This window comes from Peribacillus sp. NPDC096622, assembly GCF_044762665.1.
GTDB classification, from domain to species: domain Bacteria; phylum Bacillota; class Bacilli; order Bacillales; family DSM-1321; genus Peribacillus; species Peribacillus frigoritolerans_B.
Genome location: NZ_JBIWES010000002.1, coordinates 300,035 through 357,705 on the forward strand (window position 1 = coordinate 300,035; position 57,671 = coordinate 357,705).

The 57,671-nt window shown below is 42.6% G+C and carries 54 protein-coding genes, 1 tRNA gene, 1 pseudogene and 1 riboswitch (1 of these 57 cut by a window edge); of the genes and pseudogenes, 48 read left to right on the top strand and 8 right to left on the bottom strand.

Annotated elements, in window-relative coordinates:
- The first annotated feature begins 413 nt into the window (after nucleotides 1-413).
- The 6 genes from flaG to ACIQYG_RS04845 all read left to right on the top strand — a co-directional run bounded on the left by flaG (nucleotide 414) and on the right by ACIQYG_RS04845 (nucleotide 4,783).
- Entirely contained in the window at nucleotides 414-776 is a 363-nt protein-coding gene (gene flaG / locus ACIQYG_RS04820; protein WP_402835855.1) for a flagellar protein FlaG, read from the top strand.
- A 14-nt stretch (nucleotides 777-790) separates the two neighbouring features.
- Complete coding sequence (locus ACIQYG_RS04825) at nucleotides 791-2,302, top strand: flagellar hook-associated protein 2 (RefSeq protein WP_402835857.1); 1,512 nt, start codon at nucleotides 791-793, stop codon at nucleotides 2,300-2,302.
- A 24-nt stretch (nucleotides 2,303-2,326) separates the two neighbouring features.
- Complete coding sequence (gene fliS / locus ACIQYG_RS04830) at nucleotides 2,327-2,728, top strand: flagellar export chaperone FliS (protein ID WP_402835859.1); 402 nt, start codon at nucleotides 2,327-2,329, stop codon at nucleotides 2,726-2,728.
- Nucleotides 2,728-3,072 (top strand): flagellar protein FliT, encoded by a 345-nt coding sequence (fliT, locus tag ACIQYG_RS04835; protein ID WP_402835861.1) that lies wholly within the window; start codon nucleotides 2,728-2,730, stop codon nucleotides 3,070-3,072. The genes fliS and fliT overlap by 1 nt, the downstream gene beginning before the upstream one ends.
- 252 nt (nucleotides 3,073-3,324) lie before the next feature.
- Nucleotides 3,325-3,882, top strand: a complete 558-nt coding sequence (hpf, locus tag ACIQYG_RS04840; RefSeq protein WP_402835863.1) for a ribosome hibernation-promoting factor, HPF/YfiA family — start codon at nucleotides 3,325-3,327, stop codon at nucleotides 3,880-3,882.
- Nucleotides 3,883-4,526: 644 nt separating this feature from the next.
- A riboswitch (cyclic di-GMP riboswitch) is annotated at nucleotides 4,527-4,612 on the top strand.
- A gap of 30 nt (nucleotides 4,613-4,642) precedes the next feature.
- Nucleotides 4,643-4,783, top strand: a complete 141-nt coding sequence (locus ACIQYG_RS04845; RefSeq protein ID WP_402835865.1) for an anti-repressor SinI family protein — start codon at nucleotides 4,643-4,645, stop codon at nucleotides 4,781-4,783.
- Between the two features lie 149 nt (nucleotides 4,784-4,932).
- Here ACIQYG_RS04845 and ACIQYG_RS04850 read toward each other — a convergent pair whose 3' ends face one another.
- Entirely contained in the window at nucleotides 4,933-5,256 is a 324-nt protein-coding gene (locus ACIQYG_RS04850) for a helix-turn-helix domain-containing protein (RefSeq protein ID WP_061141195.1), read from the bottom strand.
- Between the two features lie 421 nt (nucleotides 5,257-5,677).
- Here ACIQYG_RS04850 and secA point away from each other — a divergent pair, with 421 nt between their 5' ends.
- The 9 genes from secA to ACIQYG_RS04895 all read left to right on the top strand — a co-directional run bounded on the left by secA (nucleotide 5,678) and on the right by ACIQYG_RS04895 (nucleotide 17,164).
- Nucleotides 5,678-8,191, top strand: a complete 2,514-nt coding sequence (gene secA, locus ACIQYG_RS04855) for a preprotein translocase subunit SecA (protein WP_402835868.1) — start codon at nucleotides 5,678-5,680, stop codon at nucleotides 8,189-8,191.
- Nucleotides 8,192-8,343: 152 nt separating this feature from the next.
- A protein-coding gene (prfB, locus tag ACIQYG_RS04860; RefSeq protein WP_402835870.1) for a peptide chain release factor 2 occupies nucleotides 8,344-9,442 on the top strand; the annotation gives its coding sequence in 2 pieces (ribosomal slippage) (nucleotides 8,344-8,406 and nucleotides 8,408-9,442; 1,098 coding nt in all).
- A 153-nt stretch (nucleotides 9,443-9,595) separates the two neighbouring features.
- Nucleotides 9,596-10,459, top strand: a complete 864-nt coding sequence (locus tag ACIQYG_RS04865) for a YitT family protein (protein WP_402835872.1) — start codon at nucleotides 9,596-9,598, stop codon at nucleotides 10,457-10,459.
- Between the two features lie 49 nt (nucleotides 10,460-10,508).
- On the top strand, nucleotides 10,509-10,850 hold the full coding sequence (gene cccB, locus ACIQYG_RS04870; RefSeq protein WP_402835874.1) for a cytochrome c551: 342 nt from the start codon (nucleotides 10,509-10,511) through the stop codon (nucleotides 10,848-10,850).
- Between the two features lie 292 nt (nucleotides 10,851-11,142).
- Nucleotides 11,143-11,829 (top strand): cell division ATP-binding protein FtsE, encoded by a 687-nt coding sequence (ftsE, locus tag ACIQYG_RS04875; RefSeq protein WP_061141190.1) that lies wholly within the window; start codon nucleotides 11,143-11,145, stop codon nucleotides 11,827-11,829.
- Nucleotides 11,819-12,712, top strand: a complete 894-nt coding sequence (ftsX, locus tag ACIQYG_RS04880) for a permease-like cell division protein FtsX (protein WP_402835876.1) — start codon at nucleotides 11,819-11,821, stop codon at nucleotides 12,710-12,712. The genes ftsE and ftsX overlap by 11 nt, the downstream gene beginning before the upstream one ends.
- 93 nt (nucleotides 12,713-12,805) lie before the next feature.
- The gene (locus tag ACIQYG_RS04885; RefSeq protein ID WP_402835878.1) at nucleotides 12,806-14,200 is read left to right on the top strand and encodes a murein hydrolase activator EnvC family protein; all 1,395 of its coding nucleotides are present in this window, start codon (nucleotides 12,806-12,808) and stop codon (nucleotides 14,198-14,200) included.
- 141 nt (nucleotides 14,201-14,341) lie between these two features.
- Nucleotides 14,342-15,766 (top strand): S41 family peptidase, encoded by a 1,425-nt coding sequence (locus ACIQYG_RS04890; protein ID WP_402835880.1) that lies wholly within the window; start codon nucleotides 14,342-14,344, stop codon nucleotides 15,764-15,766.
- 204 nt (nucleotides 15,767-15,970) lie between these two features.
- Nucleotides 15,971-17,164, top strand: a complete 1,194-nt coding sequence (locus tag ACIQYG_RS04895; RefSeq protein ID WP_402835882.1) for a PDZ domain-containing protein — start codon at nucleotides 15,971-15,973, stop codon at nucleotides 17,162-17,164.
- Nucleotides 17,165-17,236: 72 nt separating this feature from the next.
- Here the strand turns inward: ACIQYG_RS04895 and ACIQYG_RS04900 are convergent, their stop codons facing one another.
- Nucleotides 17,237-18,226 carry an ABC transporter substrate-binding protein gene (locus ACIQYG_RS04900; RefSeq protein ID WP_402835884.1) on the bottom strand — a complete coding sequence of 330 codons (990 nt, stop codon included), beginning with the start codon at nucleotides 18,224-18,226 and terminating at the stop codon, nucleotides 17,237-17,239.
- Between the two features lie 190 nt (nucleotides 18,227-18,416).
- Between ACIQYG_RS04900 and ACIQYG_RS04905 the strand changes: the two genes are divergently transcribed.
- Complete coding sequence (locus tag ACIQYG_RS04905; RefSeq protein WP_402835886.1) at nucleotides 18,417-19,421, top strand: FecCD family ABC transporter permease; 1,005 nt, start codon at nucleotides 18,417-18,419, stop codon at nucleotides 19,419-19,421.
- Nucleotides 19,418-20,473, top strand: coding sequence for a FecCD family ABC transporter permease (locus ACIQYG_RS04910; RefSeq protein ID WP_034309915.1), 1,056 nt, complete (start codon nucleotides 19,418-19,420; stop codon nucleotides 20,471-20,473). Before ACIQYG_RS04905 ends, ACIQYG_RS04910 begins: the two co-directional genes overlap by 4 nt.
- 278 nt (nucleotides 20,474-20,751) lie before the next feature.
- Here ACIQYG_RS04910 and ACIQYG_RS04915 read toward each other — a convergent pair whose 3' ends face one another.
- Nucleotides 20,752-21,285, bottom strand: a complete 534-nt coding sequence (locus tag ACIQYG_RS04915; RefSeq protein ID WP_402835889.1) for a YceI family protein — start codon at nucleotides 21,283-21,285, stop codon at nucleotides 20,752-20,754.
- A 304-nt stretch (nucleotides 21,286-21,589) separates the two neighbouring features.
- Nucleotides 21,590-21,910, bottom strand: a pseudogene (locus tag ACIQYG_RS04920) (MMPL family transporter); the annotation flags it as partial.
- A 262-nt stretch (nucleotides 21,911-22,172) separates the two neighbouring features.
- Between ACIQYG_RS04920 and ACIQYG_RS04925 the strand changes: the two are divergent.
- From ACIQYG_RS04925 to ACIQYG_RS04970, 10 genes are all read left to right on the top strand, one after another.
- Nucleotides 22,173-23,750 carry a catalase gene (locus ACIQYG_RS04925; RefSeq protein ID WP_402835891.1) on the top strand — a complete coding sequence of 526 codons (1,578 nt, stop codon included), beginning with the start codon at nucleotides 22,173-22,175 and terminating at the stop codon, nucleotides 23,748-23,750.
- Nucleotides 23,751-23,938: 188 nt separating this feature from the next.
- Nucleotides 23,939-24,169, top strand: a complete 231-nt coding sequence (locus ACIQYG_RS04930; protein ID WP_034309928.1) for a CsbA family protein — start codon at nucleotides 23,939-23,941, stop codon at nucleotides 24,167-24,169.
- A gap of 201 nt (nucleotides 24,170-24,370) precedes the next feature.
- A complete protein-coding gene (gene uvrB / locus ACIQYG_RS04935) occupies nucleotides 24,371-26,356 on the top strand; it encodes an excinuclease ABC subunit UvrB (RefSeq protein WP_402835893.1) in 1,986 nt (661 codons plus the stop codon).
- Between the two features lie 6 nt (nucleotides 26,357-26,362).
- Complete coding sequence (uvrA, locus tag ACIQYG_RS04940; protein WP_402835895.1) at nucleotides 26,363-29,242, top strand: excinuclease ABC subunit UvrA; 2,880 nt, start codon at nucleotides 26,363-26,365, stop codon at nucleotides 29,240-29,242.
- A 230-nt stretch (nucleotides 29,243-29,472) separates the two neighbouring features.
- Entirely contained in the window at nucleotides 29,473-30,573 is a 1,101-nt protein-coding gene (locus ACIQYG_RS04945; protein WP_402835897.1) for a DUF4097 family beta strand repeat-containing protein, read from the top strand.
- A gap of 457 nt (nucleotides 30,574-31,030) precedes the next feature.
- Nucleotides 31,031-31,966, top strand: a complete 936-nt coding sequence (gene hprK, locus ACIQYG_RS04950) for an HPr(Ser) kinase/phosphatase (RefSeq protein ID WP_137016681.1) — start codon at nucleotides 31,031-31,033, stop codon at nucleotides 31,964-31,966.
- Nucleotides 31,967-31,992: 26 nt separating this feature from the next.
- Nucleotides 31,993-32,805, top strand: a complete 813-nt coding sequence (lgt, locus tag ACIQYG_RS04955; protein WP_402835900.1) for a prolipoprotein diacylglyceryl transferase — start codon at nucleotides 31,993-31,995, stop codon at nucleotides 32,803-32,805.
- 27 nt (nucleotides 32,806-32,832) lie between these two features.
- Nucleotides 32,833-33,777 (top strand): nucleoside recognition domain-containing protein, encoded by a 945-nt coding sequence (locus tag ACIQYG_RS04960; protein WP_402835902.1) that lies wholly within the window; start codon nucleotides 32,833-32,835, stop codon nucleotides 33,775-33,777.
- On the top strand, nucleotides 33,767-34,435 hold the full coding sequence (ppaX, locus tag ACIQYG_RS04965) for a pyrophosphatase PpaX (protein WP_402835904.1): 669 nt from the start codon (nucleotides 33,767-33,769) through the stop codon (nucleotides 34,433-34,435). The genes ACIQYG_RS04960 and ppaX overlap by 11 nt, the downstream gene beginning before the upstream one ends.
- On the top strand, nucleotides 34,432-34,950 hold the full coding sequence (locus ACIQYG_RS04970) for an acyltransferase (protein ID WP_402835906.1): 519 nt from the start codon (nucleotides 34,432-34,434) through the stop codon (nucleotides 34,948-34,950). Before ppaX ends, ACIQYG_RS04970 begins: the two co-directional genes overlap by 4 nt.
- A 37-nt stretch (nucleotides 34,951-34,987) precedes the next feature.
- Here the strand turns inward: ACIQYG_RS04970 and ACIQYG_RS04975 are convergent, their stop codons facing one another.
- The 3 genes from ACIQYG_RS04975 to ACIQYG_RS04985 all read right to left on the bottom strand — a co-directional run bounded on the left by ACIQYG_RS04975 (nucleotide 34,988) and on the right by ACIQYG_RS04985 (nucleotide 36,899).
- The gene (locus ACIQYG_RS04975) at nucleotides 34,988-35,131 is read right to left on the bottom strand and encodes a YwzD family small protein (protein WP_318291983.1); all 144 of its coding nucleotides are present in this window, start codon (nucleotides 35,129-35,131) and stop codon (nucleotides 34,988-34,990) included.
- A 78-nt stretch (nucleotides 35,132-35,209) separates the two neighbouring features.
- Nucleotides 35,210-35,842: a class D sortase gene (locus tag ACIQYG_RS04980; RefSeq protein WP_402835909.1), complete on the bottom strand. Its 633-nt coding sequence runs from the start codon at nucleotides 35,840-35,842 to the stop codon at nucleotides 35,210-35,212.
- A gap of 1 nt (nucleotide 35,843) precedes the next feature.
- Nucleotides 35,844-36,899, bottom strand: coding sequence for a processed acidic surface protein (locus tag ACIQYG_RS04985; RefSeq protein WP_402835911.1), 1,056 nt, complete (start codon nucleotides 36,897-36,899; stop codon nucleotides 35,844-35,846).
- A gap of 492 nt (nucleotides 36,900-37,391) precedes the next feature.
- Here ACIQYG_RS04985 and ACIQYG_RS04990 point away from each other — a divergent pair, with 492 nt between their 5' ends.
- The 15 genes from ACIQYG_RS04990 (at nucleotide 37,392) to ACIQYG_RS05060 (ending at nucleotide 51,118) form a co-directional block, all read left to right on the top strand.
- Nucleotides 37,392-38,576, top strand: coding sequence for an ATP phosphoribosyltransferase regulatory subunit (locus ACIQYG_RS04990; protein WP_402835913.1), 1,185 nt, complete (start codon nucleotides 37,392-37,394; stop codon nucleotides 38,574-38,576).
- Nucleotides 38,569-39,198 carry an ATP phosphoribosyltransferase gene (gene hisG / locus ACIQYG_RS04995; protein ID WP_034311625.1) on the top strand — a complete coding sequence of 210 codons (630 nt, stop codon included), beginning with the start codon at nucleotides 38,569-38,571 and terminating at the stop codon, nucleotides 39,196-39,198. Before ACIQYG_RS04990 ends, hisG begins: the two co-directional genes overlap by 8 nt.
- A 26-nt stretch (nucleotides 39,199-39,224) precedes the next feature.
- A complete protein-coding gene (hisD, locus tag ACIQYG_RS05000; RefSeq protein WP_402835915.1) occupies nucleotides 39,225-40,523 on the top strand; it encodes a histidinol dehydrogenase in 1,299 nt (432 codons plus the stop codon).
- Between the two features lie 81 nt (nucleotides 40,524-40,604).
- Nucleotides 40,605-41,192, top strand: coding sequence for an imidazoleglycerol-phosphate dehydratase HisB (hisB, locus tag ACIQYG_RS05005; protein WP_063233950.1), 588 nt, complete (start codon nucleotides 40,605-40,607; stop codon nucleotides 41,190-41,192).
- Complete coding sequence (gene hisH, locus ACIQYG_RS05010; RefSeq protein WP_402835918.1) at nucleotides 41,193-41,825, top strand: imidazole glycerol phosphate synthase subunit HisH; 633 nt, start codon at nucleotides 41,193-41,195, stop codon at nucleotides 41,823-41,825. It begins immediately after the preceding gene.
- On the top strand, nucleotides 41,822-42,556 hold the full coding sequence (hisA, locus tag ACIQYG_RS05015; protein ID WP_402835920.1) for a 1-(5-phosphoribosyl)-5-[(5-phosphoribosylamino)methylideneamino]imidazole-4-carboxamide isomerase: 735 nt from the start codon (nucleotides 41,822-41,824) through the stop codon (nucleotides 42,554-42,556). Before hisH ends, hisA begins: the two co-directional genes overlap by 4 nt.
- The gene (gene hisF, locus ACIQYG_RS05020; RefSeq protein ID WP_402835922.1) at nucleotides 42,557-43,315 is read left to right on the top strand and encodes an imidazole glycerol phosphate synthase subunit HisF; all 759 of its coding nucleotides are present in this window, start codon (nucleotides 42,557-42,559) and stop codon (nucleotides 43,313-43,315) included.
- Complete coding sequence (hisIE, locus tag ACIQYG_RS05025) at nucleotides 43,312-43,968, top strand: bifunctional phosphoribosyl-AMP cyclohydrolase/phosphoribosyl-ATP diphosphatase HisIE (protein WP_402835924.1); 657 nt, start codon at nucleotides 43,312-43,314, stop codon at nucleotides 43,966-43,968. The genes hisF and hisIE overlap by 4 nt, the downstream gene beginning before the upstream one ends.
- A gap of 375 nt (nucleotides 43,969-44,343) precedes the next feature.
- Nucleotides 44,344-45,846: a tetratricopeptide repeat protein gene (locus ACIQYG_RS05030; protein ID WP_402835926.1), complete on the top strand. Its 1,503-nt coding sequence runs from the start codon at nucleotides 44,344-44,346 to the stop codon at nucleotides 45,844-45,846.
- A 103-nt stretch (nucleotides 45,847-45,949) separates the two neighbouring features.
- Entirely contained in the window at nucleotides 45,950-46,897 is a 948-nt protein-coding gene (gene trxB, locus ACIQYG_RS05035; RefSeq protein WP_402835928.1) for a thioredoxin-disulfide reductase, read from the top strand.
- Nucleotides 46,898-47,439: 542 nt separating this feature from the next.
- Nucleotides 47,440-47,898: an NUDIX hydrolase gene (locus ACIQYG_RS05040; RefSeq protein ID WP_034309963.1), complete on the top strand. Its 459-nt coding sequence runs from the start codon at nucleotides 47,440-47,442 to the stop codon at nucleotides 47,896-47,898.
- A gap of 45 nt (nucleotides 47,899-47,943) precedes the next feature.
- Complete coding sequence (rapZ, locus tag ACIQYG_RS05045; protein ID WP_289351316.1) at nucleotides 47,944-48,843, top strand: RNase adapter RapZ; 900 nt, start codon at nucleotides 47,944-47,946, stop codon at nucleotides 48,841-48,843.
- The gene (locus tag ACIQYG_RS05050; protein ID WP_095393289.1) at nucleotides 48,833-49,819 is read left to right on the top strand and encodes a gluconeogenesis factor YvcK family protein; all 987 of its coding nucleotides are present in this window, start codon (nucleotides 48,833-48,835) and stop codon (nucleotides 49,817-49,819) included. The genes rapZ and ACIQYG_RS05050 overlap by 11 nt, the downstream gene beginning before the upstream one ends.
- Nucleotides 49,820-49,886: 67 nt before the next feature.
- Nucleotides 49,887-50,840, top strand: coding sequence for a DNA-binding protein WhiA (gene whiA, locus ACIQYG_RS05055; RefSeq protein ID WP_034309971.1), 954 nt, complete (start codon nucleotides 49,887-49,889; stop codon nucleotides 50,838-50,840).
- 20 nt (nucleotides 50,841-50,860) lie between these two features.
- Nucleotides 50,861-51,118, top strand: a complete 258-nt coding sequence (locus ACIQYG_RS05060; protein ID WP_048688029.1) for an HPr family phosphocarrier protein — start codon at nucleotides 50,861-50,863, stop codon at nucleotides 51,116-51,118.
- Between the two features lie 92 nt (nucleotides 51,119-51,210).
- Here the strand turns inward: ACIQYG_RS05060 and clpP are convergent, their stop codons facing one another.
- The gene (clpP, locus tag ACIQYG_RS05065; RefSeq protein ID WP_063233960.1) at nucleotides 51,211-51,819 is read right to left on the bottom strand and encodes an ATP-dependent Clp endopeptidase proteolytic subunit ClpP; all 609 of its coding nucleotides are present in this window, start codon (nucleotides 51,817-51,819) and stop codon (nucleotides 51,211-51,213) included.
- Between the two features lie 288 nt (nucleotides 51,820-52,107).
- Between clpP and ACIQYG_RS05070 the strand changes: the two genes are divergently transcribed.
- The 6 genes from ACIQYG_RS05070 to ACIQYG_RS05095 all read left to right on the top strand — a co-directional run.
- Nucleotides 52,108-52,179, top strand: a tRNA-Arg gene (locus tag ACIQYG_RS05070).
- Nucleotides 52,180-52,496: 317 nt separating this feature from the next.
- Nucleotides 52,497-53,837: an RNA polymerase factor sigma-54 gene (rpoN, locus tag ACIQYG_RS05075; RefSeq protein ID WP_402835934.1), complete on the top strand. Its 1,341-nt coding sequence runs from the start codon at nucleotides 52,497-52,499 to the stop codon at nucleotides 53,835-53,837.
- A 15-nt stretch (nucleotides 53,838-53,852) separates the two neighbouring features.
- Entirely contained in the window at nucleotides 53,853-54,095 is a 243-nt protein-coding gene (locus ACIQYG_RS05080) for a glutaredoxin family protein (protein ID WP_402835936.1), read from the top strand.
- Nucleotides 54,096-54,234: 139 nt separating this feature from the next.
- A complete protein-coding gene (locus tag ACIQYG_RS05085) occupies nucleotides 54,235-55,269 on the top strand; it encodes a sugar-binding transcriptional regulator (protein ID WP_402835938.1) in 1,035 nt (344 codons plus the stop codon).
- Nucleotides 55,270-55,301: 32 nt separating this feature from the next.
- Nucleotides 55,302-56,309, top strand: a complete 1,008-nt coding sequence (gap, locus tag ACIQYG_RS05090; RefSeq protein WP_402835940.1) for a type I glyceraldehyde-3-phosphate dehydrogenase — start codon at nucleotides 55,302-55,304, stop codon at nucleotides 56,307-56,309.
- A 247-nt stretch (nucleotides 56,310-56,556) separates the two neighbouring features.
- Nucleotides 56,557-57,671: the 5' portion of a phosphoglycerate kinase gene (locus tag ACIQYG_RS05095; protein WP_402835942.1), read on the top strand. Its footprint extends 70 nt past the window's final position; 1,115 of the gene's 1,185 nt are visible here — the first part of the coding sequence; the start codon lies at nucleotides 56,557-56,559; its stop codon lies beyond the right edge, outside the window.

The window sequence follows — 57,671 nt, forward strand, 5'->3', positions numbered from 1 at the left end:
GAAAGCGAGTGCCTGGAGTGGAAGTGAACGGTCACAGTATAAACCCTAAAAAAACGTGTGGGCAATTGGGGGTCCATCTTAGATTTCTGGAGATCTGATTGGAACGCAAGGTACGAGACTCCTGCGGGAGATATGTGTCTAAGGGAGACTCCGCATGGTCCAATGGTGCCGAGGAGGCTCCCGGGATCGCCCACGAAAGCGAGCGCCCTACGTTCCAATCAACGGTCAAAATTTAAAATCCGAAAAAAACTGCAGACTCCAGATATTTTTCTGGAGTTTTTTTTGTAGAATCCCTTTTATAGCAAAGGATCATTAATGAATGTCTGCAGTTGAAACCAAAATCAAACCTTCACACTAAATATAAAACTGTAAGAACCGATATAAAAAGTAAAGACGTATTGGGGGCTATTTAGATGCTGGAGAGTTTGTCCACGAATATTCTTTCCTCACAACTTAGAACAGCAATCTCGGAAGGAATCAGTTCATATTATCAGCGGGAAATGAATACGCTTGCCTATTCGGAGCAAAGTGTGGAATCTACTGATGTGCCTTCAAAAGAAAAGGTGCAGGAAATAGTGGATAGTTTGAACACCTTCCTGAATCCGACACATACGGCGGTTCGTTTTGAATTTCACGAGAAGCTGAATGAGTATTACGTCAAGGTAGTGGATGATGTAACAGATGAGACGATCAGGGAAATTCCCCCGAAGAAGTTATTGGACATCTATGCGGCAATGACGGAGTTTGTCGGCATAATGGTGGATGAAAAAATATAAGCGGGTGATCAATTTTGGTACGAATCAGCGGTTTAGCAAGCGGGATGGACATTGATGAATTAGTTAAGAGCATGATGCAGGCGGAACGGGTGCCATTGGATAAACTGACACAGAAAAAGCAGTATTCCGAGTGGCAGCGGGATGATTACCGTTCGATAAATACAGCTTTATCAGAATTGGATACGCTCATTCGTGATGGAGTTGGAAAGCAGTCTTCCTTCATTAAAAAGAAGGTGACGGTATCGAATCCAGATGCTGTATCAGTGAGAAATGTGAATTCGACCAGTGATTTTTCCGGGAATATAAAAGTGAATGGACTTGCCAAAGCAGCAACCATGACAAGTACGGAAAAATCAGCTGTTACCGATCCAAAAAAGAAACTATCGGAATTGGGAATCACGACACCTCAAGATATTACGATATTGGCCATCAATAAGGATGGCGGTTTTGATACGGAAGTAAAAGATGGAGCAACAGTGGAAAAACCGTACACACTTACCCTAAATGCGGACGATACGTTAGAGAGTGTCATAAATAAAATTAATGCTAACTCGGGCGTGACTCTATTTTTCGATGAAACGTCCCAGAAATTTTCCATTACTGCTAAAAACACAGGTGATGTAAAAGATCGGCCTGAAATTGAATTAGGGGGTACCGGAGATTTCTTCAATGTGCTAAAAATGAGCAGTAACAATGAAGGGACTGGCGGCACAATAGGGGAAAATGCATCGATTACTTATAATGGACTGGGCATTTCCCGGCCTTCGAATACGTTTCAGATTAATGGAGCGGAAATAACAGTAAAGCAAAAAACGGCGGATACAGTCACATTCTCATCAACAGCTGATGTGGATGCCATCCTGGATACGATTACTCAGTTTGTGAATAAATACAATGAAGTCATTAAAAAGGTTCAAGATAAAACGGGTAAAGCGAAATATCGCTCCTTTACCCCGCTTACCGCTGAGCAAAAAAAGGCAATGACAGAGGATGAAGTGAAGCTGTGGGAAGAAAAAGCGAAGAGCGGAACGTTAAAAAGCGATTCGACATTAAAAAGTCTCCTGACGACTATGAGGTCATCCCTATACACTTCGGTGGATGGGATCACTGGAAAAAACAATCTCAGCAGTTTGGGAATCACCACCACCAAAAATTATTTGGAGGGCGGTAAATTAACGATTGATGAGGACAAGCTCCGGGCAGCCATTAGTGAGGATCCGAATGCGATATATGATATGTTCATGGCCAATGGGTCGGAAAAGAGTGACAAAGGCCTCGCGCGACGGTTAAGGGACGATATAGAATCATCCATGAATGCGATTACTGAAAAAGCCGGGAAGGCCGGATATGTTAATAACAATTTTACAATCGGGAAATTGGTTGATGGGCTGGATAAGAAGATTTCAACATTTGAAGCCAAGTTAACGAAATTGGAATCGCGTTACTACAGCCAATTCACGGCGATGGAAAAAGCGATACAAAAGGCAAACAGCCAAAGTGCATCGTTAGCTTCTTATTTTAGTTAAGGTAAGTCGGAAAGGAAGTTAAATATGGCGGTAAATAATCCATATCAATCGTACCAGCAAAATTCAGTCAATACAGCATCACCGGGAGAGCTTACATTAATGCTTTATAATGGCTGCCTAAAGTTCATCATGCTTGGGAAGAAAGCCATTGAGGCAGGAAATATCGAAGCGAAGAATACGAACATCATCAAGGCGCAAAATATTATCCGCGAATTGATGGTGACGCTGAATATGGATGCGGATGTATCCAAAGATATGATGAGCCTGTATGATTTCATGAACCGGCGTCTGATCGAAGCGAATATGAAAAATGATGTTTCTGCTTTGGAAGAAGTGGAAGGACTTGTTACGGAGTTCCGGAATACTTGGAAGGAAGTAATTCAGATCAACCGGAAAAAACAGTTCACCCAAAGCGGTCAAGTGTGATGGTGATTAGAACCTTTCATGATTTGACTGCTGAATTGCTTGCGGTTCTGGAAGATCGCACGATTACAGAACGTGATGATAAAATAGAAAGGGTCACAAAGCTGATTGAACAGCGAGATGGACTTCTTCCTCAAATCAAACCGCCGTTTACTGGTGAAGAGCAGCAGCTGGGACGTGCATTACTGTTGCTCAACCAACAGGTCGATCACTTGCTGAAGCTCCAAAAGCAGGAGATACAGCGGGATATCCAGGAAATAAATAAGAAGAAACGATCATCCAATAAATACACGAACCCGTATGAAAGTCTATCAGTGGATGGCATGTTCTATGATAAAAGAAATTGATTCCCTTACCATTTGGATTCCAAACGGTTTTCATGTTAATTGTTTTTAAATTTTCTGTAAATAAAGTGGGCTTAATTTTTTCTTTCTAGCATAGCATTTGATATAATGAAGCTAGGGCAGACATCAACCCTTTCCAAACCTTCCGACAATTGTTTCATTATTTCGACATATTTCATGATGTGTTTCTAAAAGGAACCGGAGGGGTATTGTAGAATCTAACTGTATAGTCTTAATTTAAGGAGGACTCACTTTATGAATTACAACGTACGCGGTGAAAACATTGAGGTAACTCCAGCAATTCGAGAATACGTCGAAAAGAAAATTGGCAAGTTAGAACGATATTTTAACAATACACCAGATGCAAATGTGTTAGTCAATTTAAAAGTGAACAATAATACATCAAAGGTCGAAGTGACGATTCCCATGCAGAATTTGGTTCTTCGAGCTGAAGAGGAAAATGCGGATATGTATGCTGCCATTGACTTGATCAATGATAAGCTTGAACGCCAAATTCGTAAACATAAAACGAAGGTCAATCGCAAGTTCCGAAACAATCTATCGACTACACCGGATGCATTCGCCTTCAATACGGAAGTTGACGAAGTGTTGGATGAATTCGAAGACGATAATGATATTGAAGTGGTCCGCAATAAGCGCTTTGATTTAAAGCCAATGGACAGTGAAGAAGCGATTTTACAAATGAATATGCTTGGTCACAGTTTCTTCGTTTACACGAATGCGGATACTAATACAACAAACGTAGTGTACCGCCGAAAAGATGGACGCTATGGATTGATTGAACCTAGTTAATTATTATTCTAAGATCAAAAGCACAGCCCAGCCTCTGGGTTGTGCTTTTTAAATGCATGTTGATAGAATCCGTTTGAAAAGTAAAAAAATGATTGCTTCTTTTTTCTCTGAAAAACCCAAAAGTTCATTTAAAAGAACAAAATTTGTTCATTATTAAGATAAATAGTTAATTTTACCTATTCAAATACCCCTTTCTTTTGCACTATACTCGAATTGTTAGTTCTTTAAAGAGAACGACTGGTTATTTATAAAAAACAATTTGATCAAGGTGCAGAGGGGTTGGATTATTTGTATCGAAAGAATTGCCATACTTGCCATAGGGCTTCTTTTAGCAGTGCGGAATATGGAAAGTGGCTTTGCCCGACCTGCGGTGGGGACTTAACTGCGCAAAAAGCCCTCGATGCATTTACAATTGAGAGAATCAATACACCACAACGAAGTATTAAGATGAGCAATATTTGCTCTTATATGAAAAAAAGAGATTGAATCCTACAAAATCACTTGGAATTAGAATTTTCCCAATATTGTAATATTTTGTCGGATGAAAGTTTTTGCATTTATGTGGATTACCGACATAAAATAGCAATATATGGAGTGTCTATCCGTTATAATATGAATATAGGTAATGTATTTGGTAATAAATACCACGACAAAGGCAAACTCATTGAAAAATAAGGGCGCAAAGGCACAGGTCTAAGGTCCTGGTGACTATGATGGCTGGTCTGCCTGAAATACAAGAGTATTTTAGGAGGTAGAAGAGGTGGCTAATGTGGAAATGGATCAAGAATGGGTGAAATTGATTTCTGAAGCAAGGAGCTTGGGTTTCAAAAAAGAGGAAATCAGTGCTTTTTTTAAAAGGGAAAGCCTTGAGGCAACATTTGAGGAGAACGATGGAAAATAGGTTCCGAACAAATTTGAGAACATCCCTATAAACAGTGGTTCGCTTCATTTACTGTTTATAGGGTTCATTCTTCCTTGAGATTCTTGTGAGCCTAGCTTATTCAAACTGTATTCTTCAGGATTATGTAGGTAAACTAGTGCACTGCCACTCTACTCTTCTTTATCTTTTCTCCATTTATTAAACTCGATGAACTCCCTGAATTGTTGTTTAGAAACACCCGAATTCATGGCTTCCTCAACGATTTTCATCCAGTCATTGTCCAAGGTTTCCTTATTTGGTGCATCGTAAAGCAGGGCATCAACAGGGATATTAAGTACGGCGGAGATTTTTTCAAGAAATTGAATAGAAGGATTCGTTTGTAAGTTCCGCTCGAGCGAACTTAAATAAGACTTTGCCACACCGGCTTTATCGGCAAGTTCAGTCATTGACATTTTCTTTTCTTCTCGCAGTTTTTTTACACGTTCACCAATCATCAATACCACCTCGAAACATGTTCTATTTATCTTCCGCTAATAAGTTTCGGCAAGCCCACCTTATCATTCAAAACATGACGCCTGTAAGGTTGGATTACCTTGACATGCTATCTCTAGAGAGGAAACAGCATCTAGTGATGGAAGGTTATGGATAATTCCCATTTGCATATGGAGATAGTGGGGAGTTTGCAACATATGTTTTATACTTCCTCCTATTTTAACAGTTTTACTCCTCATTTATCCATTGTTTTTCGCAAGAATTGAATTCCGGTCTATACCAGGGAAGTGACATGAAGTTGTACCTCTATGATAGAAGTGGTAAAATTAAGCGTGCATTAGTAATAATAGAAGGTGTGTTTCTTCTTACTTATATGAATTTTGTCATTGAACGATCATTACCATAATAGAGGAGCGTTATTGAATGCTTAATATATTAAATAAAGTTTTTGATCCGAATAAGCGAGAAATCAAACGTTTAGAAAAAATCGCCGATCAGGTCGAAGCGCTGGCTGATGAGACTGCTGCGCTATCGGATGAACAGTTGCGTGCCAAAACGGATGAGTTTAAAGAGCGTTATCAAAATGGGGAAACCGTTGATGATTTGCTTGTCGAGGCTTTTGCGGTTGCGCGTGAAGGGGCAAAGCGTGCTCTGGGCTTATATCCTTACCGTGTTCAAATCATGGGTGGGGCATCCCTTCATGATGGAAATATCTCCGAGATGAAAACAGGGGAAGGTAAAACCTTAACATCCACAATGCCGGTTTATTTAAACGCGATTACCGGTAAAGGTGTACATGTCGTTACTGTCAATGAATACTTGGCACACCGTGATGCCACCGAGATGGGTGTATTGTATGATTTCCTCGGTTTGACCGTGGGATTGAATTTGAACAGTCATTCTAAAGAAGAAAAGCAGGCGGCGTACAATGCCGACATTACGTACAGTACGAATAATGAGTTAGGTTTTGATTATCTTCGTGACAATATGGTGTTATATAAAGAACAAATGGTACAGCGTCCGCTGCACTTCGCGGTCATCGATGAGGTCGATTCGATTTTGATTGATGAGGCGAGAACGCCATTGATCATCTCCGGTTCGGCACAAAAATCGGCTCAGCTTTACATCCAGGCCAATGCGTTTGTGAAAACCTTAAAAAAAGAAACGGACTACACATATGATGAAAAGACAAAAGGTGTTCAGCTGACGGAAGATGGGATGAATCGAGCTGAAAGAGCGTTTAATATCGATAATTTATTCGATATTAGTCACGTTACTTTGAATCATCATATCAATCAGGCGTTAAAGGCTCATGTTTCCATGCATTTGGATGTGGATTATGTTGTCCAGGAAGGCGAGATAGTCATCGTTGACCAATTCACTGGCCGTTTGATGAAAGGCCGCCGTTACAGTGAAGGTCTCCACCAGGCGATCGAAGCGAAAGAAGGACTTGAAATCCAAAATGAAAGCATGACTCTTGCGACGATTACATTCCAGAACTATTTCAGGATGTATGAAAAACTTTCAGGTATGACCGGTACAGCCAAAACGGAAGAAGAGGAATTCCGCAATATTTATAATATGAATGTCATTGCAATCCCGACAAACAGGAATATCATTAGGGATGACAGGGCAGATCTTATATACGCGACAACTGATGGGAAATTCAAGGCTGTTGTGGAAGACATCGCCGAACGTTATACAAAGGGTCAGCCTGTGCTTGTCGGTACGGTTGCCATCGAAACATCTGAAGTCATATCTGCCTATTTATCCAAAAAAGGAATCCCTCATGATGTTTTGAATGCCAAGAACCATGAGCGTGAAGCGGAAATCATTGCGAATGCAGGTAATCAAGGCTCAGTTACGATCGCTACGAACATGGCAGGACGCGGTACGGACATCAAGCTTGGTGAAGGTGTCAAGGAGCTTGGGGGCCTTGCTGTAATCGGCACGGAACGTCATGAAAGCAGGCGTATAGATAACCAGCTGCGTGGTCGGTCCGGCCGTCAGGGAGATCCAGGGGTCACTCAATTCTATTTATCAATGGAAGATGAATTGATGCGCCGCTTCGGTTCGGATAACATGAAAAACATGATGGCGCGCCTTGGTATGGATGATTCCCAGCCAATTCAAAGTAAAATGGTGACGAGGGCCGTTGAATCCGCACAGAAACGGGTCGAAGGCAATAACTTCGATTCACGTAAGCAATTACTGCAGTATGATGATGTTCTCCGTCAACAACGGGAAATTATCTATAAACAGCGTTTCGATGTCATGGAAAGTGAAAACTTACGTGAAATCGTCGAAACGATGATTACGGCATCCATCCAGCGAAATGTAGTCGCGTTTGCACCAATGGGCGATGAGGAAGGCTGGAATTTACAAGGCCTTGTCGATTACCTGAATGGTAACCTATTCAATGAAGGTTCAATCACTGTAGCTGATTTGGACGGGAAAAACGAATCGGAATTGGTTGAGTTCATTTTAGCAAAAGTGAAAGAAGGCTATGACCAAAAAGAAGAAGAACTATCTGAAGAACAAATGCGTGAATTCGAAAAAGTAATCGTTCTTCGTGCAGTCGATAGTAAGTGGATGGACCATATTGATGCAATGGAGCAATTGCGTCAAGGGATCCACCTTCGTGCATATGGCCAGATCGATCCGCTTCGTGAATATCAATCTGAAGGTTTCGCAATGTTTGAAGCCATGATTGCTTCAATGGAAGATGAAGTCGCCAAATACATCATGAAGGCTGAAATTCGTAACAATTTGGAACGTAAGGAAGTCATAAAAGGACAAGCGGTCAATCCGAAGGAAGAAGACGGGGGAAAAGTGAAAAAAGCCCCTGCCCGTAAAAAAGAAAATGTTGGAAGAAACGCGTTATGCCCATGCGGAAGCGGTAAAAAATATAAGAATTGCCATGGCAGTTTAGGCTAAAGTTAGGTGTATAATGAATATGGGACGGTTAAGTCTAAGGCTTGCCGCCTCTTTTCATGTTTAGTTTGCATATAGTTTGAAGAGGTTTATTTGTAATGAAGGGAATCCCTCTTCAGGGATTTTTTTTAACATACTTAATGAGGTGAAGAGAAATGGAATTAGCAGAAATAAGAAATGAACTTGAACGGACAGCGCAACGATTAACGGACTTTAGGGGGTCTCTTTGACTTAGATGAAAAAGAGGCACGAATCGCACAGCTTGAAAATGAGATGACACATCCCGATTTTTGGAATGATCAACAAAAAGCACAAACTGTCATCAATGAAACGAATGCTTTGAAAGAACAAGTCAATCGATTGTCCGAACTGAATGAATCATATGAAAATCTGGATTTGACATATGAATTAGTGAAAGAGGAGAATGATCAAGAGCTTTTGGCTGAGCTGGAAGAAGAAATCACGGTTCTTGCACAAAAGATGAATGACTTTGAACTTCAACTTTTACTAAGTGAAGAATATGACTCGAAAAATGCCATTCTTGAATTGCATCCTGGTGCAGGCGGAACTGAGTCCCAGGATTGGGGTTCCATGCTGTTGCGCATGTATACAAGATGGGGTGAAAAAAGAGGCTTTAAAGTGGAAACCCTTGATTACCTTCCAGGTGATGAAGCTGGAATCAAGAGTGTCACTTTAATCATCAAAGGCCATAACGCCTATGGTTATTTAAAAGCGGAAAAAGGGGTACACCGTCTTGTCCGTATTTCTCCTTTCGATTCCTCAGGGAGACGCCACACTTCATTCGTTTCATGTGAAGTCATGCCGGAATTCGATGAGACCATCAATATAGAAGTACGTACGGAAGATTTGAAAATCGATACGTACCGGGCAAGTGGTGCAGGTGGTCAGCATATCAATACAACGGACTCGGCGGTCCGGATCACCCATATACCTACGAACACCGTGGTAACGTGCCAAAACGAGAGATCTCAAATCAAAAACAAGGCCCAGGCCATGAATATGCTGAAAGCCAAATTATATCAACGTGAAATTGAACAGCAACAAGCGGAATTGGATGAAATCCGCGGTGAGCAAAAGGAAATTGGCTGGGGAAGCCAAATTCGTTCTTATGTTTTCCATCCGTATTCCATGGTTAAAGATCACCGTACTGGTGCGGAGACCGGAAACTTGGGAGCTGTCATGGATGGGGATATCGATATGTTCATTGATGCGTACTTGCGTTCAAAACTATAAGCTCAGCCAGTCGGACCGTTTTTCCCGGTCCGGCTTTTTTTATGATTTCCTTTTTAACGAATCTTGGCTGACATTTACAGGATTGAAAAGGGATGCTCTGCCTCGTTCGGCCAATACTAGATAATAATGATGGTTCGAGGAGACTTATGCAAAATGAAGAGAAGATATCGGGAGCAGAGGCACCCTTTCATTCAAAAGTTAACGGAGTATGGACTGGTGATTGTCGGTTCGTCCATAATTGCCATTGGTTTTAATGTATTTTTACTGCCTAACCAGGTCGCATCCGGAGGGGTCAGCGGGATTAGCACGATTCTCGATTCAACTCTCGGTTGGGAGCCGGCTTACGTTCTTTGGGGTTTTAATATCCCTTTGTTCATTGCGGGGCTTATTATCCTCGGAAGGCATTTCGGAGCCAAAAGCCTGATTGGAACCTTGTTTCTACCTTTAGTGGTATTTCTGACAAAGGATTGGGATGCATGGACGAATGATGCATTGCTTGGTTCCATTTGCGGGGGTATGATGGTCGGGCTTGGGCTGGGGATCGTCTTTCGCGGCAAGGGTTCCACGGGGGGTACCGATTTGGCGGCACAGATTTTCCATAAGTATACCCATCTGTCATTGGGGACCTGTGTGGCTATCATTGATGGAATCATCGTTTTAAGTGCTGCCATCGTTTTTGATATTGAAAAAGGGCTTTATGCATTGATTGGATTGTATGTGACAAGCAAGACGATCGACCTCGTCCAGATTGGATTGAACCGTTCGAAGATGTCACTAATCATCACGAATAAAGAAATGGAAGTAAGGGATGCTATCATACATGAGCTGGACCGGGGTGTAACAGGCATATCCGGGTATGGCGGCTATACGGATGATACTCGTCCAATTTTGATGTGCGTAATAGATCAGTCGGAATTCACCAAATTGAAACAATTGGTGAAACTCGTTGACCCTAAAGCGTTTGTAATTGTAATGGACGCATCGGAGGTACTTGGGGAGGGTTTTAAACTGGATTGAAATTGGTATAATGTTCTTGTGCTGGTATAAATCAGAGGGGGTAAATTCAATGAAAATGAAGTGGTTAGCATTAGTTCTGGGTACTTCTTTGGCCTTGGCTGCATGCGGTGGGAACGATGATGCTGCAGATAAAGAGCCTGCAAGTGAAAATAATGAAACGACTACGGCAGGTGCCGGTGATGCCGCAAAAATTTATGAAAACAAATGTTCAAGCTGCCATGCAGTGAATCTTGAAGGCGGCGTGGGACCGAACTTAACGAAGGTCGGATCTAAGCTTTCAAAAGAAGACATTGAACAAGTCATTGCGAATGGTCAAGGTGGAATGCCGAAAGAAATAATCAAGGGCAAGGAAGCGAGCATGGTCGCTGAATGGCTTGCTGGACATAAATAATGATTAATGAAACGTCCTGCTTAGCGGGACGTTTCATTTGGCCTCCTTTAAACCCTCGAAACAACTACGGTCACTCCCTTTATCAAGCAATCAAATCCTGGAATTATTACATAGATGTTGATATATGTCTAACTGAAATGAAACTGTAATATTTTTTATGCTTAATTTGACAAAATATGATGTTATAATGTTTCTGTGCTCAAGTAAGAGAGATTCCTGTCAGATTTCAGTGAAAATTGTCGAAAAGCTGTAGATACATAGTTATAATCCAAGCAAATTAGGTGGTTTTAGAATGATAGAAATGATAGATGTGAAAAAGACATACCCAAATGGCGTAATTGCCATTAATGGAATCAATGTGAAAATAAAGCCAGGCGAGTTCGTTTATGTAGTGGGTCCGAGCGGTGCCGGAAAATCGACCTTCATCAAAATGATGTATAGGGAAGAAAAGCCTACAAGCGGTAATATCTTGGTCAATGGTCTTAGCCTGCCAAGTATCCGCAATTCGAAAGTTCCTCTATTCCGCCGTAATATCGGTATGGTATTCCAAGATTTTAAACTCCTTCAAACATTCACTGCATATGAAAATGTTGCTTTTGCCATGGAAGTTATTGAAAAGGAACCAGAAGAAATCAAAAAGAGAGTCATGGAAGTCCTTGATCTGGTTGGCATTAAACATAAAGCGAGAATGCTGCCTTCCGAGTTATCTGGTGGGGAACAGCAAAGGGTTGCAATAGCCCGTTCGATCGTCAATGATCCCAAGGTAGTCATAGCCGACGAGCCTACAGGTAATCTTGATCCCGAAACATCATGGGAAATCATGAACATATTTGAAGAAATTAATAAACGCGGAACTACACTTGTCATGGCCACACATAATAGGGACATCGTCAACAATATTAAGCGACGTGTCATTGCCATTGAAAGTGGAAAAATAGTTCGCGATGAACATCGAGGTGATTACGGATATGAAATTTAGAACATTGCTCCGTCACTTCCGTGAAAGTTTTAAAAATATTGGCCGTAATGGTTGGATGACGTTTGCTTCAGTCAGTGCAGTAACGGTCACTCTAACTTTGGTTGGCGTCTTTTTAGTGCTCATGATGAATTTAAATCATATCGCGGGAAATGTGGAGAAAGATGTCGAAGTTCGTGCACATATTGATAATGCGGCGAATGATGACGATATAAAAGCTATAGGTAAGCAAATTACGGAGATAAACGGCATTGAATCAGTGATTTTCTCTCCAAAAGATGAAGAGCTTACTAATTTAATAGATGATTTAGGAGATAATGGTGAGGCTTTTAAACCATTTGAACAGGATAACCCATTAAGGGACGTTTATGTCATCAAAACGAAATCTCCGCAAGATGTCATCAAGGTGGCAAAAAAAATCGAAGGTATGGAATATATCCAAAGTGTTAAATATGGACAAGGCTACGTCGAGAAACTATTCAGCTTTGTTAATATTGCTAGAAACATAGGGATCGTTCTTATTGTAGGCTTACTATTTACTGCAATGTTCCTGATTTCGAATACGATTAAAATTACCATTGTAGCAAGAAGAAAAGAAATTGAGATCATGAGATTGGTAGGAGCAACGAATACATTCATCCGTTGGCCATTCTTCTTGGAAGGACTTTGGTTGGGAGTCCTCGGTTCCATCATTCCGATAGGTCTGATTGCAATACTCTACTATAATCTTTATAAATATGCAGCACCGCAGATTACGTTCAAATTCATAGATTTCTTGCCTGCAAATCCGTTTATTTATCAAGTTTCGGCCATCCTCATCATAATTGGTGCCGTTATCGGGATATGGGGCAGCTTGATGTCCGTCAGGAAGTTCTTGAAAGTATAAAAGTGTATCTTTAATAAAAGCCAAAAGAAACCAGACATAAATAGAGAGACGTTACAAGGCACGGATGTAACGGGTTGAAAGGGGAAATGAAACGTGAAAAAAAATATCATTGCCATGAATGCCTCCATCATGATCGGGTTGGGAAGCATTCTAGCGGCACCTTCGGTTTATGCTGAGTCGATTTCGGATTTAGAAAAACAGAAAGAATCCATCCAGGAAAAACGTTCAGGAGTTGAATCGAATATTTCTGAAACGGAAAAGAAAATCGATAACCTGCAGGACAAGCAAATGACAGCAGAAGACCAAATCGCTGCCATTGAAGCGAAAATCGCAGAGTCCGCAAAAAAAATCGATGCTAAAAATGCTGAAATTACACAAACGAAAAAAGAAATCGAGGCATTGAAAGAAGAGATTAAAGTATTAAAAGAGCGGATCGCCAAACGTAATGAAGTATTGAAGGAAAGGGCACTTTCTTTCCAGGAGACTGGCGGGGACGTGAACTACCTTGAAGTATTATTCGGATCATCCAGTTTTGGGGATTTAGTTGACCGTGTCGGAGCTGTAGCGACAATCGCTGAAGCCGACCGAGATATTTTAAAGCAGCATGAGCTAGATAAAAAGGATTTGGAAGAAAAGCAAAAAGCCGTTGAAACGAAGCTTGCCAGTTTAGAAGTGGCAAAAGCTGAACTATTGGAAATTCAAAAGCAACAAAAACAGCAGAAGCAAGAAAAGGATGCATTGGTTAAGAAATTAAAGCAACAAACTGAAAAGCATGAACATGAGAAGATGGGTCTAGAGGAAGAAAAAGCGAATCTTGCTGCTCAAGAAAAAGCTATCAAATCAGCCATCAGCTTAGAACATCAACGTCTTGCAGAATTGGAAGCGGCTCGTAAAAAAGCGGCAGCCGAAGCGAAAAAACGTGCAGAGCAAGAAGCGGCACAAGCGGCTGCACAAGCGGCTGCACAAGCAGCATCACAAGCATCCGAATCAAAAAAACAATCCACTTCTTCAGGATATAGTGCAAAAAGCAACAGTTCATCATCATCTTCACCCGTTTCGTCTAATGTAAGTCAAGCGCCAGCTGTATCATCGGGTACTTTCACTAGACCTAGTGCAGGATATGTATCTTCAACAATGGGTGAACGTTGGAATAAACAGCATGCCGGCATCGATATCGCTGCTAGCGGAACGGTTCCAATTGTAGCTGCAGCCGACGGAGTCGTAAGCCGTTCTTACTTCTCAAGTTCATACGGTAACGTTATCTTCGTTACCCATTCGATCGGCGGTCAGCAATGGACTACTGTGTATGCACACTTAAGTTCTAGACAAGCAAGCGAAGGTGCGGTAGTTGCCAAAGGTCAACAAATCGGCATCATGGGTAACACAGGACATTCATACGGTCAGCATTTACACTTTGAGCTACATAAAGGCCCATGGAATTATAGCAAGTCAAATGCCGTTAATCCATTAAACTATATACCTAATTAATACCCAATATATCAAATGAAAAACAGATCAGGATAAATTCCTGGTCTGTTTTTTTATGTGGTGTCACCATTTTTTATAAGCATATTCTTACCATTCCCCTCATATAGTGAAATACATATCAGGTCAGAAATGGGGATAAATATGGTCAAAAAATGGGTACTTCCTCTAGCAATCATCATGTCACTAGCCATTGGAGCAGTGGGGGGCATATATTGGACAAGCCTTCCGGCCAAGAATGAAGCAAAGGATGAAAGCCAAGAAATATCGAAGGATAAGGAATGGGCAAAAGTGGAACAAGCTTACGGTTTGATCGTAAGTCAGTATGTAGAACAGGTGGACGGCTCCAACCTGGTGGAGGGTGCCATCCAAGGCATGCTGTCAGCGCTGAAAGATCCTTATTCCGTATATATGGACAAGGAGACCGCTAAGCAATTCAATGAAACCCTGGATTCCTCTTTTGAAGGGATCGGGACTGAAATCGGGATGGAGGATGGTAAGGTCATAATTGTTTCTCCTTACAAAGACTCGCCTGCAGAAAAAGCTGGATTAAAGCCGAAAGATCAAATCCTTAAGGTGAATGGTGAAAGTGTAGAAGGTTTGGATCTGTATGAAACGCGCCTGAAAATCCGCGGCGAAAAAGGGTCACCCGTCAAAATGGAAATAAAACGGGCAGGGATTGATAATCCACTTGAATTTAATATGGTGCGTGCCGAAATTCCATTGGATACCGTATTTTCATCAATTAAGGAAGTCGCCGGAGAACAAATCGGTTATATCGAGTTGACCACATTCTCGGAAAATACTGCAAGTGATTTCAAAAAGCAGATGAAGGAGCTGGAAAAGAAAGGAATCAAGGGCTTGGTCATAGATGTACGCGGCAATCCAGGCGGCCTTCTTTCCAGTGTGGAAACGATTCTTGGAGAGTTTATTACAAAAGACAAGCCCTATTTGCAAATTGCAGAAAGAACGGGGGAAACTCAATCGTTTTTCACAAGCCTTAAGAAAGCGAAAAGTTATCCCATTGCCGTCTTGACGGATAAAGGCAGCGCCTCAGCCTCGGAAATCCTGGCTGGCGCCATGCAAGAGGCGGGAGGCTATCCATTGGTTGGCGAGAAGACCTTCGGGAAAGGCACAGTACAGCAAGCTGTACCAATGGGTGATGGCAGTAAGATTAAACTTACGTTATATAAATGGCTGACTCCTTCAGGGAACTGGATCCATAAAAAAGGGATCGAACCGACGATCAAAGTCAAACAACCGGAGTATTTTGATGCCCATCAGCTTGCCATTGAGAAGGTATTGGAGCGGGATATGAATGATGAACAAATCCAGTATGCCCAAAGCATTTTGAAAGGACTTGGATTTGAACCGGGTCGTGAGGATGGATATTATGATTGGAGTACAGAAATTGCAGTAAAGGCATTCCAAAAACAATTTGGCCTCGAAGTGACTGGAAAGCTGGATGCTAAAACCGCAGCACATCTGGAATCCGCCATTCTGGAAAAGATCCAGGATGAAGATAATGATATCCAGTTACGCACGGCTTTGAATTATTTAGTGAAATAACTTGTTGGCACCGTTCCCCTTGGAACGGTGCCACTTTTGCATTCGATAGTTCCCCGCTTGCTAACATGAAGGGAGTATAGAAGATAAAGCTACTTTTTCTGCATCTTAATAGGCATGAAGGCTACATTTTTGATAGAATAGGAGGTAACTGACCAGAACGAAATTTGACAAAACTTGATTACTTTTGAGGATGGTGGAAAGAAATTGACAACGGATTGGCTGATTGCATGCTTAATTGGATTAGGAAAACTTTTCCTTCATCCTTTGCTTTATGTTTCGATTGCCTATTGTTTATTCATCGGCTATCTTCGCGTTAAACGGGAACGCCATGATTTTAATACGAAGATCTACAGTTTTTCCATGGAGCTGCGTTCCATGTTACCTCAAGGGTTAATATGGGGCATGATCCTTTCCTTGCTCACGCTGGCTACCGGACTCGCCATTCCTTTGGCGGCACTGTCCATCATGGCTGTGGTTACGGTTTTGTCCATGCTATCCATGAAAAAGAGGTTCGTTTCCCCCGTTTATACAATGGGTCTCACATTCTTTATCCTTTTCTTTTTATATGATAGAGATGTCGAGCTGACGTTATTTCAGGATGCCTTTAATCAGCTGGATCGGTCCATATATCCGACACTTGTTATTTTAATGGGATTATTACTGATTGCTGAAGGGTTTTTAATTGTTACTAATGGAAGTAAAAAGGTCTCTCCTCAATTGGAGGTATCCAAGAGGGGGCAGCCGATAGGTGTGTATGTTTCACAGAGAATCTGGTTAATTCCCATGTTCGTTATGATTCCTGGAGGACAACTTCCAGCGCCTTTCGAATGGTATCCGGTTTTTTCAATCGGGGACATGTCCCTGTCACCGATCGTACTGCCCATTTTAATCGGCTTTAAGCAAAAAGTTCATGGGACGCTCCCGGAACTGGCCATTAGGGCGCAAGGCAAAAAGGTAGGGGCATTGGGAATTGTGATTACGGTATTGGCGGCAGTTGGTTACTGGTACCCTCCATTGGCGATCATAACGGCTGTTTTAGCAATCCTTGGCCGTGAATTCCTGCATCATTCCCAAAAGGCAATGGATCGAAAGCTTCCTTTTTATTTTTCAAAAAGTAAGCTTGGTGTCCAGATCTTAGGCGTTATCCCTCAATCTCCGGCAGATAAAATGGGGTTGCTTAAAGGCGAGGTCATTTCGAAAATAAATGGGGTCGTCGTCAGGGAAGAAGAAGAGTTATATAGGGCGCTACAAATAAACCGGGCACATTGCAAGCTTGAGGTCATCGATAATAATGAACAGATTCGTTTTGTGCAAAGAGCTCTATTTGACGGGGAGCATTACGAATTGGGCCTCTTGTTCGTTGACGATCAATTGAAGGAAAGCGGACAAGTGGGTTAATGACATAAGCATAAAAATAAAAGGCCTTTCTCGTATTATTCGAGAAAGGCCTTTTTCAATGGAATCGTGTTATTACTTTTCAAGCATGATCTTTTCTAGATCGTCCAGCATTTTATTAGCTGCAATTACTCCGCCAGCTGTATTCCATGTTGCGTCGCTAACCTCATGGGCATTTCCGTTTTTGACTGCATCAAGGTTTTTCCAAAGTGGATCATTAGTCCATTCTTTTGCTGTGCTTAGGGCTTGTTTGTCCCCTTCAGGAGCGTATGTGAAGTAGAAGAGAATATCTCCATCCATTTTAGGGATGACTTCTTTTCCAACCTCAATGGCAAGGTTGCCTAATTTATTATCTGCAGTGAATAGTTCCTTCTGTTGTTCTGCACGTTTAAATCCTAATTGATCGAAAATCACTCCAGAGAATGAATCCGTGTAATAAATACGAGTAGTTCCAGCCATGAAACGAACAATGGAAACTTCTTGATTTACTTTATCACCCAATTTGGCTTTAAGATCTTCTGTATGTTTATCGAATTCTGCAATTACATCGTTACCTTTTTCTTCAAGGTTCATTGCTTTTGCATATAGTTTAAAGTTTTCTTTCCAATCTCCTCTTAGCGTTTCCGAAAAAACGGTAGGTGCGATTGCATTTAATTTATCATAAACCGCTTCTTGGCGTATCTTGCTTCCGATAATCAAGTCAGGTTTCAGTGATGCGATTTTCTCTATGTTAACTTCATGTTCAACACCAACGACTTCTACCCCATCCATATCATCTTTAATATGGTCGTACCAAGGGTCACCAAGCCATGATTGAACGGCACCAACAGGTTTAATTCCTAAAGCAAGCAATGCTTCAGTGCCTTCATTTGTTAAAACGACCACTCTTTTAGGCGTTTCTTTCAACTTGGCAGTGCCCATGGCATGCTCAATTGTGTAGCTTTTCTCTTCTTTCTTGTCTTCAGCTTTATTTCCATCGGCCTTTTCATCCGAATTCCCGCAAGCTGCTAGAAGGAAGACTGCAAATATTGTAAAAATCGTTAATAATGACTTAAATCTAAACATCTATGTACCCCTCCCAATTTTTCAGCAAATGATAATCATTCGCACTTAACAGCATCATCATAAAATGAATATAGTTTTCTGTCAATATATAATTGAAAATGATTCTCAAATTCGTTGACATAATCCTGTTTACGCCAGTACAATTGAATTAAATAATGATATACAAACGTGATTGGAAAGGTAACTGGATATGTTATTAAAAAATTCATGGCAGAAATGGATGGGGCTGTTCATTACCATTCTTTTGCTGCTGTTTTTACTGTGCTCAAGCATTGTATACGGTTATACAGATACAACATGGAAAATGGCCATCGATGCTTTTACCGATTTCAATGGGACGAATGAACACATTGTCATTCAATCAGTCAGACTACCGCGTGCCCTGATCGCTTCGGCCATCGGTGCTAGTTTGGCCATCTCGGGGGTTTTGATGCAAACGCTAACTAAAAATCCCCTGGCTTCCCCAGATATCTTCGGAGTCAACGCCGGGGCGGGATTGGCGGTTGTCACCGGTGTCACCGTTTTTGGGATAAGCAATCTTCAAGTATTCACATGGCTGTCATTCATAGGGGCGGCCATAGCAGCGATAAGCATATATATGATTGGAAGCATGGGACGCGGCGGCTTGACACCGATGAAGCTGACATTGGCCGGTGCGGCCATGACGGCCATGGTAGCTTCACTTACACAAGGTCTTCTTGTTTCTAATGAGGCTCTTTTAGAGCAAGTCCTATTCTGGCTTGCCGGATCCGTTTCCGGTAGAAGCCTGGACAATTTAGTTGCCGTCCTGCCTTATCTTGTCGCAGGCTGGGGACTTGCCTTGATCATGTCCGGTAAAATGAATGTGTTATCAATGGGTGAAGACGTTGCAAAAGGTCTTGGACTGAATATAGTATTCCTTAAACTGGTCCTGGGGCTGGCAATCATCCTGCTCTCTGGCGGATCAGTAGCGGTTGCGGGTCCGATTGGCTTTATAGGAATCGTCGTTCCGCATCTTACCCGTTCTATAGTAGGCATCGATCATCGCTGGTTGATTCCCTTCTCTGGACTTTTCGGGGCGGTGCTTTTGATTGCAGCCGATGTCATATCCAGGTATATCCTGATGCCTCGAGAAGTTCCGGTTGGAGTCATGACAGCCATAATCGGGACCCCATTCTTTATTTATATAGCTAGAAAGGGGTTCAGCGGTCGATGAAGTCATATAAGAGTTTTCGTTTGTTTAATGAAAAAATATCATTCTTGATGGATAAAAAAGCCATGATCGTGATTTTCATATTATTTTTAGTCACTTCACTAGTGTTTGTTATCAGTACTGGAGTGGGTGAGATGAATATAAATCCGCTAAGTGTCCTCCAGGTCTTTATTGGAGGGGGGACGGAGAGCGATCGGCTCATTATCCAATCTTTCCGCCTGCCTAGAATAATTGTTGCCCTGTTGGTAGGGATGGGCCTTGCTGTAGCTGGGGGAATCCTTCAAGGGATGATTCGAAATCCACTTGCTTCGCCTGATATCCTGGGGATAACGGGAGGAGCGACTGTAGCGGTGGTTGGATTCTTGGCCATTTTTAGCGATAAGAACCATTCTTTAACAGTGAGCATCAATTGGCTGCCGTTAGCTGCATTCATTGGGGCGACAGTCGTAGCCTTACTTGTTTATTCCTTAGCCTGGAAAAATGGAGTTCCCCCGATCAGGCTTGTGTTGATCGGGATTGGGGTGATGGCTTTAATGAAGGCACTCACTACGATGATGATGATTCTTGGCCCAGTCTTTCAAGCGAGCCAGGCAAACCTTTGGATCACGGGGTCAGTGTCTACGTCCACCTGGAATAATATAGCTGTATTGGCACCATGGACGATTCTTTTCCTGTTAATCGCCTTCCTGTATGCTAGAAATATTAATTTACAGGAGCTAGGCGATGACCTGGCAACGGGACTTGGGGGGCATGTCCAAAAACAGCGGTTTACATTATTGATGATCAGTACGGCCTTGATTGGCGGTTCCACAGCTTTTGCTGGGGGAATTGGATTTGTGGGATTAATGGCGCCACACATGGCCAGAAGGCTGGTTGGTTCTAGTTTTGGAGTGTTACTGCCCACTTCAGCTTTGCTTGGCGGCATCCTGGTTATGGTGGCGGATTTGATTGGACGGACCTTATTCTCACCTTTGGAAATACCGGCTGGTGTCTTCACAGCGAGTATCGGGGCCCCATACTTCATTTATTTACTATATAAAACGAGGAATTCGTAAATCCGGTAAATGAAGAAAGAAGGAGTGGATTCTCGTATTCCTAAACCCCTTAAAACCATATAATTATAGCCCATATTTTTTTGCTCTCTTCAATTGTTTGGCTCATTGGGAGAATGTCATATGCATTGCGAATGAAGGGGTGTTTTAACAAAATGATAGTGGAATCAATAACCGCCGGACTAATCATGTTCAGGAATCATTTGGCCAAAGCAACATTCAAACTATATCTAAACTTTAAAAGAAGCAGCCATCCTAGGGATGGCTGCTTCTTTATTTCATTAAGCTTCTTTAGCTGCTTCGATTTCGATGGTAAGCGTGATTTGATCGCCGATCAGTACGCCGCCTGTTTCTAATGCCGCGTTATATGTTAGACCATAATCGCTGCGTTTGACTTTCCCTTTTCCGCTAAAGCCTGCTTTTTCATTTCCCCATGGATCTTTCCCTTGGCCTTCGAAGGTGATGTTGAAAGTTTCTTCTTGTGTGACTCCATTAAGAGTCACATTTCCAGTTACATCGTATTCATCTTCATCCGTTTTCACGATTTTTGTTGATTTGAATGTTAATGTGGGTTTTTTTTCTACATCAAAGAAGTCAGCGGAACGCAAGTGATTGTCCCGGTCCGCATTGCGTGTGTCAATACTTGCCACATCAACGGTGAAATCGATTTCTGCAGTTGTTAGATCCAATGGATTTGCTAGAATGCTTGCCTCGAACTTATTAAAACTTCCTTTTACTTTAGCGATCATCATATGTTTTACGGAAAATTCAATAGCGCTGTGAGTCGGGTCGACTATCCATTTTGTATTTGTCATGTTTATTCCTCCTGATTATTAATCTTGAATTTATATATCTTTAATTTGAGATATCTTAACTTAATGTAATTATAAGAGGTGAAAGCAATAGTGTCAACTGAAAGTTTTCCTTAATTTTGAAAACATGAAAAACCTGTGCATTTATGGGGCACAGGGCTTTTTTTTCTTATGAAGAAAGAGTAAAGCTGTCACCTTTATTATTTGGCATGTTCTTTCTCTTCTTGATTTGTCACTTTACTCGGCCAAAAAGCACGGCGGCCAAGTATGGAGGTGATTGCAGGAACAAGGAACGGGCGCACAAGGCTTTTCCCTTTTTCTTGGCCTGTGCTTCTTCCATTTCTAATGTACGCGGAACGATTGGGAAGAAGGAAGCCCTTCCGAATACAGAAAGCAATGCCGGTACAAGTGTTAAAGCTGCCAGCATCATGATTAAAATGGACAAGCTGAATGGTACAGCGAAACGGTGGTAGGCTCCGTATTTGGCTACAAGCAATGTTAGCAGGGAGATGACGATCGTTAGGCCGCTCATCGCAATGGCGCCTGATGAATCTTTAAATGCGGCGATCATGGCTTTCCGTTTGCTTCCATGATTCCTTAATTCACTTCTGTATTGAGAAATTAAAAATTCTTCGTCCAATGAAGGCACCCCGCTTTTTGAATTTTTAATCCTTATTTCATTTTAATGCTGTGCTGATGGAATATACAAAAATGGGTATGCTCACTCCATCTACTAAATGCTTCAAGCCGTTAATGGAGTGAAAATATGCTCATCGATATATAGGGGAAAAGTACTTATTTAACTAAATTCTGAAGATTGAAGAGTTAAATATAGGGAATAGGGGAAAGTATAGTAGTATTGTGGCTTTTATTAACAAGGGAGGGATTTTTTGTCTGATAAATCAAAAAAAACAAATGATGAAACGAATGAAACATTAACGAACAGGCAGGGGCACCCGGTAACGAATAACCAGAGTCTAAGAACTGTAGGGAACAGAGGTCCTAGTACACTTGAGAACTATGATTTCCTGGAAAAGATCAGCCACTTCGATAGGGAGCGTATCCCTGAACGGGTTGTGCATGCCCGCGGTGCAGGTGCGCATGGTTATTTCGTTCCGACCGGTAAAGCGGGGGACGAACCGATTTCAAAATATACGAGAGCGAAGGTTTTTCAGGAAGAAGGTAAAAAAACCCCGGTATTCGTAAGATTTTCATCTGTTATTCATGGAGGGACATCCCCGGAAACGTTACGTGATCCAAGGGGATTTGCCGTTAAATTTTATACGGAAGATGGCAACTGGGATCTTGTAGGCAATAACCTGAAAATCTTCTTCATCCGTGATGCCATGAAATTCCCGGATTTGATTCATGCCTTCAAACCGGATCCGGTCACGAATATTCAGGACGGCAGGAGGATTTTCGATTTTTGCTCGAGTTCGCCTGAAACATTCCATATGGTTACCTTTGTGTTTTCCCCATGGGGCATTCCAGCTAACTACCGCATGATGCAAGGATCGGGGGTCAATACTTATAAATGGGTGAATGAGGAAGGGAAAGCAGTGCTCGTCAAGTATCATTGGGAACCGAAACAAGGGATCAAGAACCTGACACAGCAAGAGGCCAATGAAATTCAAGCTACGAATTTCAATCATGCCACACAGGATCTATATGAAGCGATCGAACGCGGGGACTATCCTGAATGGGATCTCAACGTACAGATCATGAGTGATGATGATCATCCTGAGTTGGATTTCGATCCGCTGGATGATACGAAGATCTGGCCGAAAGATGAGTTCCCATGGCTGCATGTCGGTACGATGGTATTGAATAAAAACCCTGAAGACTACTTCACTGAAGTCGAACAGGCTGCATTCGGTACCGGTGTCCTAGTGGATGGACTGGATTTTTCTGATGACAAGATGTTACAGGGACGTACATTCTCTTATTCCGATACACAGCGTCACCGTGTTGGCGCTAATTATTTGCAACTGCCGATCAATGCTCCAAAGAAACGAACAGCCACGAATCAGACTGGCGGACAAATGCAATATGAAGTTGGCAGAGGCGGCCAAAGCCCCCACATCAACTACGAACCATCCACTGTCGGCGGCTTGAAGGAAGCCAAGCAGACGGGCAAGGAGTATACACCTATGGTGGAAGGGAAACTTGTTCGTGAGACAATCGATCGCCAAAACAATACGAAGCAGGCCGGGGAAACGTTCCGGGAATTCGAGGATTGGGAAAAAGACGATTTAATTTCCAATTTAGTGACGGCATTGGCTCCTGCCGACAAGCGCATTCAGGAAAAAATGATAGCACTTGCCGAAGAGGCCGATGAAGAGTATGGCCGCAGGTTGAAAGAGGGACTGGCCGCGGCTTCTGAACATACGGAATCTTCAAAACCACTGGGTGGGACGGATAACCCTGAGGATGCCGTTAGAAAAGGACATGAAGCAGATCCATATTGATTGGGCTGAAAAGAAGCAAACTTCCTTTTAAAGGGGTTTGCCTCTTTTTTTTCTGGGCATAATTGATGGATGTGCGGATGCTTTTCTAAGGATGCCTTGAAAATCAAGCAGGAAATTGATTGGCAAAAAACTTCATAATCATTTAAACTGAAACTACTCTATTTTTCTCTTATAAAGGAGATGAAAAAATGATTAAAATTCTTTCTGCCCTTTTCCTTCCTTGTCTACTTGTCATGCTATTTTCAAGAGTCACCTATAACAATGTCGTAGGCCTTGTTTTAACTGTTGCCTTGATTACAGCTTCCGCATATAAAGGTTATACGCATACAAACTTATTGATCATCGTCGATGCCTTATCCCTGACAGTGGGATTTTGGTTATCAAAAAGAATGATGAAACGTACATCCAAGAGCGCCTGACATCAAAGGTGCTTTTTTTGTACTCAAACTTGTCATTCCCCTCAACACACAAAAATAGAATGGATGTTCGCTTATTGCTGGTTTGTTTTAAGGCTATTGTGGTAGAATGTGTATATATGCTTTATTAAACCGGAATAAATAGAAGGGATATAGGCATGTCCCGTTTTCATATAAAAATATTTCAATAGGAGGCTATGCTTGGTGAAGGATAAGTTTGAGTTAGTCTCAAAATACTCTCCTCAAGGAGATCAGCCGGCAGCAATTGAAATGCTGGTCGAAGGGATTAAGGAAGGCAAGGAAATGCAGACGTTATTGGGGGCAACGGGGACAGGGAAAACGTTCACCGTTTCCAATGTGATTCAAAAGATCAATAAACCGACTCTTGTCATTGCCCACAATAAAACGTTGGCAGGGCAGCTATACAGTGAGTTCAAAGAGTTCTTTCCTAATAATGCCGTCGAATACTTCGTTAGCTATTATGATTATTACCAGCCAGAGGCTTATGTTCCATCGACGGATACATTCATCGAAAAAGATGCAAGCATCAATGATGAAATCGATAAACTGCGTCACTCGGCAACCTCGTCCTTGTTCGAAAGGAAAGATGTCATCATCATTGCCAGTGTTTCGTGCATATATGGACTCGGTTCTCCTGAAGAGTACCGGGAGATGGTCGTTTCCCTCCGAACGGGCATGGAAATAGACCGGAATGCCTTGCTGCACAGACTCGTGGATATCCAATATGAGAGGAATGATATTGCTTTCCAACGGGGGACCTTCCGAGTTCGCGGCGACGTCGTCGAAATTTTCCCGGCTTCACGTGATGAACATTGCGTACGGGTCGAGTTTTTCGGGGATGAGATCGACCGTATCCGTGAAGTCGATGCCCTGACTGGTGAAATTACCGGTGAACGTGAACATATCGCCATTTTCCCGGCTTCCCACTTCGTAACCCGTGAAGAGAAAATGCGGATAGCCATTCAAAATATCGAAACGGAACTGGAAGAGAGATTGAAGGAATTAAGGGAAGATGAAAAGCTTCTTGAAGCACAGCGCTTGGAGCAGCGGACCCGTTATGATTTGGAAATGATGCGGGAAATGGGCTTTTGTTCAGGGATCGAGAACTATTCCCGCCATTTAACCCTTCGTCCCTCGGGTGCGACACCATACACTTTAATGGATTACTTTCCAGAGGACTTCCTATTGGTCGTGGATGAATCACACGTAACCCTTTCGCAAATCCGCGGAATGTTCAATGGAGATCAGGCGCGGAAGCAAGTGCTCGTCGATCATGGCTTCCGTCTGCCGTCTGCAAAAGATAACCGCCCGCTAAGATTTGAAGAATTTGAAAAAAAGGTCCATCAATCCATATTCGTTTCGGCAACTCCGGGACCATATGAACTCGAACATACGCCAGAAATGGTTCAGCAGATCATCCGTCCTACCGGATTGCTGGATCCGACGGTAGAAGTGCGGCCGATTGAAGGGCAGATAGATGACTTGATCGGTGAAATACAGGAGCGCGTCAAAAAGAACGAGCGTGTGCTCATAACGACCTTGACGAAAAAGATGTCTGAAGATTTGACTGATTATTTAAAGGAAATCGGCATCAAAGTCCAATATCTTCATTCGGAAGTAAAGACCTTGGAAAGGATAGAAATCATCCGGGAACTCCGAATGGGCAAATATGATGTACTCGTTGGAATCAATCTTTTAAGGGAAGGCCTGGATATTCCGGAAGTGTCGTTAGTGACCATTCTGGATGCCGATAAAGAAGGGTTCCTTCGCTCGGAACGTTCGCTTATTCAAACGATGGGCCGTGCAGCCCGTAATGCCAACGGCCACGTCATCATGTATGCAGACCGCATCACGAATTCGATGGAACTTGCCATCAATGAAACGAGGCGGCGTCGTGAAATCCAGGAGAATTATAATAAAGAGCATGGAATAATGCCTCAAACCATTCAAAAGGATATCCGTGACTCCATAAGGGCGACTCATGTAGCCGAAGAAAGCGAAGAGTATAAGGAAGACCTTGCACCAAGCCTTGCGAAGCTCCCTAAAAAAGAGCGTTTAAAAGTGATGGCAAGCATGGAAAAGGAAATGAAGGAAGCGGCAAAGGCACTGGACTTCGAGCGGGCTGCCGAGCTTCGTGATTTATTACTAGAGTTAAAAGCGGAAGGGTGACGAAACATGGCAATGGATAAAATTGTGATAAAAGGCGCCAGGGCCAACAATTTAAAGAATATTGATATCACGATACCGAGAGACAAACTTGTTGTGCTGACCGGATTATCCGGATCTGGAAAGTCTTCCTTGGCTTTTGATACGATTTATGCAGAAGGGCAAAGACGTTATGTAGAATCACTGTCCGCTTATGCTCGTCAATTCTTAGGCCAAGTGGATAAACCGGATGTCGATGCGATCGAAGGTTTGTCACCAGCCATCTCCATAGACCAGAAAACGACCAGTCGGAATCCTCGTTCGACCGTAGGGACTGTTACGGAGATCTATGATTATTTAAGGCTGTTATATGCAAGGGTCGGCAGGCCGACCTGTCCGATCCATAATATTGAAATCACCTCACAAACGATCGAGCAAATGGTGGACCGCATTCTTGATTACCCTGAGCGAACCAAGCTTCAGGTATTGGCACCGCTTGTTTCAGGCAGAAAAGGGACACATGCGAAAGTTTTGGAGGAAGTTAAGAAACAAGGCTATGTCCGCATTCGTGTGAATGGGGAAATGCATGATCTCAGTGAGGAAATCACGCTCGAAAAAAATAAGAAACATTCGATTGAAGTCATCATTGACCGGATCGTCATTAAAGAGGGTATCATGGCTAGGCTTGCAGATTCATTGGAAAGTGCTTTGCAACTTGGAGAAGGCAAAGTCATCATTGACGTAATGGGTGAGGAAGAGCTGCTTTTCAGTGAACATCATGCTTGTCCATACTGCGGATTTTCGATTGAAGAGTTAGAGCCGAGAATGTTTTCCTTCAATAGCCCGTTTGGGGCCTGCCCGGATTGTGATGGCTTGGGGGCGAGGCTTGAGGTGGACCGTGATCTGGTCATCCCGAATAACGAATTAAGCCTCCGTCAACATGCGATTGCGCCATGGGAGCCGACGAGTTCTCAATATTATCCTCAGCTCCTAGAAGCGGTGGCCAACCATTATGGAATAGATATGGATGTGCCCGTTAAAGATTTACCGGAAGAGAAGATGGATAAGGTCTTGCTTGGTTCAGGTAAAGATAAGATATATTTCCGTTATAAAAATGATTTTGGAAGAGTGCAAGAAGGATATATTCCTTTTGAAGGAGTTTTAAGAAACATCGAAAGGCGCTTCAAGGAGACGAGTTCAGACTATATTCGTGAGCAAATGCAGAAATACATGTCAGAACATCACTGTCCAACCTGTAAGGGTCATCGATTGAAAAAAGAAAGTCTTTCCGTGCTCATTCAAGGGGTCCATATAAGTGAAACGACAGCTTTATCAGTGGAAGATGCATTAGTATTTTTCGATGAACTTGATTTAACTGAAAAGGAAGCTGCAATTGCGAGATTGATTTTACGTGAAATTCGTGAGCGGCTCGGTTTCCTGGCTAATGTTGGTTTGGAATATTTGACGTTGAGCAGGGCAGCTGGAACATTATCAGGCGGTGAAGCGCAGCGTATAAGATTGGCGACACAGATCGGTTCCCGTTTGACGGGAGTCCTCTATATTTTGGATGAACCTTCAATAGGGCTGCATCAGAGGGATAACGATCGATTGATCGAAACATTGAAGAATATGCGTGAAATCGGGAACACCCTGATTGTTGTCGAGCATGATGAAGATACGATGATTGCTGCGGATTATTTAATCGATGTTGGTCCTGGAGCTGGAGCGCATGGAGGAGAAATAGTGGCTGCAGGTACTCCGGAAGAGGTCATGAATAATCCTAAATCCTTAACGGGCCAGTATTTGGCAGGGAAGAAATTCATTCCATTGCCATTGGAACGCCGGAAAAATGATGGCCGTGTAATTGAGATAAAAGGTGCCAAGGAAAATAATTTGAAAAACGTTAATGTGAAATTCCCACTTGGGGTCTTTACAGCCGTTACAGGAGTCTCTGGATCAGGGAAAAGTACATTAGTGAATGAAATCCTCCATAAATCTTTGGCTCAAAAGCTGAATCGGGCAAAAGCCCGACCAGGCGATTTCCGTGAGATTAAGGGAATTGAGCATTTAGATAAAGTCATTGATATTGACCAATCACCGATTGGCAGGACCCCACGGTCGAATCCAGCTACCTACACGGGCGTATTCGATGATGTTCGTGACGTATTTGCCTCGACTAATGAAGCGAAGATCCGCGGTTATAAAAAAGGCAGGTTCAGTTTCAATGTGAAGGGCGGCCGCTGTGAAGCATGCCGTGGTGATGGCATTATCAAGATTGAAATGCACTTTCTCCCAGATGTCTATGTTCCATGTGAAATCTGTCATGGTAAGCGCTATAACCGGGAAACACTCGAAGTGAAATATAAAGGGAAAAACATATCCGACATCCTCGATATGACAGTCGAGGAAGGAGTTGGTTTCTTTGAAAATATCCCAAAGATCAAACGGAAGCTACAAACGATTTTTGACGTTGGGTTAGGTTATATCAAGCTTGGACAGCCTGCTACCACTTTATCAGGCGGTGAAGCGCAAAGGGTGAAACTTGCTTCTGAATTGCATCGCCGTTCCACTGGGCGCTCATTTTATATCCTGGATGAACCGACTACCGGACTTCATGTCCACGATATAGCAAGGCTGCTCCAGGTGCTGCAGCGGCTGGTTGACAATGGGGATACAGTTTTGGTGATCGAGCATAATCTGGATGTCATCAAGACGGCGGACCATATTATTGACCTGGGACCGGAAGGCGGAGATAAGGGCGGTACGATCGTCACTTATGGAACACCCGAAAAAATATGTGAAGTTTCCGAATCGTACACGGGAAAATACTTAAAACCAGTACTTACCCGTGATCAAATTCGCATGGAAAATTGGATTGAAGAAAAAGAAACCCAACATGAACATGCATAAAAGAACAAGCCATCAGGCTTGTTTTTTTGTAGAAAAATGACGGTGTGCATTTAATCAATCATTTGATTAAAGAATGGGAAAACAAGATATTTCCGGGGAAATCAGACACCTCCCATTTCGGAAATTGTCATTTTCCTTTGTCGAATGATGGGAAAAACGGTATTTATGAAACTTTTTAGATATCTAGGCGTATGTATGAATAAAATGATAGAAGAAAGCGAGGAATGTTCATGCAGGAGGAAAGAAAGAAAATCCTAGAAATGATTCAAGATGGAAAGTTATCAGCGGAAGAAGCCATGGGCCTATTGGAAGAATTAGATAAAGCCAGTCAGGAAAGTGAAGCTAAAGAGCAGAAATTGCAAAATGAATTATCGACGGTAGTCGTGGATAAGAAAAACGAAGGAAGCAATCAGGATACGTTTAAGAAGAATATCCAGTCATCGAAAGAAAAGATTATGGATTTCGTAGAAAGTGCTTTTAAGAAAATCAAAGAAACGGATCTTGATTTTAATTTCGGGAAATCTGTGGAGGTCAGTCATATTTTCCAGCATGATCAAGATTTCCTGAATGCAGTTGATGTGGATATAGCAAATGGGAAAATAAAAATCGCCGCATGGGACCATGATGATGTCCGGGTGGAATGCCAAGCCAAGGTATACCGTGTGGAAGATATAGAAGAAGCCAGGAAAAACTTTTTGGAAGAAGTCGATTTCACGATTGAAAACGGAAAATTGAAGTTCAAGGTTCGTGAAAAATCCATAAAGGTTGATACGATCATGTACATTCCAAGGAAAGAATATGAGGACATTCATATAAGGATGTTCAATGGCGGAATCACGACCGAATCAATGAAATCGGAGAAGCTTAAAGCGAAAACGGCGAATGGTGCCATTCATATCATGCAGGGTACGGGTGATTTCTGTGAGCTTGAAACAGGTAACGGGATGATCAGCATTTCAGATACCAATTTTAATGACTTGGAAGCCGAGACCCTGAACGGAGCAATTAATGCCGATGGATACTTCAAGAAATTGGATGTCCAAACGTTCAATGGGGAAATCATCTGTGCGAATTCAGGGATGGATTGCGATTCGATCCATGCTAAGTCAGTCACTGGAAAAGTCCAGCTGACCCTGCCGCCAGGTAAGGCGATCGAAGGAGAGTTGAAATCAAATTTAGGAAGCTTTAATGTAACTTTGGAAGGGATGACCATCATCGAAGAGAAAAGTGATGTGGTTCAGAAGGTCCTTAAGTTCAAGACGGTCAAGGAAGAGGTTCCTGTGCTTCATGTATTTGCAGAAACCAAGACTGCAGCGATAACGGTTTCCTGAAGATGAAGAAAAAGAAAGCCCGCCCGTTATATCAGCGGGCTTTTAGTTTGTAAACAAAATTTTGGAAAAAAGTTGATTGGAGAGGGTGTTGAGACTCCTGCTGGAAAAGCGTGTCCAGGGGGAGACCCCGCAGGCGCAAAGGCGCCGAGGGCGTGCCGCCCGCGGAAAGCTAGTGCCTGGAGCGGAAATCAACGTTCAATTTGTACAAGCCATAAGTTTTCTCAGTCTGAAAGCCCGCCAATTCATACTTTCGGGCTTTATTTTATTTTGGTGTTAGATTCATGGATGTTCACCTCATCTCTTTCCTGTTCAAGGGGACCTTCCCGCTGCCATCGTCCAGGCGGAGTGAATAAAAAAACGATAAATCGATAATGCTTTGTTTGGTTATTAACAGAAAAATGCTAAAATAGAAAAAGTATCTCAAAAAATAGCATCGCTCCAAAGGGAGGAAAGATATATGGCAAAAGTCCGTACAAAGGATATAGTAGAAGCGTTCGGTCTAGAACTTATCAGTGGGGAAGAAGGAATTAACCGACCAATCGTCACGAGTGATTTATCTCGTCCCGGACTTGAAATAGCCGGTTTTTTTGATTATTATCCCGCGGATCGAGTACAGCTTTTAGGTATGACGGAGATGTCCTTTTTTAATCGGCTGAATGAACCCGATCGAGTACAGAGGATGGAAGAGTTATGCCGGGACTTTACTCCAGGCATCATCATTACGCGTGGTCAGGAAGTGCCGATAGAATTGATCGAAGCTTCTGAGCGGGAATCCGTTCCTGTGATGAGATCTAATATGAAGACAACAAGGTTATACAGCCGTTTGACCAATTTCCTTGAAAGCAGGTTGGCACCAACCACTGCCGTTCATGGTGTATTGGTGGATATCTATGGGTTGGGTGTGTTGATCACCGGTAAAAGCGGCGTCGGTAAAAGTGAGACAGCCCTGGAATTAGTGAAACGTGGTCATCGCCTTGTAGCCGATGACTGCGTTGAGATCAGGCAGGAAGATCAAGATACGCTAGTCGGGAATGCCCCGGATTTAATCGAGCATCTTCTTGAAATAAGGGGATTGGGAATCATTAATGTAATGACACTTTTTGGAGCTGGTGCAGTCCGCAGCAATAAAAAGATCTCAATCGTCATCAATCTGGAACTATGGGAAAAAAACAAGCAGTATGACAGGGTTGGCCTTGATGAAGAAAAAATGAAAATCATTGATACGGAAGTGACGAAAATTACCGTACCTGTCCGTCCAGGGCGAAATTTAGCTGTTATCATTGAAGTGGCAGCCATGAATTACCGCCTGAAACGAATGGGAGTAAATGCTGCAGAACAGTTTTCAGATCGCTTGAACCATGCCATTGCAGATCCGGAACATGATGAATTTTAAAAGGTTATAGGAAAAGAGGGGACAAAATGGAACAAGTAATACAGCCGCTGAATCCGATCGCGATTGATCTAGGTCCCATCCAGGTACATTGGTATGGGCTAATCATCGGTTTCGGTGTGTTATTGGGTCTTATTATCGCATTAAGGGAGTCTGAGCGAAGAGGTCTTGATAAGGAAATATTTACTGATTTGATTTTGTTTGCTGTCCCGATCGCGATCATTAGTGCCCGTATTTATTATGTGATCTTCCAATGGGAGTACTATTCACAAAACCCGGGGGATATCATAAAAATATGGAATGGCGGAATTGCCATACATGGTGCGTTGATTGGATCGGTGCTGACTGCAATCGTTTTTGCAAAGGTCAAGAAAGTCTCATTTTGGAAGCTGGTGGATATTGCTGCACCGAGCTTATTGTTGGGGCAGGCGATTGGCCGTTGGGGTAATTTCATGAATCAGGAAGCGCATGGGGGAGAAATAACAAGATCATTCCTTGAAAATATGCATTTGCCTGAATTCATCATAAATCAAATGTACATAAACGGTACGTATTATCACCCGACCTTTTTGTATGAATCGATTTGGAATATCCTCGGTGTCATTATTCTCTTAAGTTTACGGAAAGTGAACTTGCGAAGGGGGGAACTGTTTTTAACCTATGTAATATGGTATTCCATCGGCCGTTATTACATTGAAGGATTGCGGACGGACAGTTTGATGCTAACGGAGTCACTGCGTATCGCACAAGTGATCTCGATTGTGTTGGTAGCTGTAGCCATTGCTTTAGTGGTCTATAGAAGGGTCCGCGGGCATGCAGACAAACGATATTTAGATGCATAGGTAATATGTGAAAAGGGAGAGGGCAAAGTGATAGTAGATTCGGTTAAAAAGGGACTTCTTTCAGGCTTGAATACAACCTGGTCTTTGGGGAAAGTGATATTTCCGGTTACTCTGATCGTCACTGTGCTTCAATTTACGCCTGTATTGCCATTCATCATCAACTTGATAGCGCCTTTGATGAACCTCATCGGTCTTCCAGGGGATGCTGCAATTCCGCTTGTGTTAGGGAATTTCCTGAATTTATACGCAGCGATTGCTGGCATATTAACGCTTGATTTGACTGTGAAAGAAGTTTTTATTATCGCTACGATGCTATCTTTTTCACATAATTTATTGATCGAGTCAGGTGTGGCGATGAAAACCGGTGTCAAACTGTGGATCATCCTAACAGTACGGATCGGGCTTGCGCTTTTGTCCGCGGTCGTCATCAATCTTGTTTGGCAGGGCGGATCTGAAATGGCCCAAGGAACGGCCATCGGGGAGGCTGCAGAGATTAACGGAGCGGGAGCGATCCTTTTGCATGGGGTCATCCAGGCCCTTTCAGGAATTGGCCAGCTGGCGGTCATCGTTATTCCGCTCATGGTGGCGGTTCAAATCATGAAAGATTTAAAGTGGCTGGAAGCCTTCTCGAAAGCCCTTGCTCCCTTCATGAAGGTCCTGGGGATGAAGCCGAATGCTTCCATGCCTTTCGTTACAGGCCTGACTCTCGGTTTGGCATATGGCGCAGGCGTAATGATTCAAGCGGCTAAAGAAGATAATGTATCGAAGAAGGATATGACGATTGCATTCATCTTTTTAGTCGCCTGCCATGCTGTTGTAGAAGACACACTGATTTTTATTCCGCTGGGGATTCCGGTCTTGCCGCTGTTACTTATTCGGCTGCTCACTGCCATTGTTTTAACGATGGCCGTTGCGTATATATGGAATCGGACTGATAGGGTACAGAGAAAGGAAGCTGTATATGAACAGTAACATAACTACATTATTATTTGATCTTGATGGTACGTTGATCAATACAAATGAATTGATCATCGCCTCTTTTACAGAAACTTTAAACCACTTTTGTCCTGGAAAGTTCAATCGGGAGGATATCATTCCATTTATCGGACCGACTTTGGTCGATACGTTTTCTTCCATCGATACAAAACGTGTGGATGATATGATCGCATACTATCGGGAGCATAATTGGAGGAACCATGATTTGCTTGTCACACAATTTGACGGGGTGTTCGAAACCGTTCAAACGTTGAAGCAGAGCGGTTATAAATTGGCAGTCGTTACGACAAAGAAGCGTGATGTCGTCGAAAAGGGCCTGCGTTTAAGCAAACTGGATCAGTTCTTTGAAGTGGTGGTCACACTGGATGAGGTGGAAAAGGCAAAGCCGGACCCAGAGCCTTTGGTAAAAGCGTTAAATCAACTCGGTTCGGTTCCTGAAGAAGCGATCATGATTGGCGACAATTATCATGATATTATGGGCGGGAAAAATACAGGTACCAAAACGGCAGGGGTCTCATGGTCCATAAAAGGCCGTGAATTCCTGGAAAGTTATCACCCTGATTATATGCTTGAGCAGATGGCGGATTTATTGAAAATCGTTGAGGTTGAAAACCTCACGGAGGCTAGAAAATGAGACGCACGTCCCGCTATCCAGTTGAAGGGGCCAATTCGCTATGGCATGTATATAAGACCGTTCCATTCTGGAAAGTCGTAAAGAATTTTGTGGTGATACAGCTAGCGCGTTATACGCCTTTTCTGGGCGTGAAGAATTGGCTATACAGGACTTTTTTACATATGAAAGTCGGGAAGCATACTTCGTTTGCTTTGATGGTCATGCCGGATGTGATGTTTCCGGAAAAAATATCGGTCGGAATAAATACTGTCATTGGCTATAATACGACGATCCTTGCTCATGAATATTTGATTCATGAATATCGTTTAGGGGATGTAGTCATTGGTGATGAAGTATTGATTGGAGCGAATTCGACCATTCTTCCAGGACTTTCAATTGGTAATGGGGCGATTGTCTCTGCGGGGACGCTTGTCCATAAGGATGTTCCGGAGGGAGCTTTCGTCGGGGGAAATCCAATGAAAATCATATATACCAAAGAGGAAATGCTTGAGAGAGAGCAGCAAACTTCCTTATGAAAAAAAAGGACTTGCCCATATATGCGGCAGGTCCTTTTTAATGGCATTTTGGGTATAACGGAGTCAGTTCATTCTTTAGATGCTCTATCACTTCGTTGATTGATACATTTTCCTGGTTCACCGTCGCTTCATACGTTTCTTTTAAAATTTGAAAAAACCTTTCCTGTGCCTGTTTTTCCATGTTGAGCTTGTCCTCCTGTCATCTATTATAGATTTATGAAGAGGGAACTGAACAACTTCAGCCCCGCATCTCATTTATCTATTCCGATTTCAATAAATCGGCAACCAATACGTACCGTTCCGGTGCACTACCAATATATGAAAAAGGGTAGCAGGTTGTTACTGTAAGTGTGGCTTTAGGCTTTGGAACGATCACGGTACGGTCATCTGCATCGACGATACGAACCTTCCTCACTTTATATGTAAACGTACCTGCTTCTGTCTTGGCAATCAGCAAGTCACCCTCGCCAACTTCACCTAGCTCTCTGAAAATTGTATCTCGATGGCCGGATAAAACGGAATTATCCTTTTCACCGGGAAGGACGGACCCCGCATAATGACCGACGCCCTTTTCGAGTTCATCTTCGTCCGTTCCGTGATAAATTGGGAGAGTTGCTTCGATTTTTGGAATATAAAGCTCACCCATCAAATCACCTGTCTCCGGCCGTTCTTCATATAGTTCAAGGCCATCGGGAATATCTGCTTTCGTCTTCGGTTCGGGGAGCTTAGCCGTCGCTTCCGTTGTGTCAGATTCATTCCATTTATAAAGGGCATAGCCTTTTAACAGCGTGTAAGCGTTTGTCGTTGTAAAATAAAATCCTAAGGTTAAAAAACATGCAGCAGTGATAAGTAACGATTTTTTCTTATGCCTCGATTGCCTATTTTTGCTCATCCTAATTAGTGAGTCTCGCTTTTCTAATTAATCCGAAAGCGATACCCATCAACACTAAACCGATTAAAGCACCGAATAAGTAATTACCAGCCGTTTTTGGAAGCAATCCGCCTTTTTCCGTTTTATGCTCAGGTTTTACGGGTTTCTTCTTTTCTTTTTTTACCTCAACCACTTTAGAAATGACCTTAGTGGACTGTTTAATGTCATTGCCCGTTTCTTTCACTAAATCGGAACCGATCATTTCACCAGTCAATGTAAAATCGAGAAGGAAATTGCCGTTTAAATCATAAATGGAAACTAGTAAACTAGCATTCGTCAATTCCTTAAGCTGGAATAAAGCTTCAAGGGATAGGTTTGTGGTGGTACCATCCTGAATTAAAGCGAATTTGAATTGAATTTGCAGCAAGCTTTGAAGATCATTATATATAGAAAGCAATTCTGCCACTTGTTCTGCAGATAATTCATCAATTGTTTCAAAATACTCGAGTTGATTCATCCTATCGGAGATCGCCATTAAACGAGATTCAAAAGAAGGATCTTCGACGATAGGTAAAAGGTGGTTCATGAATCTGTCGAGCTCTTCGTCTGTAAGCCCGATCTCAGTAAAGAGACCTTCCACTAAATCGCTGATCTCTTTATCATATTCCATCTCTTCCTCATCATAATCCATTTCTAAATCGATGATATCCTCAATGTCGTAAATGAAATGGAAGGTATCGATGATGGAATCCCCCTCTTCCAGTTCACCGTATTCTATTAATAATTCCGTAAGTTCAGCTTCTGTCATTTCATATTGTTCAAGTAGATTCTGTAAGGTCTCAGGAGTGACGGCAGGTCCTAATGTATCACGCAACTCTTCTACCGATTTCAGTTCATTCAATGTTAAGTCGTAATAGGATAAATACTCTTCCAATTCTTCTTGCGTCATTCTAACTTCAGAAAGGTATGCATTAAGCTCATCCTGGTTGACCTTAGTTGCCGCAAACCCCTTCGTTCCGCTTGAACCCAGTGAAAAAAGAACGATAAGTGCCATAAAAAACGAAAAATATCTCTTCATTCCCATTTCCCCCTAAATTTATCGAATATTGCCAAACTCCTAAATATTATAAAACAGCTAAACCAAAAGGTATACATTAATAACAATGAATGGCTAAAGATAGGAAGAATTATCCGGGGAAAAGGGATGACTTCTCCGTTTGGACTTAAACCGGTCATCACGAAAATCCAAGACCGCCGTGGTGGTATGGAAGGAATGGGATTAGGCATATTTTCCTTGACGTGAGGTGGGGGCAGGGGTAAACTATTAATAACTTCAACCTACTACCATATTAGCGAACTAAAGTAATTTAATAGATTATTGCGATTATTTATATGATTATGTCATTATATTTGATACTATTTTTATATGTTATCCGAAATTTGGATTTAAGCGTGAAAACCTTGGAAAGATAAAGGGATAAACAAAATAAGGAATGGATGCATCGGTTTTGCCTATAGGCGGACCGATTGGATATAGGTAGTAATCAATATTTCAAAAGGATGTGCAGTCGTGACAAAGCCATTTATGTTTGAAAAACCGTTAGGCATGAGAGATACATTGCCGGTGCTGTATGAAACGAAAGTGTCGGCCAGAAATAAAATGAGTGATGAAATCAAGAAGTGGGGCTATCAATTTATTGAAACGCCAGCTTTGGAATATTATGAAACAATTGGCGAGGCTTCGGCAATATTGGATCAACAGTTGTTTAAACTTCTTGATTCCCAGGGACATACGCTCGTACTCCGTCCCGAGATGACAGCACCCATTGCACGGGTCGCAGCATCCAAACTGTTAAAACAGCAAATTCCGCTTCGCCTGGCCTATTCCGCTAATGTATACCGGGCACAGCAGCGTGAAGGAGGCAGGCCGGCAGAATTCGAACAGATTGGCATTGAATGTATCGGAAATAAATCAATAAGTGCTGATGCTGAAATGATCGCCCTGCTTGCGGATGCTCTAAAGGCTGCAGGGCTTCAGGAATTTAAGGTTTCCATTGGACATATCGGATTTCTGCAAGAATTTTTCTTGAGCATTCTAGGTACGGAGGAAAGAGCCTCCATATTAAGGAAGTTTTTGTACGAAAAAAATTATGTTGGTTATCGCGAGCATGTTAAATCACTGCCGCTTTCATCGATTGATAAACAACGTCTTATCGAATTTACCTCCTTACGTGGCAGTGAAGGCACCATGGAAAAGGCGCTAGGGTTGGTTGAAAATAATAAAGGGCAAGATTCCTTGGCTGAACTGAAGGAATTATCTGCGCAGCTGAAAGAATTTGACGTTGAACAATATGTGAGCTTCGACTTAACATTGGTCAGTCATATGAGTTATTACACGGGAACTTTATTTGAAGTGTATGCCGGACAAGTCGGTTCGCCAATCGGCAATGGCGGACGGTATGATAATCTGCTTGAAAAGTTCGGCTGGAATGCTTCGGCCACAGGTTTTGCAATCCGGGTGGATCGTCTTGCAGAAGCTCTTGGGGAGCCGATCCAGCCTGTAGCGCCAGAATGTATTTTATTCAGTCCCGAACGAAGATTGGAAGCAATTGGTTTTGCAAGAAGAAAACGCTCCGAAGGAAAATTGGTAACGATTCAAGATATTACAGTCGTCCAAAATGTCGATGCTTTTACACGGACATTTTCTGAAGTTCATTTATTTGTAGGGAACGGGGGGAGTGGAAAAGATGAATAATAGCTTTTTAACGATTGCCATGCCGAAAGGGAGAATATTTGAAGAAGCGGCAGAGCTATTAAGAAGGGCCGGTTTTCGTCTCCCTCCCGAGTTCGATGATTCCCGGAAATTGATCCTTGAAGTGGAAGAGGAGAATCTGCGGTTCATATTAGCTAAACCGATGGATGTCGTAACATATGTGGAACATGGCGTAGCTGACATTGGAATTGCAGGAAAGGATGTCATGCTAGAGGAAGAACGTGATGTCTATGAGTTACTCGATTTGAAAATCAGTGCCTGCTACTTAGCTGTAGCTGGACTGCCTGGTACGAAAATAAGTGACATCGCCCCCAAAATAGCCAGTAAATACCCGAATGTTGCTTCCAGCTATTTTCGTGAGCAGGGAGAGCAAGTCGAGATTATAAAGTTGAATGGCTCTATTGAGTTAGCACCGTTAATTGGTTTAGCTGAACGAATCGTCGATATCGTTTCAACGGGGCGGACCTTGAAGGAAAACGGTCTTGTGGAATATGCGAAAATCGCCAATGTGACTTCGAGGCTGGTAGCAAACCCTGTGAGCTATCGAATTAAAGAAGCAAGGATTACCGAAATCGTGGAACGGCTAGCAGAAATTATTGAATAGTAAAGAATCGCTAATGAGGTGAAGGTATGAAAATAGAACGGTTTGCTGAAGGGATTTCCCTGAAACGCTCGGTTGAAGCAGGTACTGCCGATCAAAGAAAAGCGGTCCAGGATATTATTTATGATGTCAGGAAAAGTGGAAACGCAGCTTTACATGCCTATACCGAACGTTTCGATGGTGTCAGTCTAGGGGAATTGCTTGTATCGGAACAGGAAATGGAAGAAGCGACAGCGGCCTTAACTGCTGAGCAGCTAGATATTATTCAAGAAGCTGCGAATAATATCCGAATGTTTCACGAGAAACAAATTCGAAATTCATGGTTTACGACTGATGATACGGGAACGATGCTAGGACAAAAATTGACACCTCTTGATGCTGTAGGTGTTTATGTACCTGGAGGCACAGCAGCCTATCCTTCGTCAGTATTGATGAATGCATTGCCTGCGAAGGCCGCGGGGGTGGAACGGGTCGTTATGGTTTCCCCTCCAGGAAAAGATGGGAAATTATCGCCAGCGGTTTTGGCAGCTGCCAAAATTGCCGGAGTTAAGGAAATCTATAAAGTTGGCGGGGCTCAGGCCATAGCTGCCCTCGCTTATGGGACGGAAACAATTAAGAAAGTGGATAAAATAGTGGGTCCGGGAAATATATATGTGGCGTTAGCGAAGCGCGAAGTATTCGGAGATGTCGCAATTGATATGATAGCAGGTCCCAGTGAAATAGCGATATTGGCGGACGAAACAGCCATCGCTGCAGAAGTTGCGGCAGACTTGCTATCACAGGCGGAGCATGATGCCCGGGCTTGCAGTGTTTTGGTCGCGACGTCAATGTCTCTTGCAGAAGATGTGGCAGCAGAAGTGACCAAGCAGGTGGCGTTGCTTCCACGCCATGATATTGCTGCAGCATCGATAAGGGATTATGGAAGAATCGTTGTATGCGGGAATATGGCAGAAGCTGTTGAAGCGATTAATGAACTTGCACCGGAACATTTGGAAATTGTGACCAAGGATGCACTTGAAATCATGGCTAAAATCCGCCATGCCGGGGCAATCTTCATTGGCCGCTTTAGTTCAGAGCCTGTCGGGGATTACTTCGCAGGCCCCAATCATGTATTGCCTACAAATGGAACCGCCCGTTTTTCCAGCCCGCTGAATGTGGATGATTTCCAAAAGAAATCGAGCATCATCATGTATAGTGAAACGGCCTTCCGCAAAAATGCAGAAAAAATCGCAGCATTTGCAAGAATGGAAGGACTTGAGGCTCATGCCCGTGCCATCGAATCACGTGGTGTGAATGAATCGGGAAAAGGTCCTGAATTATTAAAATAAGTGAAATCAGTGATATAAAGACTTTTGACATGCTTTTACATCTTGGGAAAAGGGGTCTTACCCCGTTGAGGAGGAGCTGTAATGGAACGTTTTGCTAGTGTGGAGCGAAAAACGAATGAAACGGAAATAAGTTTGAAGTTTGGTGTGGATGGGGAAGGTAATTCTTCCATTAAGACCGGCGTTCCGTTTATGACGCATATGCTCGATTTGTTCACAAAACACGGGAAGTTTGATTTGACAGTAGATGCAAACGGGGATACAGACGTGGATGATCACCATACAACTGAAGATATTGGCATTTGCTTGGGTCAGACATTATTGGAGGCCCTTGGAGACAAGCGCGGGATTAAGCGTTACGGAAATGCTTTCGTACCTATGGATGAAGCACTCGCCCAGGTTGTCATCGATTTAAGCAATCGTCCGCATCTGGAGTTCCGGGCTGAGTTTCCTTCGCAAAAAGTCGGTACTTTCGATACTGAACTGGTGCACGAGTTTCTTTGGAAATTCGCTCTTGAAGCCAGGATGAACCTTCATGTAGTCGTTCATTACGGTCACAACACACATCATATGATCGAGGCAATATTCAAAGCGCTTGGACGTGCATTGGATGAAGCTACGACTATCGATCCACGTGTCAAAGGCATCCCTTCGACGAAAGGAATGTTGTAAATGATCGGGATCGTCGATTATGGCATGGGGAATTTATTTTCTGTTAGTAAAGGGCTTGAGCGCCTTGGTGCAGATTCATTCATTTCCGATGACCCAAAAGAACTTTCAAAGTCGAAAGGGATCATACTTCCCGGCGTTGGCTCTTTCAGGGATGCCATGAGTCTCTTGGAAAGACAAAAGCTGGATGAATTCCTGAGGGAATATGTAGCGGATGGGGGCTATCTATTAGGCATCTGCCTTGGCATGCAGCTTCTCTTTGATGAAAGTGAGGAAAATGGACCGGCAAAAGGATTATCCCTCATCCCGGGAAAAGTCGTTCGTTTTAAGGGAGTGGATGCGAATGACCAGGTTTATAAAGTGCCGCACATGGGCTGGAATCGTCTTGAATTAAAACACGCTTCACCAGTGAATGAAGGGCTGGAAGAGGATCATGTATATTTCGTCCATTCTTACTACGTCGATACAGATGAATCATTCGTTACCGCTTCGGCGACGTATGATGTGGAAGTGCCGGCGATCGTCGGTAAAGGGAATGTATTCGGCATGCAGTTCCATCCGGAAAAAAGCGGGAATATGGGCATGTCACTTTTGGGAAATTATCTGTCATTAGTAGAAGGGAAGGAAGAAGCATGAGCAACTTTACTATTTACCCGGCGATTGATATGCGCGGAGGCAAATGCGTCCGCTTAATCCAGGGAGATTACAATCAGGAAACCGTTTATGGCGATTCCCCCTTCGATATGGCTAAAAGCTTTGCGGACCAAGGAGCCGATTGGATACATATGGTCGACCTTGACGGGGCTAAAGAGGGAGTAAGAATCAATGATTCGTACGTAATTAAAGCTGCAAGTGATTTAGGCGCCCGCATTCAAATCGGCGGCGGCATCCGTACGGAACGGGATATAGCCCATTATCTGGATAATGGAGTGGAACGTGTCATTCTAGGCAGCACGGCCGTTTCGGACCCTGATTTCGCTAAAGAAATGATTAGGAAATATGGAAGCCACATCGCAATCGGGATCGATGCGAAGGATGGCAGGGTTGCCACTCATGGTTGGCTTCAAACGTCTGGAACCCTTGCGATAGACCTTGGCAAATTACTGGCAGATGCTGGTGCTGAGACCTTTATCGTGACTGATATCGCGACGGATGGCATGCTTTCAGGTCCGAATGTGGAAGGTATATTGGCCATGGCAAAGGCAACTGGTAAAGACGTGATCGCTTCGGGAGGCATTAGTTCACTCGAAGACCTTATCACTCTCAAGGAGCATGAAGCCCAAGGCATTGCAGGGGCAATCATTGGCAAGGCACTTTATACCAACCGCTTTAATGTAGCAGAAGCACTAGAAAAGGTGCGTGGTTAAATGCTCACTAAACGAATTATTCCATGTCTCGATGTAAAAGATGGGCGCGTAGTCAAAGGCATACAATTTGTTTCCCTTAGGGATGCTGGAGATCCGGTCGAACTTGCAGCCTTTTACGACCAAGAAGGTGCCGATGAACTTGTCTTCCTGGATATTTCCGCATCACATGAAGGCAGGGAAACGATCGTCGACGTCGTTCAAGCGGTAGCGAGCAGCTTGGCAATCCCGTTCACGGTGGGCGGCGGCATTAATTCATTGGCGGATATGAAGAAGATCCTAAGAGCTGGTGCCGATAAAGTATCCTTAAATACAGCAGCCATCCTGCGTCCTGATTTAATTAATGAAGGTGCTGATTATTTTGGTTCCCAATGTATCGTGGTCGCCATAGACGCCCGATATGATGAAGAGCTTGGGTCATGGCGCGTATATACCCATGGCGGCCGGAAGCCGACTGAATGGGAAGTGATCGAGTGGGCGAAGGAAGCCGTATCCCGCGGCGCTGGGGAAATTTTATTGACAAGCATGGATTGTGACGGCGAGAAACAAGGGTTTAATATCGCTTTGACAAAAGCGGTATCTGAAGCCGTTTCAGTGCCGGTCATCGCCTCAGGCGGGGCAGGCAACGCTGAACATTTCCAGGTAGCCTTTCAAGAAGGTAAAGCAGACGCAGCATTAGCCGCATCGATTTTTCATTATAAAGAAACATCCGTCAAAGAAGTTAAATCGTTTCTCAAACAACAAGGAGTGGTTGTACGATGAATCTTGAAACTATTAAATACGACGAAAAAGGCCTGATACCGGCAATTATTCAAGATGCAGGAACCGGCGAAGTGCTGACTCTTGCTTACATGAACCAAGAATCTCTGCAATTGTCGATTGAAAAAGGTGAAACGGTTTTCTTCAGCCGTTCGCGCAATGAATTATGGCATAAAGGAGCAACCAGCGGCAATACCCAGAAAATCATCGAAATGAAGTATGACTGCGATCAAGATGCATTGGTCGTTCGGGTCGTTCCTGCAGGTCCTGCGTGCCATACAGGGGCAACAAGCTGTTTTAGCGAAACGATTTACCAAAACGGTGAAGCCGGACAAGACGTGAAGGCGAATGTGACTTTCTTGACGGAATTGGAAAAATTGATTGAAAAAAGAAAATCGGAAATGCCTGAAGGTTCATATACTACCTACCTATTCGATAAGGGCGTTGATAAGATCCTGAAAAAAGTCGGTGAAGAAGCGGCAGAAGTGATCATTGCTGCAAAGAACCGCGATGCAGAGGAACTTTCGATGGAAAGTGCAGATCTCCTCTATCACTTATTCGTTCTTCTTCAGGAGCAGGAGTTGCCGTTCCAAGCGGTGCTTGATGTATTGAAGGCTAGACATGCGGATAAGGACGAACCGAAAGAAACCGAATGAATGGTGAGTGCCTTCATTAATAGGGGAGCTCAGTTTGTAGACAAAAGGGGTTCTATCTAAATTTTAAAACAAAGTTGATTGGAGCGAGTGCCTGGAGGCGACGTTCAAATTGTACAAACCTTAAAAAAACTGAAGACAACTGGATTTTCATCGAGTTTGTCTTCAGTTTGTGCCCTCCTTCAATAGGGGGGCTCTTTTGTGTGTATTCACGACTGCGAGCAACGATCTTGACTCCCCTTTTGACTAGGAAAATGCTTCCATTTCTTCTTAAAGAAAGTATGGTGATTCCCGTTTTCCATTTTCTTGAATTGTTCGGCAAATTTTCTCCAATATGTTATAATACTATGGTTAATCAACTTGTAGATGGAGGATTACATGAGTAAAGACTCTAAATTTGGCCAACAGGCAAAAATTCTAACCTTTCACCCAACAGGTGAGTATTATTTCACCAAGGGTTTAAAAGCTTATCATAGACGGGAATTACCTAAATCAAAGAAATACCTGGAACGTGCGCTGGAACTTGAACCTGCTGAACCGATGATAGCTTGTCAATTGGCAATCACTTGCTCGGAAATCGGTGAATATAATTATTCAAACAACCTTTTGGAAAACATCTTGGATGTGATGGATCCCTATATGTCTGAATGTCATTACTTCCTGGCGAATAATTATGCCCACTTAGGCATGTTCAAGGAGGCTTATCGTCACGCCAGTGCTTATCTTGATAAAGAAGAAGACGGGGAGTTCAGCGATGACGCAGAGGATCTGCTTGAACTGATAACTTTTGAGTCGGATGAGTCAGAAGAAAACCCCTTCAAGCATGATGGGCTCATTACCAAACAGGAACAAGCTCGTGAGTACCTGGAATCAGGAAATTTCCCGAAGGCAATCGAAGTGCTGAAAGAAACGATTGCCGAGTACGAAGATTACTGGTCCGCTTATAATAACCTGGCACTTGCCTATTTCTATCTTGGTCAAGTAAATGAAGCTTTTGAAACACTTGATGAGGTACTGGAAAAAAGTCCGGGAAACCTGCATGCGCTTTGCAACCTTGTTGTTTTCCATCATTATCAACAGGATGAAGCAAAGGTTGAAGAGCTCATACAGATGCTGGAGAAAATTAGGCCGATGCTATCCGAACATCGTTTCAAGCTTGGAGCGACCTTCGCTTTGATCGGAAATTATGCTTCTGCATATAAATGGCTGAAAGGACTCCAAAAGCAAGGGTTCGAAGGAGATGGAACCTTCTATTATTGGCTTACCATTTCCGCTTACCACTTAGGCCATGAACAGGCTGCCAAAAAGGCATGGAAAAAGGTCGTGGAAATGAACCCGGAAAAGGAAGGCATGGAGCCTTGGGGAGATATGAACGCAACTTCAGATGGTTTTGAACATCATTTTCCTTCTATTATAAAAAGGCTGGAAAGTGAATTCATCGAAGAAAGGCTGTTTGCCATTTTCCTTCTGAAACATTCGGTTCATAAACAGAAGCTATTGAAAAACCAGGTTCTCAACCTAAATCAGAATTTCACTGATTTGGAACGTGATTATGCCGAACTTGTTCAAGTTCCTGCTAAAGATCGCCAATTAACACCGATTGATTTTGCCGATCGTACAGCGGAGTTATTATATCAGCATTTCCAACCGATACAATTAAATGAAGCCGGGCTCTATTTAATGTGGTTTTCCGTTTTCATCGAAGCGGTGAAATCCGGGCAGAAGCTAAATAATCCAGCAGGCTGGGCATCTGCGGTGGAGTACGTGTGGATTCAGCTTAAAAATGAGAAGGCGAGCAAACAGGCAATCGCAGACAAACATTTCATATCGGTGTCCACCTTATCGAAGTACGTAAAGTTGGTTCAAAACTTACTCGGATGAGCAGATATTTGGACGAAAAATTATTTGTTATATAGGATAATAGGTAGGGAACACTAACCGTAGTGAAGGTTCCATTTGTAATGGAATATGGAGGAGTGAAAACATGTCTGAAAAAATTTATGACGTTGTTATTATTGGAGCTGGTCCTGCAGGGATGACGGCGGCTGTCTATACATCACGTGCGAACCTTTCAACATTGATGTTAGAACGCGGGGTACCGGGCGGGCAAATGGCCAATACGGAAGAAGTTGAAAATTATCCTGGATTCGACACTATACTCGGACCTGAACTTTCAACAAAAATGTTTGACCATGCAAAGAAATTCGGTGCGGAGTATGCCTATGGCGATGTTAAGGAAATCATTGACGGTGAAGAGTATAAAACGATCAAAGCCGGTACAAAGGAATTCAAAGCACGTTCAATCATCATTTCATCTGGTGCCGAATACAAGAAAATCGGCGTTCCTGGCGAAAAAGAATTGGGCGGCCGCGGTGTTTCGTATTGTGCAGTTTGTGACGGTGCATTCTTCAAGCAAAAAGAATTGTTCGTTATCGGCGGCGGAGACTCTGCTGTTGAAGAGGGTGTGTACTTAACCCGCTTTGCTTCAAAAGTGACGATCGTTCACAGACGTGACGAACTTCGTGCTCAAAAGATTCTTCAAGATCGTGCATTTGCCAATGAGAAAATTAACTTCATCTGGAATCACACTTTGAAGGAAATCAATGAAAAAGGCGGCAAAGTCGGCGGTGTCACACTAGTTTCCACAGAAAGCGGAGAAGAGACAGTGATGGACGCAGACGGTGTATTCATTTATATCGGAATGCTTCCGCTGACTAAACCATTTGAAAACTTGGGCATCTTGAATTCCACAGGCTATATTGAAACGAATGATCGGATGGAAACACGCGTACCTGGTATTTTTGCTGCAGGTGACGTTCGTGAAAAAACATTGCGCCAAATCGTTACAGCTACAGGCGATGGCAGTATTGCCGCTCAATCAGCTCAGCATTTTGTTGAGGAACTTCAGGAAAAATTGCAGCCAAAGGCTTGATATCACAAGAATATACAATCGTAATTCCGTTTTAACGATGTTGTAACACGCGTGAAATAATGATTGGGTATAGTATGGGTAGAAGTTGACCCCCTTTAATTATAAACGTTTAAGGACACAGATTAAGTTTCTGTGTCTTTTTTTTGGTTTTCATGCTTTGAGACTATATCTTTAGTTCCAATTTTTAGGATGTTACCGAGCGGTTTTTAATGTGAAGTAAGTCGTTCCTTTGCATTTAGGCAGCGAAAGTGGAGAAGAATAGGAGTTAAGCAGGATAAAGGCTTACTTTATGTGGCTCCTTGCAAATGAAGATTACCCCAATGCAGGAAGTTTACTTTATTGTTAGCTCATTTTAAAAATAGTATAATGATAAGATATACTAAACATATATTATCTTTCATAATGGTAATAATATGAAAAATACAACTTGTTTGAACTATTAAATGGATATCTAGCGGCGGTTTAAGGATATAAACTGAATCTCTTCAAAATGGGGGGTGAAGGTTTTTTATAGTCGAGCAGAGCCAATCGAGGTGAAGAACGTGCAACGTGTCACAAACTGTGTATTGATCAGAGATAATCAAATCCTCTTATTGAAAAAGCCTAGACGCGGATGGTGGGTAGCTCCAGGCGGCAAGATGGAACCTGGGGAATCTGTACGCGATGCTTGTATTAGGGAATATCGCGAAGAAACGGGCGTTTATTTAAAAAACCCTTCAATCAAAGGGATTTTCACCTTCATCATGAAGGACGGGGATAAAGTTTTATCAGAATGGATGATGTTCACTTTCTTTGCAACGGATTCCGATGGTGTAAATGTCGATGTTTGTGAAGAAGGGGAACTTAGCTGGCATCCGGTAGAAGATGTTAAAAAGCTGATGATGGCTGAAGGTGATTTTCACATCCTGGATTATATGGTTCATGGAAGTGGGATCATCTATGGAACATTTACTTATACACCTGAGTTTAAGCTGCTTTCTTACCGTTTGGATCCAGGTTAATTATTAGATATAAAAAAGATTGCTATACATGGGGGCGGAGAAACTATGAGTACAGGGCAGATGAGTGAAACGCAATTGGTCATCATTACCGGAATGTCCGGAGCAGGTAAGACAGTGGCGGTTCAAAGTTTTGAAGACCTCGGCTTTTTTTGCGTCGATAATTTGCCGCCCACGCTATTGCCAAAGTTTTTGGAGTTAATGAAGGACTCCGGGAATAAGATGAATAAAGTGGCTCTTGTCATGGATTTAAGGGGAAGGGAATTTTTTGATTCCTTATTTCTTGCACTCGATAATTTAACGGATACAGCTGCAGTATCACCAAGAATCCTTTTTCTTGAAGCTGATGATGATTCCTTGGTACGCAGATATAAGGAAACGAGAAGGACCCACCCACTTGCTCCATTAGGCAGGCCATTGGAAGGCATTAAAATGGAACGGGAACTTTTGGACGAATTGAAGGGAAGGGCCCAGTTGATCTTTAATACTTCCCAACTGAAACCACGCGAATTGAGGGAGAAAATCGCTTCGGAGTTTTCTGCCGATAAAAGTGTCGGTTTTACAGTCAATGTCATGTCGTTCGGGTTCAAGCATGGTTTGCCCATAGATGCCGACCTTGTGTTTGATGTACGGTTCCTGCCAAATCCATATTATATTGACCATATGAGGCCAAGGACTGGCTTGGAACAGGAAGTGTCGAGTTACGTTTTAAAATGGAGTGAGACGCAAAAATTCTTGGAAAAAGTGACCGATCTGCTCGCTTTCATGCTTCCATATTATAAACGTGAAGGGAAAGCACAGCTTGTTGTTGCGATTGGGTGTACAGGTGGTCAGCACCGTTCTGTAGCATTGACGGAGTATATTTCCAACCACTTTAAGAAGGATTACAGGGTTCAAGTATCACATCGCGATATCGAAAAAAGTAAGGGGAAAGCAGATGTTAGATAAAAAGAAACAACCTAAGGTTGTGATCATCGGAGGGGGAACCGGCCTTCCTGTTTTGTTGAGAGGGTTAAAGAAGCATCCGGTGGATATAACGGCAATCGTGACGGTAGCTGATGATGGTGGCAGTTCAGGCCGCCTTCGCGAGGATATGGATATTCCCGCTCCGGGTGATATTCGTAACGTGCTGGCTGCGTTATCGGATGTAGAGCCCCTTGTTGAACAAATGTTTCAACATCGCTTTCAGAGTAAAAATGAGTTGTCCGGGCATTCGCTGGGGAATTTGATACTGGCGGCAATGACTTCGTTGACCGGGGATTTCGTCCATGCGATCCAGGAAATGAGTAAATTTCTTAATGTCCGCGGTAAAGTGCTTCCGGCTGCCAACCAAAGTGTGGTTCTCCATGCAGAGATGGATGACGGAACGATCGTTACAGGAGAATCCAAGATTCCTTTCTCAGGAAAGAAAATAAAAAAAGTATTTCTGTCTCCTCATCATATAAAGCCGCTTAGTGAAACTCTCCAGGAAATCAAGCAGGCAGATCTTATAGTCATAGGTCCAGGAAGCCTATATACTAGCATTCTGCCTAACTTACTTGTCCCTGGTTTAGGAGAAGAGGTTGCCCGTTCCAAGGCGAAGAAGGTGTACATTTGCAATTTGATGACACAAGCCGGCGAGACTCTGGATTATAGCGCGAGTGATCATATAAAAGCGATATATGACCATATGGGGAATGCATATATTGACAGGATACTCGTTAATAATGAGGAAATACCAACCGAGATTCAGCAACGCTATCAAGCTGAATATGCCAAACCGGTCATGTATGATGTGGAAAGTTTAAAAATGATGGGTCTTGAAATCATACAAGAACGCATTTTCAGCTATGAAGGGAATGTAATACGCCATGACACGAAAAAAGTGGCGGATTTGCTTTATAATATGCTTGTAAATGAAACAAAAAGCCACATAGTACCGTAGATATAAACGGGGGCGGTTTTTTGATTGATAAAAATAGATTACCTGCGTTCGATTGGGGGTGAAATGGATGTCTTTTGCTTCAGAAACAAAAAAAGAGCTTACTACATTAGAGGGAAAGGATTGCTGCGGTAAAGCGGAATTGTGTGCGCTTATCCGGATGAACGGATCCCTTTCATTTTCTAATCGGAAGCTTGTTGTGGATATTCAAACTGAGAATGCTGCGATAGCCAGAAGGATTTATACGCTGCTGAAAAAAAGTTATGAGGTCCAGGTCGAGCTATTGGTCCGTAAAAAGATGAAGCTTAAAAAGAACAATGTATATATTGTCAGGATGTCATCCGGAGGGCAGCGGGTTTTAACCGATTTGGAAATTTTAGGCGATGGCTTTGAAATTCTCCATGATATATCCGATACTATTGTTGGGAAGAAATGCTGTAAGCGTTCTTACCTTAGAGGTGCATTTCTTGCGGGGGGGTCGGTAAACAATCCGGAAACGTCCTCCTATCACCTTGAGATTTTCTCACTGTATAAAGAGCACAATGATGCCCTTTGTGAGCTAATGAATAAGTTTGGCTTGAAGGCCAAGACGCTTGAGCGCAAGAAAGGGTACATCATTTATTTGAAAGAAGCCGAAAAGATTGCCGAGTTTTTAAGTATAGTTGGCGCCCATTCAGCTTTATTAAGGTTCGAGGATGTACGGATTGTCCGTGATATGCGTAATTCAGTGAATCGGCTTGTGAATTGTGAAACAGCCAATTTGAACAAAACGATCGGTGCATCATTGCGCCAGGTTGAAAATATCCATTATATCGAGGATACGGTAGGACTAAGCATTTTACCGGATAAGCTTCGGGAAATTGCGGAGCTTAGGATAGCGTTTCAGGATATAACCTTAAAGGAACTTGGGGAAATGGTATCCGGGGGAACCATCAGTAAGTCCGGGATTAATCACCGATTGCGAAAGATTGATGAAATAGCTGACAGGCTCCGTGGGGGAGAGGCTATTGCTGCGAAAAAATAAAGCTAACAGGGGAGATCAAGATGGTGGAAAAACAAGTTGAGGTAAAATTGAAAACGGGTTTGCAAGCTCGGCCGGCGGCTCTTTTTGTACAAGAAGCTAACCGCTTTCATTCAGATGTTTTTCTTGAAAAAGAAGGAAAGAAAGTGAATGCAAAAAGTATAATGGGGTTAATGAGCCTTGCCATCAGTTCTGGCGTGTCCGTGAAGTTAATCGTTGAGGGACGCGATGAAAAAGAAGCGTTAGAGGCATTGGAAGAGTTCGTTCAGCAAGAGGGTTAAAAAAGGGGATGCCTAAAAGTGCATCTTTTCTTTTATAGTAAAAAAGGCTCCGGAAATCGCTTAAGGCGATCTCCGGAGCCTTTTGTTCATGATTATTTAGAGTCTTTTTTATCATCAAGGATGCTGCGCGTGATGACTTTGTCAATCAAGCCATATTCAAGAGCTCTTTCGGAAGTCATGAAGTTATCACGTTCCGTATCTCTTTGAAGGACTTCAATAGGTTGTCCAGTACGCTCTGCCAAGATTTGGTTCAGCTTATCTTTCAAGTGAAGGATACGGCGGGCAGCAATTTCAATTTCCGTAGCTTGACCTTGAGCTCCTCCAAGTGGCTGGTGAATCATGACTTCACTGTTTGGCAACGCATAACGTTTGCCTTTTTCGCCAGCGGCCAATAGGAAAGCACCCATGGAAGCGGCCATACCGATGCAAACTGTCGATACATTAGGTTTGATATATTGCATAGTATCGTAAATGGCCATACCGGAAGTGATGCTTCCGCCAGGGCTGTTGATGTATAGAGTGATATCTTTTTCGGGATTTTCCGCTTCTAAAAATAGTAATTGAGCAACAATGGAGTTGGAAACATTATCGTCAATTGCACTTCCTAGCATAATGATCCGGTCTTTTAATAAACGGGAGTAAATATCGTAGGCACGCTCCCCACGACTTGTTTGTTCGATAACTGTAGGAATTAAATTCATGTTCATTTCCTCCTTCGATTAAGAGAATCATTTAAATTCTTTATGTATGTATGATACACTTTTTGGTCAATTTAGGTCAAACAAAACAAACCCTATTATGGATAATTTGTTCGACAATTTTCTGGCAAAGCTCCTTCCTGATAGATTATTTTATATATTATGCCGCACAGGGATGAATTTCCACATTACCCATAATACCCAAATGATAAAGTTTTAAACCTGATAACCCTTGCAAAGGAGGGGATTCTATCATATAATGAAGTCTGTTGAAAAAATATTTTCTATTACGCCCTCGTAGTGCAACGGATAGAACGCAAGCCTCCGAAGCTTGAAATGCAGGTTCGATTCCTGCCGAGGGCATTACCAATCTTCTGCTTAATAAAGCGGGGGATTTTTTATTGGTCATTTTTAGGAAAGTCTCTAAGATTTTTGGTGAATTTGCTCGTTTTCCGTAATATTCCATCGAATCCTGTAATGTCGGCCCTGTCTTGAAAATATTCGCCCACACTATTGAAAAATGGTGATTTTTCAATAAAAGTAGTTGTTAAATTTGCATTTCTAACATATAGTATTTAAAACAAATAAACTATTCAGAAAAAAATCGTAAGCGTTTTCATGGGTTTTTGTGTAGAATTTTCTCCTGATAATGTAAAATGGAGTGGGGGAGGGATGAATCGATGAGTATGAATATGAAAGCAGGACTTTTTCAACAGCAAACATTAAAGATGGCAATGACCCAGGAGCTTATGCAAGCTATTACATTGCTGCAATACTCCTCGCAGGAGCTATCGGCTTTTTTAGAAAATAAAATGGTGGAGAATCCATTACTGTCCATAGATCAGCCAACATCTTCTTTATTTCAGCCAACTTTTGACCGGGGGAAAAAGGGTAAACGGACTCTTAAAAATACGTATGATGCCAACTATTGGATTGAACAGATCAGTGAAGATACTATATCGCTTGAACAGCATATCATGTCCCAGGTGAATCACCAGCATTTTTCCGGGGAGCGGCAGAAGGCAATGCTGCTATTAATTCATAACCTTGATGAAAACGGTTACTTAAGGACTCAGCTGGATGATATATGCATCCCAGGCATATCTCCGGCCATTTTGGAAGAGAGTCTCTCGATTTTACAGGAACTCGAGCCGCATGGAATTGGAGCGAGGAACCTTCAAGAGTGCCTTTTGCTTCAGGTGAAAGCAGAAGGGGAGAATCTGCTGGCAGAATCGATCATAGAAAACCATTTCCTCGATTTTGCTGAAAAGCGCTGGAAAGACCTAAGTAAGAAAATCGGTGTTACACTGAAGGAGATTCAAGAAGTCTTTGATTATGTCCAGACGTTGAACCCGCGACCGGCTTCACTCTTTTTTCAGGAAAAACCTTCTTATATAGTGCCGGATGTGGTCGTGGAAGTTCGGGATGGCATGCTGCTTGTCGGGAATTATGATGGTAACACACCCAATCTTAATGTGGATAAAGGGTATTTAAACCGAATGAAGAGCCATAAGGATCAGGGAGTTCAGCGGTTTATCCAGGATAAGTGGCAGGAATACCAATGGATCTCCAGAGGAATCCAACAGAGAAAAGAAACTATATTGAAGGTTATGCAGTGCATCGTCGAAAAACAGCCTGCGTGCTTTCATCATGGCCTGAACTATTTAAAGCCGATGACGATGAAAGAAATCGCAGACGAACTTGGTATACATGAGTCCACGGTAAGCCGGGCGGTTAAGGGGAAATACGTACAGACACCATTTGGCACGATAGAGATGCGGATATTTTTCACTACTTCTTTACAGTCGGTTGGCCTTGATGAGGATATGTCGGGCATGCAAGCAAAAAAGAGCCTGCAGGCAGCCATCAATGGGGAAAATAAACAAAAGCCGCTCTCGGATCAAGACCTGGTAGAACGGCTGAAAGAGGAGCATGGAATTATCCTGGCACGCCGAACCGTTGCCAAGTACAGGGAACAATTAGGGATCCCTTCTTCATCTAAACGAAAAAGATATGATTGAAAAGGATGAGTGGTTTTGGAATCGAATGCGTTTGTTTTATATAGTAGGGATAAATGCCCTTTATGCGATAAAGCCAAGCAGGTACTTGAAGAAGTGAAACTGGAGTCAGGCATAGGCTATAAGGAAATCGATATCCATACCGATGATGATTTGCTTGAGAAATTCGGGCTGATGATTCCAGTCGTAGAATGGAAAGATGATGTCGTTCAATTCGGAAATGTTGATAAATCAGCTCTAAATAGGCTTTTGGAAAAATAATTTTTCAAATCATTTGAAGAAACATTCCGTTCCTGCTAGAATAAAATATGTAGCAGGAATATTTTTTTGTTTTAAGTGGGACACAAAATGACTACGTGGGACGTTAAATGTCCAACTTAACTTTTTAGGAGTTTTAAATATGCGTACATTACTCGAGGTACAAAGAAAATTATTACCCGATTTCCTTTTGGTTATGCAAAAAAGATATGATATCCTGCGTTATATCAAAATGATGCAGCCGGTTGGAAGGCGCAGTCTGTCCGTGAGCCTTAATTTGACAGAGCGGACGCTTAGAGGCGAGGTTGATTTTCTGAAAAGTCAGAACCTGGTTAACATCTTCAGCTCTGGCATGACGCTGACTGATGAAGGGATCGAAATCCTGGATAAGTTAGAAGGAATAATGCGTGAAGTAATGGGTATAGACATAATGGAACGGCAATTGCAGGATTTGTTACAAGTGGATGAAGTCATTATTGTCTCAGGAAATTGTGATGAAACCCCATGGGTGAAAAAAGAATTGGGTAAAGCTTGTGCAAACCGTATGAAACGAGAATGGAACTCAAAGAATATCATTGCGGTTACTGGCGGATCGACAATGGCCGAAGTGGCTAATTCGTTGTCACCTGATGAGGCGTCGAAGAAATTGACATTTGTCCCAGCCCGCGGGGGAATTGGTGAAGCAGTGCAGAATCAGGCCAATACGATTGTCGAAAAAATGGCACAGAAGGCACAAGCCTCATACAGAGTGTTATATGTACCCGATCAATTAAGCGGTGAGGTTTATGCATCATTTCAGAAGGAACCTGCAATTAAAGAAGTGATTTCCCAAATCAAGTCTGCCGATATGATCATTCATGGAATCGGTGATGCCATGGCGATGGCAGAGAGAAGAAATTCTTCGCCAGAAATGTTAAAGAAGCTGTTAGATGGAAATGCTGTAGGAGAGGCATTCGGTTATTATTACGATGAAAACGGCAAAGTTGTTCATAAAGTTTTGACAGTCGGCATCCAGTTAGATGATCTTAGCCCTGAAAAGCGAGTGATAACTGTGGCAGGTGGCAAAACTAAAGCAAAGGCTATCCGTTCCTACATGAAAGGCGCACCTTCATCGACCGTTTTGATCACGGATGAAGCTGCGGCACAAGAGTTAATTCAGGGGAATTACACCCCTTAATATATTTGCGAACTTAAAAGGAGGAATTTTTCATGGCAGTAAAAGTTGGTATTAATGGTTTTGGACGTATTGGACGTAATGTATTTCGTGCAGCATTGAGTAATCCTGGGGTAGAGATTGTTGCTATTAACGACTTAACGGATGCTAATATGTTAGCGCACCTTCTTCAATACGATACAATTCATGGATCACTTAATGAAAAAGTAACAGTTGATGGGGATTACCTTGTTGTCGATGGTCACAAAGTAAAAGTATTGGCTGAACGTGATCCTGCACAATTAGCATGGGGTGAACTGGGAGTAGAAGTAGTTGTAGAATCTACAGGACGTTTCACAAAACGTGCGGATGCAGCTAAGCATTTAGAAGCTGGCGCGAAAAAAGTAATCATCTCTGCTCCTGCATCTGATGAAGATATCACGATCGTCATGGGTGTAAACGAAGACAAATATGATGCAGCAAACCACCATGTAATTTCTAACGCTTCTTGTACAACGAACTGCTTAGCTCCATTTGCTAAAGTGCTTCATGAACAATTCGGAATCAAACGCGGTATGATGACTACTGTTCACTCTTATACAAATGATCAGCAAATCCTTGATTTGCCTCATAAAGATTACCGCCGTGCACGTGCAGCTGCCGAGAATATCATTCCTACAACAACTGGGGCAGCAAAAGCTGTTGCACTTGTACTTCCTGAACTTAAAGGGAAATTGAATGGTATGGCAATGCGCGTACCTACTCCAAACGTGTCTGTTGTCGACCTTGTTGCAGAGCTTGAAAAAGACACAACGGTTGAAGAAGTTAATGCAGCATTCAAAAAGGCTTCTGAGGGTGAATTAAAAGGAATCCTTGAGTACAGCGAACTTCCGTTAGTATCAACTGACTATAACGGTAACCGATCATCATCTACAATCGATGCCCTTTCCACAATGGTAATGGAAGGAAACATGGTTAAAGTATTATCTTGGTATGATAATGAAACAGGATATTCAAGCCGTGTTGTTGATTTGATCGACTATTTGGCTAAAAAAGGATTGTAATTAGAATAATAAAAAAACCTCACCAAGGTGAGGTTTTTTTTATCACACCCTCTAAAAAAACTTGGCAGAAGATGATATTATTAGTAAGTCATTATCAGTCAAGCGTTTACATTTCTTGTTTTTGGATAATTTCCTGGAAACCGACTATAATGAAAAAGAGAAAAGGGGAGTTGGGAAATTTACCCTCTCCCTTTTTGACTAAAAGAATCAAAAATATGATAACAATATCTAAGGAGGTTCTTGGATTATGAATAAAAAGTCGATTAAAGATATTGAATTAAAGGGAAAACGCGTATTTTGCCGTGTTGATTTCAACGTGCCGATGCAGGACGGGAAGATTTCGGATGATACGAGAATCAAGGCTGCACTGCCGACGATTTCCTATCTGACAGAACAAGGCGCAAAAGTCATCTTAGCCAGCCATCTTGGCCGCCCTAAAGGACAAGTCGTTGAAGAATTGCGTTTAGCACCTGTTGCGGAAAGATTAAGCGAACTTAGTGGCAAAGATGTGCAAAAGGCAGAAGAAGCTTACGGCGAGACCGTTCAATCAATCATTGATAACATGCAAAATGGCGAGATCCTGTTGTTGGAAAACGTTCGTTTCTATCCAGGAGAAGAGAAGAACGATCAAGAATTGGCGAAGTCATTTGCGGCGCTTGCTGATGTTTATGTTAACGATGCATTCGGAGCTGCGCACCGTGCTCATGCTTCAACTGAAGGAATAGCTCACCATCTCCCAGCCGTTGCCGGATTGTTGATGGAAAAAGAGCTTTCTGTACTGGGAAAAGCCCTATCTAACCCAGAACGTCCTTTTACAGCTATAATTGGCGGAGCAAAAGTAAAGGATAAGATAGGCGTTATCGAAAACCTTTTGGAAAAAGTCGATCACTTGATCATTGGTGGTGGATTGGGTTATACATTCATTAAAGCGCAAGGTCATGAAATCGGTAATTCTTTATTGGAAGAAGACAAAATAGAATTGGCCAAATCTTTCATCGAAAGTGCAAAAGAAAAAGGCGTAAAACTTCATTTGCCTATCGATGCAGTTGTAACGGCTGAATTTTCACCTGATGCAGAAACAGAGAATGTCGATATCGATGCTATTCCAAACGATAAAATGGCTCTTGATATCGGTCCAAAAACAAGTGAGTTATTTGCGGATGTAATCAAAAGTTCCAAGCTTGTCATTTGGAATGGACCAATGGGTGTATTCGAGTTCGATAAATTTGCGAATGGTACGAGAACCGTCGCTAGAGCCTTGGCGGAAGCAAATGATACGTACAGCATTGTAGGCGGAGGGGATTCAGCCGCAGCTGCAGAAAAGTTTGGCTTGGCAGAAAAAATGTCCCATATTTCAACTGG

Bases quoted from the DNA above. Each gene is read 5' to 3' on its own strand.
- fliT (WP_402835861.1), top strand. From the start codon at position 2,728: ATGGTGATTAGAACCTTTCATGATTTGACTGCTGAATTGCTTGCGGTT.
- ACIQYG_RS04890 (WP_402835880.1), top strand. From the start codon at position 14,342: ATGGTCAAAAAATGGGTACTTCCTCTAGCAATCATCATGTCACTAGCC.
- fliS (WP_402835859.1), top strand. From the start codon at position 2,327: ATGGCGGTAAATAATCCATATCAATCGTACCAGCAAAATTCAGTCAAT.
- ACIQYG_RS04975 (WP_318291983.1), bottom strand. From the start codon at position 35,131: ATGGAAAAACAGGCACAGGAAAGGTTTTTTCAAATTTTAAAAGAAACG.
- ACIQYG_RS04850 (WP_061141195.1), bottom strand. From the start codon at position 5,256: ATGATTGGTGAACGTGTAAAAAAACTGCGAGAAGAAAAGAAAATGTCA.
- hisG (WP_034311625.1), top strand. From the start codon at position 38,569: ATGAATAATAGCTTTTTAACGATTGCCATGCCGAAAGGGAGAATATTT.
- lgt (WP_402835900.1), top strand. From the start codon at position 31,993: ATGGAACAAGTAATACAGCCGCTGAATCCGATCGCGATTGATCTAGGT.
- ftsE (WP_061141190.1), top strand. From the start codon at position 11,143: ATGATAGAAATGATAGATGTGAAAAAGACATACCCAAATGGCGTAATT.
- ftsX (WP_402835876.1), top strand. From the start codon at position 11,819: ATGAAATTTAGAACATTGCTCCGTCACTTCCGTGAAAGTTTTAAAAAT.
- ACIQYG_RS05030 (WP_402835926.1), top strand. From the start codon at position 44,344: ATGAGTAAAGACTCTAAATTTGGCCAACAGGCAAAAATTCTAACCTTT.
- ACIQYG_RS05060 (WP_048688029.1), top strand. From the start codon at position 50,861: ATGGTGGAAAAACAAGTTGAGGTAAAATTGAAAACGGGTTTGCAAGCT.
- whiA (WP_034309971.1), top strand. From the start codon at position 49,887: ATGTCTTTTGCTTCAGAAACAAAAAAAGAGCTTACTACATTAGAGGGA.
- ACIQYG_RS04980 (WP_402835909.1), bottom strand. From the start codon at position 35,842: ATGAGCAAAAATAGGCAATCGAGGCATAAGAAAAAATCGTTACTTATC.
- ACIQYG_RS04865 (WP_402835872.1), top strand. From the start codon at position 9,596: ATGAAGAGAAGATATCGGGAGCAGAGGCACCCTTTCATTCAAAAGTTA.
- hisD (WP_402835915.1), top strand. From the start codon at position 39,225: ATGAAAATAGAACGGTTTGCTGAAGGGATTTCCCTGAAACGCTCGGTT.
- secA (WP_402835868.1), top strand. From the start codon at position 5,678: ATGCTTAATATATTAAATAAAGTTTTTGATCCGAATAAGCGAGAAATC.
- ACIQYG_RS04910 (WP_034309915.1), top strand. From the start codon at position 19,418: ATGAAGTCATATAAGAGTTTTCGTTTGTTTAATGAAAAAATATCATTC.
- hpf (WP_402835863.1), top strand. From the start codon at position 3,325: ATGAATTACAACGTACGCGGTGAAAACATTGAGGTAACTCCAGCAATT.
- flaG (WP_402835855.1), top strand. From the start codon at position 414: ATGCTGGAGAGTTTGTCCACGAATATTCTTTCCTCACAACTTAGAACA.
- clpP (WP_063233960.1), bottom strand. From the start codon at position 51,819: ATGAATTTAATTCCTACAGTTATCGAACAAACAAGTCGTGGGGAGCGT.
- ACIQYG_RS04905 (WP_402835886.1), top strand. From the start codon at position 18,417: ATGTTATTAAAAAATTCATGGCAGAAATGGATGGGGCTGTTCATTACC.
- hisIE (WP_402835924.1), top strand. From the start codon at position 43,312: ATGAATCTTGAAACTATTAAATACGACGAAAAAGGCCTGATACCGGCA.
- cccB (WP_402835874.1), top strand. From the start codon at position 10,509: ATGAAAATGAAGTGGTTAGCATTAGTTCTGGGTACTTCTTTGGCCTTG.
- rpoN (WP_402835934.1), top strand. From the start codon at position 52,497: ATGAGTATGAATATGAAAGCAGGACTTTTTCAACAGCAAACATTAAAG.
- ACIQYG_RS05085 (WP_402835938.1), top strand. From the start codon at position 54,235: ATGCGTACATTACTCGAGGTACAAAGAAAATTATTACCCGATTTCCTT.
- gap (WP_402835940.1), top strand. From the start codon at position 55,302: ATGGCAGTAAAAGTTGGTATTAATGGTTTTGGACGTATTGGACGTAAT.
- ACIQYG_RS04985 (WP_402835911.1), bottom strand. From the start codon at position 36,899: ATGAAGAGATATTTTTCGTTTTTTATGGCACTTATCGTTCTTTTTTCA.
- ACIQYG_RS04900 (WP_402835884.1), bottom strand. From the start codon at position 18,226: ATGTTTAGATTTAAGTCATTATTAACGATTTTTACAATATTTGCAGTC.
- hisH (WP_402835918.1), top strand. From the start codon at position 41,193: ATGATCGGGATCGTCGATTATGGCATGGGGAATTTATTTTCTGTTAGT.
- trxB (WP_402835928.1), top strand. From the start codon at position 45,950: ATGTCTGAAAAAATTTATGACGTTGTTATTATTGGAGCTGGTCCTGCA.
- hisA (WP_402835920.1), top strand. From the start codon at position 41,822: ATGAGCAACTTTACTATTTACCCGGCGATTGATATGCGCGGAGGCAAA.
- ACIQYG_RS05050 (WP_095393289.1), top strand. From the start codon at position 48,833: ATGTTAGATAAAAAGAAACAACCTAAGGTTGTGATCATCGGAGGGGGA.
- uvrA (WP_402835895.1), top strand. From the start codon at position 26,363: ATGGCAATGGATAAAATTGTGATAAAAGGCGCCAGGGCCAACAATTTA.
- ACIQYG_RS04970 (WP_402835906.1), top strand. From the start codon at position 34,432: ATGAGACGCACGTCCCGCTATCCAGTTGAAGGGGCCAATTCGCTATGG.
- rapZ (WP_289351316.1), top strand. From the start codon at position 47,944: ATGAGTACAGGGCAGATGAGTGAAACGCAATTGGTCATCATTACCGGA.
- ACIQYG_RS04915 (WP_402835889.1), bottom strand. From the start codon at position 21,285: ATGACAAATACAAAATGGATAGTCGACCCGACTCACAGCGCTATTGAA.
- hisB (WP_063233950.1), top strand. From the start codon at position 40,605: ATGGAACGTTTTGCTAGTGTGGAGCGAAAAACGAATGAAACGGAAATA.
- ppaX (WP_402835904.1), top strand. From the start codon at position 33,767: ATGAACAGTAACATAACTACATTATTATTTGATCTTGATGGTACGTTG.
- ACIQYG_RS04930 (WP_034309928.1), top strand. From the start codon at position 23,939: ATGATTAAAATTCTTTCTGCCCTTTTCCTTCCTTGTCTACTTGTCATG.
- hisF (WP_402835922.1), top strand. From the start codon at position 42,557: ATGCTCACTAAACGAATTATTCCATGTCTCGATGTAAAAGATGGGCGC.
- ACIQYG_RS04945 (WP_402835897.1), top strand. From the start codon at position 29,473: ATGCAGGAGGAAAGAAAGAAAATCCTAGAAATGATTCAAGATGGAAAG.
- hprK (WP_137016681.1), top strand. From the start codon at position 31,031: ATGGCAAAAGTCCGTACAAAGGATATAGTAGAAGCGTTCGGTCTAGAA.